Here is a 57671-nt window from a genome sequence, read left to right as displayed (position 1 = left end):
AGATCAAACTCGACGGACTGGTTTGTTCCAATACCACTATCAACCGTGCCGGTCTGAAGACCTCACCCGAAAAACTGGAAAGTATCGGAGCGGGTGGCCTGAGCGGAAAACCCGTTCAGCAACGCTCAACCGATGTTGTAGCCTATATCTCAAAAAGATCCGGCGGCCAGATCCCGATCATTGCTTCCGGCGGCATATTCACCGGTGCAGATGCTAAGGAAAAACTAAATGCCGGCGCCTCACTGGTACAGGTGTGGACGGGATTTATTTATGAAGGCCCGTCGATTGTAAAAAAGATCTGCAGGGAATTGTAGAGAACTGCATCGGTCAACGGACAACAAGCAAATAAGGAAAAAATCAACTAAAGAAATACGGCAGGCCCTTTGCTTGCTTTAACCACACAGCACACTACCAACCAACATGGAACATTTATTCACGAGTGAAAGTATTATCAGTTTTGTAATTCTTGTCGTACTCGAAGTTGTACTGGGTATCGATAACGTCATCTTTGTTAGTATCATCCTGAACCGTCTCCCTAAAAAAGAGCAGAACAGTGCACGCCGGCTGTGGATGATCACGGGTATTATCTCCAGGAGCTTATTGCTACTGGCGCTGGGATGGTTGTTGAGTCAGAAGGGAAAATCACTCTTCACTTTATTTGATAAAGGCTTTGACCTTGCAAGTCTTGTCATGCTTGTGGGAGGTCTGTTCCTGATCTATAAGTCGGTACGCGAAATACATCATAAGCTGGAAGGCGAAGATCCGAATGAATCTGCGGTAAAGAAGAAGCCGCTTAGCTTCGGAAAGGCAATTGTGCAGATCATGGTGATCGATGCAGTGTTCTCATTTGACAGCATCATTACGGCGGGTGGTACTGCAAAACATGTAGAGATCATGATCGCAGCAGTAGTGATCGCCATGATCGTAATGTTCCTGTTCAGCCCCGCGATTGCAGGCTTTATTCATAAACATCCTACGCTGAAAATGCTTGCACTTTCATTCCTCGTAATGATCGGACTGAGCCTCGTGATAGAAGGATGGGATGCCGAGCAGGCACATATGCTTCACCTGAAAAACTATATTTATTTCGGTATGGCATTCTCCTTCATCGTGGAAATGCTGAATATGGTCATGATGAAGAAGGCGGCAAAGAAAGTGGTGAAGCTGAATGAACCACGTCTTGAAGATAATACACCAAACGAATCAGACCAGGCACATTAAACTGGCAGCAACCACGCCAGCGGTTTCTGCACGAAGACGTGTATCTCCCAGCATTACTGGTTTGAATTGGTTTGACAAAGCCAGTGCAATTTCATCTGGCGTGAAATCTCCCTCGGGCCCGATCAATATTATGCGGCTGCCGGAAGCGGCCGCTAATTCGTTCACAAGGGGCGTCTTGTATTGTTCATCACAATGCGCAATGAATTTATGTGGGATATTGTTTACATCTCCGAGGGTGAATAACGAATCATATCCGACAGGCTCATGCAATACCGGAAGCCAGCTTTGCTGGGATTGAAGCATCGCACTTACAAGGATCTGTTGCAAACGATCATGACGGAATTTTTCCTTTTCCGTTCTGGTTCCGATAACAGGAACAATCTCGCTTACACCCAGTTCGGTCGCTTTCTCTAAAAACCATTCGAAGCGGTTGGTGTTCTTGAGCAGGGAAATTGCTATCACCGTTTTTCTTTCAATAGCAGGGGTCTGTTGCACAGTGTTCACTTCAACCGTGCAATGTTTCTTATGATTGTCGGAAATGGTTGTTGTGATCAGATGACCTTTCCCATCGGTAAGATTCAGTTTCTCGCCATTCTGCATCCGCAGCACCTGTACTACATGCCTCGAGGTGTCTTCATCGAGAACAATGGTTTTCTGACTGGAAGAGTATGTCGAAAGATAAAAGTAAGGCAGAGCCATAGATGCTGTTTAAGTATCGCAAAGGACGCAAAGAAACCGCAAAGAGCGCAAAGAATAATCTCTGCGCTCTTTGCGGTTTCTTTGCATCCTTTGCGATTTATTACTCCGGATAATTATTTAAAAAGGTGCATCATCATCATCCTGCAGGTTATTCATCTTACTGCCGGTCTGGATATACAATTTCTCCCCGCCGCCGGCACCGCTATCTCCTCCTACCGGCGTCCAGCTGCCGGATGGCAGGCCAACACCGCCATAAGGATCTTCTTCCCATCCGATGAATTTCTGTATATGAAGTAATGCTTTCAGTTTAACTGTTTCGAGAGAACCATTACGGTGTTTAGCGATCTTTACCTCGGTCAGCCCTTTAATGTTCTCTCCTTCCGCGCTCTGGCTGATATCATAGTATTCAGGACGATAAAGGAACATTACCATGTCCGCATCCTGTTCGATCGCACCGGACTCACGAAGGTCACTCAACTGTGGAACACGGCTTCCTTCTTTTGATCCACGCTGCTCCACCGCACGGCTTAACTGGGAGAGGGCAATGATGGGAACCTGTAGTTCTTTCGCAAGGCCTTTCAGGTTACGTGAGATGGTGCTGATCTCCTGCTCACGGTTCGTTCCTTTTCCTTCGCCGGACCCACTCATCAGCTGCAGGTAGTCGATGATGATCATCCCGATATTGTGCTTGTTCTTCAAACGGCGGCATTTTGCCCGAAGCTCGAAAATGTTCAGTGCAGCCGAGTCATCAATGAATAAAGGCGCTTGTGCCAGGCGCTGGATACCGCGGGCATAGAGCTGTTTCATCTCATGCTCTTCCATCTTACCCCGCGCGATCTTTTCCAGCCAGATCTCACTTTCCGCAGAAAGGATCCTCTGTACTAGCTGGGCGGCACTCATCTCAAGCGAGAACACTGCCACACCGGTTGGTTTTGTCGGGTGCATCGCCGCATTTCGCGCGAGGTTAAGCGCGAATGCTGTCTTACCTACCGCGGGACGTGCAGCAAGGATGATCAGATCCGTATTCTGCCAGCCATAGGTCACTTTATCCAGTTCACTAAAGCCTGACGGAACACCGGTAATATCTTCATTCCGCTGACGAAGGTCTTCGATACGCTTGATCGTGTTTACGAGTACGCTATCGATCGTATTGTAATCTTTCCGAAGGTGATTGTTCGTGATCTCGAACAGCTTGCTCTCCGCATCATCCAGCAGATCGAATACGTCTGTGGAATCTTCATACGCATCACCAATGATCTCACCACTGATGCGGATCAGCTCCCGCTGAATGAATTTCTGAAGAATGATCCTTGAGTGCGCTTCAATGTGCGCAGCAGATACAACCGCATTTGTCAGTTTGGTAACATAATACGCACCGCCCACCTGCTCCAGTTCACCACGGCTGCGAAGTTCTTCCGCTACGGTAAGGATATCGATCGGCTGGCTTTTATTGGCCAGACCCTGGATCGCATTGAAGATCCGCTGATGCGCTTCCACATAAAAACACTCTGATTTCAGGATCTCGATCACCACGTCAAAAGCATTTTTCTCCAGCATCATAGCTCCAAGCACAGCTTCCTCCAGGTCTTTTGCCTGCGGGGGAACTTTGCCGTAAACCATTGTGCCGAGGTCAAATGAAGGCTTTTTCTTCTGCTTCCGGTCCTTATTCAGGTTAGTCAGTTCCATCGTTCGATTATAGCGATAAAGGGTTAAACCATTAGTTTTTACACCAATGACGTTGGGTATGTATTCCAGCCTTGCTTTAAGAAAATATTATCTCTGTGTTATCGGAATGTTCCCGTAGTCAGACAGCGAAAATAGACCTGAAAAATGACAAGCCGGGGCTTTCCATATTATTTTTCTTTTCGCACCAAGTTTGCACTGGGATGGGGAGGTTATCCACACCGGGGTTCGTTAACCGTTGTCGGTTGACCGTTGACCGGCTCAAATACGACAGAATTTGAACCATCAATATGATAATCTATTTATATCTCAGAGGCTCGATCAGGTTTGTTCGCGGTCAACGGTCAACCGACAACGATCAACGATGCATCCCGGCACAATAAATGCCCGCAAAAATCAGTTCTAATCCCAGATCTTCCCAAACCGACCAAGCTGCCCTGAAGGTGTTTTATTATTTAACTAATTAAAAAACAATGGCTATGGATACATTTAACCCAGGCAGCCCCGCAAGGCCTGTACTCACACAGGCCGAAAACAACACTACTTTATGGATCGGACACCTGCAGACGGACCCGACGGATCATTTCGGAGGACAAACATTTACCTGTCCCGATCAGGGTCAACTGGATAATATCCAGCTATTCGCCTCAGCCGTTCAATACCCGGGAAACATCCAACTCAGCCTGCACGAGTTTGATCCGGTGAACAAAACCTGGGGACCGGCACTCGGCCAGTGCACCATGGCCATTCAGAAAGAAGACACGCATAAATGGATCCGGTTCGCACTGCCTACGCTCAACCTGAAAAAGATGAGCACCTATGCGTTTCGTGTCACAGCCACCGATGCTCTTGTTGGCTTTGGCGAAGCAGCCTGCGATAACAAACATCCCTTTACTTTCGGACATGAATGGAACGCAGACTCAACAAACCAGAAAGGGCATTTTTACTCTTATTTCAGCCTGGCTTTCAAAGTCGAAATGCGCGCATAGCAAGCATCGCATAGAACGGATAGAAACCGGGCACGAACAGCCTGGCGTCCTGCACGGTTTCTTCCGCCTGTCCAATAATTCCATGCAAAACATTTAACGGCGATTTCCAAAGCCTTTAAGGAAGTTCAACGCTGCGATCACGTTCCCCCGTGTGACCATCCCGCTGAAATGCCTCCCAAACGCAAAAGTCAACCGTTGATTGTTACCCAGATCGTATTCAGCATTCACCACCAGCCTCCACGAAGGGTCGACGATATCATTGTTCAATACACTTCTGTAGATCCCTTCCCCGCTCAAAGCAAATTTGCTTTTCGGATGATTGTATATAATTCTCGCTCCAGCATCAAATGTCGACACATCTCCTGTCTTTAACAATCCTGCATTATCCGCAAACGCTTTTTTAGGATTGAACAGGTATCTCGTGATCCCGAGCAGGGTCCATCCGGATTCATAGTTCGCCCCGAAGGTCAACCACGCACCAGCGTTATGAACATTCGACTGGCTGAAGATCTTATCAACATATTCCAGTGTTGCACCTCCTGCAAGATCAATAAAGAAACCAAACCGTTCAATTCTGAATGCCTCCGCTTTTGTTTTCAGCAATGCAAGCCGGCTATGGATCAACTCTTTTTGAGCAACGATCCCATTGCGAAGTTCTTCCTGCAGTGCTGCCATCTTTTTGTTGATCGCCAGCACTTGCGGATCATTCATATTACCTCCGTTCTCCCTGATCCTGTTTCTTCTTTCCTCCGCGAGCAACTGATACGCGGCATTGCTGTCAAGCGTCGACTTAAGTGTTGCATTCACATCAGCCGCAACCTGGCTTGCAAGCAGGTTGATCGTATCAAGTGTTTCGGTAGTTTGACGGGAGAATGCCCCGCGCTTTATAGAGAATTTTATTCCAAAAGAGTTGTAAAAATTAGCAGGGTTATACTCTTTCGACGTTGAATCAGCTCCGCGGACGGCTGTGGAGAATACAAAGGTTTGCCGGAATACATCGGAGAACTTCTTCGAATCCATTTTATCTGTTGTTAACCCTTTTGCCCTGAACAACCAGAACGGAGCAAGATCAACAGCATAATTGGACGGAAGTATAGAGTTGTTTCCGGATGAACTTTGCAATGATGCCATGAATGCAGATATATCGGTTGGCTTTTCGATATCGCTGGTTGCAAATCCCAGCAGATTGGCGGCGGGAGACGCTGGTGCGCGCAACAGATCGAGTTTCACTTTCGCGGTATCATCCACCTGTGAGAAAGCGGTGTTGAGGAGGATGCAGCAGGTTAGTAAGGTGCAGAGGTTTTTCATGTTGCTTACAGTTTAAAGAATTCAATGACAGAAGTGAAGATGGCGTTATCCCCTTCATTTTTTACAACCTTGAATAACTCATATTCTATAAACTTGAACCCTCCACGCAACCGGATAATCGACTCCACATTATTGGTATCCCGCGACGTGTCGATCATCACGGTTGTAATGTGAAGTTTCTTTCCGTTAAGCGCCTTATTGATGTCCAGTGTAAACTCATTGACCGATCCTTTTTTACCGCGCAGGATAGGCTCATCACCAAGGATCATATCTGTAACGGCTGTCTGCCCCGGCGCTCCCACGATGATCTCCAGCGTTACCGGCCTGTTGCTCCCATCTACCAGGTAAGCAGTGTCAAGAGTGGTTTTTTCCTCAAATGCAGCATCAATGGTCTTAGCGATGCTTTTCGCTGATTTTGCCATAAGTAAGATTTAATAGTACAAATTACGAAGAAAGGTTGTCCGTTGTCCGTTGTCCGTTGTCCGTTGTCCGTTGTCCGTTGTCCGTTGTCCGTTGTCCGTTGTCCGTTGTCCGTTGTCCGTTGTCCGTTGTCCGTTGTCCGTTGTCCGTTGTCCGCACAAATTAAAAGAGAGGGGTTATCGTTTAAAAACGATAACCCCTCTCTTTTAATTTGTATACGAAGATCCAATTTATTCCACCTCCCTTGATTCCGGTCAACGGTCAACGGACAACGGACAACGATCACTGGACAACGATCACCGGACAACGTGCAACGACTTCTTTGCTTATCTTTGCCCGTAATCTAAAAGAACCTTCCGAAACATGACGATCTCTTATAAATGGCTGAGTGAATACCTGCCTGTAACTGTTGAGCCTGAAAGATTAAGCCGTATTCTGACTTCAATTGGACTGGAAGTGGAAAGCCTGCATAAATACGAAGAGGCGAAAGGCGGATTGAAGGGCCTCGTGATCGGAGAAGTGATCCACACGGAGAAGCATCCCAATGCCGATAAACTGACTTTGACCAAAGTGAATATCGGTGGTGCGGAACCGCTGAGCATTGTCTGCGGCGCCCCAAATGTTGCCACCGGCCAGAAAGTAGTGGTTGCCCCTGTTGGCACAACCATCTATCCAACTTCCGGAGAACCGTTGACGATGAAGCTGGCGAAGATCCGCGGTTCTGAAAGCATGGGAATGATCTGTGCCGAAGATGAGATCGGCCTCGGCGATTCACATGCGGGCATCCTTGTATTGCCTGCCGATCTGAAGCCCGGTACTCCGGCCGCTGATTATTTCAAGCCTTATGACGATTTCATTTATGAGATCGGCCTTACGCCCAACCGCATGGATGCAATGAGCCATTGGGGCGTTGCACGGGACGTTTGCGCTTATCTTTCTCATCATGATAAAAAAGACCTGAAACCAAAACTGCCGAACAGCAATGGTTTCAAAACTGATAATACTTCGCTGAAGATCCAGGTAAAAGTGGAGAATGAAAAAGCATGCCCCCGCTATTCCGGTGTAAGCATCGCTAATGTGAAGATCGGCGAATCTCCAAAGTGGTTACAACAACGTTTGAAATCGATCGGGCTCCGCCCCATCAACAATATCGTTGACATCACCAACTTCATCCAGCACGAAACCGGCCAGCCTTTACATGCATTCGATGCCGATAAGATCGGTGGGCAGACGGTGATCGTAAAAAATCTTCCCGAAGGCACTCCGTTCGTCACATTGGATGAAAAAGAAAGAAAGCTCAGCAGCGAAGACCTGATGATCTGCGATGATAAAGAAGGAATGTGTATTGCCGGCGTATTCGGAGGCTTACATAGCGGTGTAACAAGCGATACAAAAAATATCTTCCTCGAAAGTGCATGTTTCGATGGTATTACGATCCGCAAAACATCATTCCGTCATGGCCTGCGTACAGACGCAGCAACAAGGTTTGAAAAAGGAACGGATATATCTGCCACTGTGAATGTGCTTAAACGCGCGGCAAACCTGATCAAAGAGATCTGTGGTGGTGAGATCGCTTCTGAAGTGATCGACCTCTATGCGGATAAACTGGAAAAGGTACAGGTGGCGATCAAATATCATTACCTGAAAAAATTGAGTGGAAAGAACTATCACCCTGATACAGTGAAAGGCATCCTCGGAAGCCTCGGCTTTGAGATCGTTAAAGAAGGGATAGATGAATTAAGAGTTGCTGTTCCTTATCATAAGCCCGATATCAGTCTCCCGGCTGATCTGGTGGAAGAAGTTTTGCGGATCGATGGCCTGGATAATGTTGATATCCCCGACGCCATCACCATCACTCCGTCTACCGAGGATCATTACGCGGCAAGCGTTTACCGTGAGAAAGCCGCTAACTATCTCACCGGACTTGGCTTCTTCGAGATCATGACCAACTCTATCACCAATTCCGCTTACTTCAGTGATGCTGAACTTGAAGGCTCTGTAAAGATGCTGAACAACCTGAGTGCAGAGTTGAATATCCTGCGTCCTTTTATGCTGGAAACCGGCCTGGAAGCGATCTCACATAACCTGAACCGCCGAAATTATGATCTCCGTTTCTTTGAGTACGGCAAAACGTATCATACAACCGGCAGTGGAAAGTATACTGAGCCGGAACATCTTTGCCTGTATATCACAGGTAAGAACCAGGAAGACAGCTGGCGTGGCAAAGGCACCGCAGCTGACTTCTATGTGATCAAAGGCGCCGTTAATAACCTGCTTCACTTGCTCGGCATACAATCATTGGACTGGCAACTGCTGGATCATCCGAAATTTGAAGCGGGCCTGCAAGGAAGCCTGAACGGACAGGTGGTGGTACAGGCAGGTGCTGTACATAAACAATCACTGACACGTTTTGATATCAAACAACCGGTATTCTTTGCCGACCTGAACTGGGATATACTTTCCAGATCAGCCGCGGCATTCAAACCGGCTTTCAAAGCCATTCCGAAATTTCCCGCTGTACAGCGAGACCTGGCCATTGTTGTTGGACGTCAACTAACCTATGGTGAAGTAGAGAAAGCCGTAGAGAAGATCAAACTGAACAAATTGCAGGAGGTGAACCTGTTCGATATTTTCGAAAGCGACAAACTCGGCACCGACAAAAAATCAATGGCGATCAGCTTCACTTTCCTTGATGAAGAGAAAACGCTTACCGACAAGGAAATTGATGGCTGGATGAGTAAGATCATGACCACGCTGGAAAAAGAGTTGCAGGCGGAGATAAGAAAATAAGTAAATGGTAAAATTCAAAAGTGAAAAATAGCGGCCCGAACAGAATAGACTGACTAAGACGGGTATTTTTCACTTTTGAATTTTTACTTTTTAATTGGCAGCTTTTTTGAACCCTCAATCAGAAACGAAAATGTCTCTCGGAGAAGAACAAATAAAACGGATACACGAAAAATTGCAGCAATTGCTGAAGCAACATGCCGCTATCCAGAAGGAGAATCAGCAGTTAAAGGCGGATCTTGAGAACGCACAGAAACAGGTCAGCCAGTACCAGGGTACGGCGGAAAGTCTGAAACAACAGGTTTCCATCCTGCAACTTGGTAATGGCGAGATGAGCGAAAACGATAAGAAAGAATTTGAAAAGAAACTGAATACTTATATCAAGGAAATAGACCGGTGTATTGCGATGTTGAGTGAATAATTTTGAAAAGAACACACAGCTGCCGCTAACTTTCGCGATCAGCCTTCGCTAAAAACTTCGGCTCCGACTGACGGAGTTCCGAAACGCAGAAAGGCTGACGGCCCGGACAGCGGTGAACTGTCAACAAACTCTTACACTCTCTTCACCAAATTCATCTTCATCTCATCACCACCCTGAAAAAGTTCAAGCGTATAGCGGCCGTAAGGCAGATCATTCAATCCCTGCCATGTAAATATTTTTTCAGCGTCAATGTTTTTTTCCATCACGCTGCAGACACTACCACTATCATCTTTGAGAACACCTCTGAGGAGACATCCATTGAGGGCGATCAGTTCGAACTGAAGGGCATCGATAAAGAACGATGATTTAATTTTGGCAAACATGGTTCTGTAGTTTGGTTTTACATCACTAGGGACGAATAGGATTTGGAACAATTTCCTGTTAAAATTTAACAAGGATTGTAAAATAGATACTGTTTTTTAAAAATGCAATAGGTATGGATCATTTAATTGCCGCCTCCGTCGTGATAGGCGACCGAAACTACCGGATCAAGCTTGACCCCAAGGATGAGGAAGTGGTCCGCCGGACCGTTAAGATCATCAACGATAAGATCGTCGAGTTCAAAACCCATTTTGCGGGTAAGGATATGCAGGACTATATCGCTATGGTTCTCATCTGGCTGGCTACCGAACAGAGTCACACTGCCAATAACGATATCCAGAAAGAAGCGCTGGCCGATAAGCTGAATGCCCTGGAAAGCCTGCTGGACGCGGGTGGACAGGAATGAGCGGACAGGTATATAAGCGCGGATAAATGACTGGTGGGTTTACGCAGAGAGACCGTATTTATAGTAGCATCCGGATCGTTTCAAACAGCCCGGTCCTTGCCCGTTTAAGCCCCCGGCCTTTCCATTGCTTATCCACGGCCTCGCTCCGACCGCTTTATCTCTTCGTTGTTTCTGCGAAACCTTTTCTATGCCTCCCCGGTTTCCGGGGACAAATACAGGAGGTTTCGGGGAAGCAAAGAGGAGGCAAAGAGGAGGCAAAGAGGAGGATCCGGGGAGGAATTACCGAACACCAGGCGTTTTCGCGCTTGCCGCACCGTGTTTTAAGCCCTTCACCCCAATTTTTTGAGAGTTTTTGTGTTCGCGCAGCACCCCGGTAGGGGAATATCGCCGGTTTCGACGCTGCCACCAGGTTCTATCCCCGCTGATCAACGCTGCCGCTTACTAAACCGACCACTGTCCGACGCCAGACCGGGCGGAACACCCTGATCTTATTGATCATTTTAGCACTCCTTGTTTATAGGATCATTTCTCCTGGCTGGCCTTAAATCCAATGACGTTGACCGTTGACCGATGGCCGATGACCGATGGCCGATGGCCGATAGCCGGGTGCCGATGACCGATGGCCGATGACCGCATTTGAATGGAAGCTCTCGCTGCTAATTTGTATAGGGTATTGACACTATTAGGTATATGTATTTTCGGCCATCGGTCATCGGTCATCGGCCATCGGTCTTCGGTCATCGACCATCCCCCAACCAAAGCAGGGACTCAATTAATAGCCTGAAACCACATAAATCCCCCAATATTCGCCGCGATTCGCGTTTATTCTCGCCCATTCGCGAAGATTTACGTTAATTTGTATATTCGCCGGTTACCTGGCATAACCGGGTGGCTGCTAGCTTTATGTATCGCAGCTTTAACTATATCAAACTGGACTATTTTAAATTAGAAATTCATGGACTCTATCATACCCGTTCTCATCGGTGCAGTTGCCCTGGTCGTGGGCATTGTAGCGGGGAAATTCATCTTCGCGAAAGACACGTCAAAAAAGATTCAGGAAGCTGAGCTTCAATCTCAAGCCCTATTGAAAGAAGCAGAATTAAGGGCTGAAACACTGAAGAAAGAAAAAGAACTCGAAGCAAAAGAAAAACTGGTTCAACTGAAGGCGGCTCATGACAGGGAAGTAAATGACCGGAACCGTAAGATCAATGACACTGAAAACAGGATCCGTCAGAAAGAGCAGAGTGTCAACCAGAAAGAAACTAATATCGATAAGCAGACCAAGGAGAATGAAGCGATCAAGGAGAACCTTAATCGTCAGATCGACCTGGTGAACATCAAACGCACTGAGCTGGAAAAGCATCAGGAAGAGCATATCCGCCGGCTGGAGAAAATAGCAGGCCTTTCTGCCGATGAAGCAAAGAGCCAGCTCGTGGAAAGCCTGAAGAATGAAGCCCACACGCAGGCGCTCGCGTTGCAACAGGAGATCATCGATGATGCCAAGCAAAAAGCAAACAAAGAAGCCCGTAAGATCATCATCCAGACGATCCAGCGGACTGCTGCTGAGCAGGCCATCGAAAACTCGATCACCGTTTTCAACCTCGAAAGTGATGAGATAAAAGGTCAGATCATTGGTCGAGAAGGCCGTAATATCCGCGCGATCGAAGCAGCAACAGGTGTTGACCTGATCGTGGATGATACCCCGGAAGCAATCCTTCTGTCCAGCTTTGACCCACTTCGCCGAGAGATTGCCCGTCTGAGCCTTCAGCGTCTTGTAACGGATGGCCGGATCCACCCCGCCCGTATCGAGGAAGTGGTGGAAAAAACCCGCAAACAGATCGAAGACCAGGTAATGGAGATCGGTGAAAGAACCGTGATCGAACTGGGCATCCATGGCCTGCATAAAGAACTGGTAAGAATGGTAGGCCGTATGCGCTTCCGTTCTTCTTACGGACAGAACCTGCTGATGCACAGCCGCGAAACAGCGAATCTTTGCGCTACGATGGCTGCAGAACTGGGCCTGAACCCTAAACTGGCAAAACGTGCTGGTCTTCTGCATGATATCGGTAAAGTACCTGATGAAGAAAGTGAACTGAGCCATGCACTCCTCGGAGCAAAGCTGGCGGAGAAATATGGTGAGAACCCGGCGGTGGTAAATGCCATTGCTGCTCACCACGATGAAGCTGAAATGCAATACGTGATCTCCCCGATCATCCAGGCTTGTGACGCCATCAGCGGCGCAAGACCCGGGGCCCGCCGCGAGATCATGCAACAATACCTCCAGCGTATCAAAGACCTGGAAAACCTTGCCATGACCTATAATGGTGTGGAAAAAGCCTACGCGATCCAGGCTGGCCGTGAATTGCGTGTAATTGTTGAAGCTGATAAAGTTACGGATGGTGATTCTGAGAAACTCTCCTTTGAGATCGCCCAGAAGATCCAGACGGAAATGACATTCCCGGGCCAGATCAAGGTTACGGTGATCCGTGAAAAACGGACCGTGAACGTCGCGAGATAATTTTAAAAATTAAAAAATGTCCGTTTCGATCAGAGCATTCTGTTTGAAACGGACATTTTTTAATTTTTACTTTTGACTTTTTAATTATTTCCCCTACCTTTGCAATCCCTAAAAATGAGAGTCATGAACGCTATTGCATTTGTACATGAGCAGCTGAGCACTAAGAAAGAATTCCCCGCTTTTAAGGCAGGTGATAATATCACCGTGAATTATAAGATCATCGAGGGTAATAAAGAAAGGATCCAGTCTTTCAAAGGCGACGTGATCAAAAAGCAAGGCTCTGGCTTTACTGCTAGCTTTACCGTTCGTAAGATCTCTGACGGTGTTGGTGTTGAGCGTGTGTTCCCATTCGCTTCTCCAAACATTGATTCTGTTGTTCTGAACAAAACAGGTGCTGTACGCCGTGCTAAACTGTTCTACCAGCGTAGCCGTAGCGGTAAAAGCGCACGTATCCGTGAGAAACGCATGGCTGTTTCTTCTGAAAAAGCGAAATAAGATATTTCAATCATATTTCCCGGACCATGTCTGGGAGTATACCCCGGAATCCAATCCGGGGTTTTTATTTTTGCCCCTGCAATCTGGTTGTTCTCCGGTTAACGTATCTAATATACCCTAAGTAATCACTATCTTTGACCTCTAACTTCAAATGACTATGATACAAGCTAATTTATTAGGTGTGCTCGGAACAAACGAGATCATCATCATCCTGATCATCGTGCTGCTGCTTTTCGGTGGCCGTAAAATTCCTGAGCTGATGCGTGGACTGGGTAAAGGTGTACGTGAGTTCAATGACGCAAAAACCAATGTAAAAAGAGAAATAGAAGATCACACTAACGATATTAAGAATCCCTAGTTCAGACGCTTCTCTGAATTAAAAATTAAAAAGTAAAGATTAAAAAAGCTCCTGCCCAGGCAGGCTCTTTTGATTTTTACTTTTTAATTTTTACTTTTTAATTTGAAAACCATCTCGCTTTGTTTGTTTTTTCATCTATCGGGCAGTATCATGAAGCGCTTCGTGAGGGAACGGTAAACTGTGTTCAGGCCGTCGAACACTACCTGCAGCGCATCGAAGCCACCCGCCACCTGAATGCCTTTATTGACGTATACGCAGAAGAGGCTCTTCAAAAGGCCAAAGACCTGGATGCAAAAAGAAGCAATGGCGCAACGATGGGCCGGCTCCACGGAGTCGTGATCGGGCTGAAAGACGTGATCTGCTATGAAGGGCATAAAGTATCGGCCGCATCAAAGATCCTTCGCGACTTCACTTCCATTTATTCCGCAACAGCTGTCATTCGTTTACTCGAAGAGGGAGCCATCATTATCGGCAACCTGAATTGTGATGAGTTTGCTATGGGCTCTACCAATGAGAATTCATCCTATGGGAAAGTGCTGAACGCAAGAGATGAATCGAGGATCCCTGGTGGTTCGTCGGGCGGCTCTGCGGTTGCAGTGCAGGCCGGGCTTTGCATGGTGTCTCTTGGAAGTGATACGGGCGGATCTGTCAGGCAACCCGCCGACCTATGTGGGATTGTTGGAATGAAACCAAGCTACGGCCGCATTTCCCGCTATGGCCTGATCGCCTACGCTTCTTCATTTGATCAGATCGGTGTATTCGGAACAAATATTCCCGATGTCGCCATCCTGTTTGAAGTCATGGCCGGTGCTGATGAGTATGACAGCACCGTGTCCCATCAGCCAGTTGAAGCCTACGCAAGCCTTCTTCAGACCGATAAAAAATACAGGATCGCCTATCTTGCCGAAGCGCTGGACCATCCAAGCCTTGACCCGGAGATCGCCTCTGCCATAAAAAATCTGGCCGAAAAGCTGAAGGAACAGGGACATGAAGTGGAACCTGTTGCATTTAAGCTGATCGATCATATCGTCCCGGCCTATTATGTGCTGACGACAGCAGAAGCCTCCTCCAACCTCTCGCGGTTTGATGGTATTAAATACGGCTACCGGAGCAAAGCAGAAGGGCTTGACCTTAACGAACTTTACAAAGAAAGCCGTTCGGCCGGATTCGGCAGAGAGGTCAAACGCAGGATCATGCTCGGTACTTTTGTATTGAGTGCCGGTTATTATGATGCTTACTTCACACAGGCTCAGAAAGTCCGCAAACTGCTGGTGGACCAAACCCAGCAGATCTTCAACAATTTTGATGTGATCCTTCTCCCTACTACCCCCTCCACCGCATTCCGAATCGGGGAAAAGATGGAAGATCCGATAGCCATGTACCTCGCTGATATCTATACGGTAATGGCTAACCTGGCAGGCATTCCGGCAATCTCCCTGCCTCTTTTCACTCATAGTAACGGCATGCCCTTCGGGCTGCAGGTAATGACGAAACGATTCGATGAACTGTCTTTGCTTCGTTTCTCCGAGCAGGTTATGACTCAATAGGTTCTTATTCGCTATTCCTGCGCGGACAACTGCTGTCAGAAGGCTTCTATCGCCAGATATGCCATAAGACAGCCCTCTGGCAGGTGATAACCATAAGCCCAACCCGGTCTATCTGCCTGAAAACCTTAAGAAAATATTACGATATAGTATTGAACTGATTATCATACACTTAGAATAGTCTGTTCTGAATCTATGTTTTTCTTAGAAAAAAGCAGGTATCCTCCCATTTTACAACCTATTAATAGTAAGGGCATTAGGGAAAACCGGGGCAGACCCAAGCTAACCATGTCTCCTTTCATGGCATCCTTTTCGCTTAGAGGCGATGACGAACCGCCTTCAAGAGTTATCTTTGCTGAGCTTTTCAGAGTAAGTGACAGAGCGATATTCGAGCAACCAGATATGTCTGCGGAATTTATTAATTAACCAACCTCCTTTAATTAAAAAGTAAGAACTAACAGGTAAGAAAAAGTGCCGATAGCGGGATGCTTTTTTACTTTTTACTTTGAATTTTTAATTAGCGGATGTTAAAAACTGGCAATTCTCATTCAGTTGTCAGGGCATTAAAACAAATTCGCTGTGATGTTAAAACAAATCGGGATCTCCTGCCTGCTTTCCCTGGCCTCCATGAGCTTTGTTTATGCGGGTACAGACAAGGGCTTACCAATCCAGGTAAAGCCTTCTTCCAATGACACGACTGATATCACTAAAAAAGATACGTTAGCTACACCAGTAGCTTTGCACGCACCTGCCGATCCGAAAGACGGGTTTCGTGATCTTTTTGAGTCTGCCACGCTGGTCAATGGTATCAATGCAGAGCAGCTTAATCCACAAGCTATTTCTTTTGTTGAGGACTATATTGACCGTTACGGAAAAAGCATGGAAGCTTTACGGACTTCGGGCAAGCCATACTTCGACATGATGGACGAGATCCTTGAATCTCACGGATTGCCAAAAGAACTGAAATATCTCGCCGTGATCGAATCAAATCTCAAGAGCAACGCACGCTCCTGGGCCGGAGCAGTTGGTCCATGGCAGTTCATGCCCGCAACAGGCCGCAACATGGGATTGCGTATCACAAAAAAAGTAGATGAGCGCCGCAACTTCGTTAAAAGCACGCACGCCGCTTCAAAATACCTGAATGGTTTATTTGAGCTGTATGGTGACTGGCTGCTGGTGATTGCTGCTTATAATGGCGGACCAGGGAAAGTAAATGCGGCTATCAAGAAAAGCGGCAGTCAGGACTTCTGGGAGCTGCAGGAATACCTGCCGGCAGAATCCCGTAATCATGTAAAGAAATTTATCGCTACGCATTATATCATGGAAGGTGAAGGCGGCATAACTACTTTGACAAAAGAAGAGGCCAGCCAGGTCAATTTCAACACGCCTGTCAACGCCGCACTTTTCGCAGATGCAAAAGCGCAAATGATCACAGGCCGGTACAACTCGGCAGTGATCGCAAAGCATGTTGCCATGGACGCGCAGGCCTTCAATAAGATCAACCCGAATTTTGACAAACTCATTGCTACCAATGGACGTTATGAGTTACGCCTCCCCAATGAAAAGATGGAGATCTTTCTTTCCAAGAAATTCACCATCCTGAGTGAATGCATGGAACTCCTGCTTAACCCTGATGCGGGTTCGCAAGCATCCATGCTTCCCCGTAACACGAATTAAATAACCCGGATCACGTGAAATAAATAGCCGGATTGCGCGGATCGGTTCTTTACCAGGAACCAATTCGCGCAATTCGCGTTTATCAATGCGCGTAATGGCATAATATTTTCCAGATATCTATATTGAGTAACAAATCTCAAAACCCTGATTTTATGGCACAAACTACTTTAAGAAAAATCGCTCCGTTCCTTGCAGGTGCATTATTGGCAGTATCCTGCTCATCTTCAAAAAAAGTCAGTTCACCGGTGGCACAACGGGAAGATGTAAAAGGGAACTGGGTATTAAATACAATTACGTATGATGGTGTTCCCTCCGGGCAGAAAGTAAAGATCACTTTACTGGATGAAGGAAGTGAAGCATGTCTGACAGGAAGTACCTGGTCGCTTCCCAACAACGGCAATGGCTCTTATACGATCAATGCATCAGCAGCAGGTTGCACACCCGGTCAGCGGAATATCGTTTGGTCTTATCAGAAAAGTGGAGACCAGGTGATCTTTCAGTACAAGATCCTGCCGGGAGGTGTTAAGCCAAAAAATGTAACCGATGGGTATCGTTTTAAACTGGTATCAGCCAGTGAAACATCCATGCAATTGCAATCTGAAGTAAGTTTTGAAGGGAAACCACTTTATATCAATTACAGCTTCAGCAAACAGTAATTCGACGAAGAAACTAAAAAGGCCCCGGCAGTTCCATCTGCCGGGGCCTTTTTAGTTTAAAAATTAATTCTGAAGCTCCCCCTTTGATGGTTACTGCCTCAACTGCTAAAACTCTTTCCCTGTAATTAACACGTACGATTGCAATGACTTTATATTTGATGTTAGTCGTTTAACTCAGCTCGGTACTACAAACCAAATGCAGAAAAACATTTACCGCCTTACCGGCTCGCCGGTAACCGGTAAGCCCGTAAGGCGGTAAGAATCTTATTTAGTTAAATCACTTGGCTGATCAGAAGCGGTATCCAAGAGAAACGCCAAAGCCAGTATTCTTCCAAGAGCTTTGATCGTTAGAAATACCTTCAACTTTAGGGTTGATCTTCACCATACCCAACTGAGCATTCAATTGTATGGAAAGATGGTTTGCCATTTCATAACCGAACAGCAGGTTACCACCGGCATCAATGCGCTTCAGATAAGGATCCGCAGCAGCTTCAGCCACAGTTACCGTATTCTTGAACTTAATATCTTCTTCGCTACCGCCTGATTTGATCTTACCATTCACACCGAATGCGATGTAGGGACCAACACCGAGCAAAAGATGTCCTGTACCAAGCTCTGGTTTATACAGGAAGTTAACGGGCACTTCAACATAACCAAGATTAACTTTTGTATCGCCAATATCATTCTTTGCTCCTTTCACTGCATACAGTACACCTGGTTGTACATAAAAGTCAATGCCAACAGGGATCTCGGCATTTACACCAGCGAGGAATCCTACTTTCAGTTTATTGTCAAGGCTTCCACCGGAAGCATCATCGCCATTGATATTCTGGAAATTTACTCCCCCACGAATACCGAAAGAAGTTTTTTGCTGGGCGGATACGGCAAAGCCGGAAAGAGTTAAAGCGGCTATTGCAAGAATTTTAGCTGTTTTCATACACACGAATTTAAGTACATGGATGGCCGCGATCAGTATGAATCCTCACTATTGATCGCAACGGCCATACATAATTGATTTGTTTAGTAAAATAAAATTTATATAAGATCGAAAGCCATTGCGTTAGTTCGCGTTAGCTTCTTTTTTAGCGTCCGCTTTCATTTTTTCATTTGCCGTGATCAGGAAGTCTACACGACGGTTATTAGAACGGCCATCTTCAGTAGAGTTATCATACTTTGGAGCTGTTAAGCCAAAGCCTTTTGTGATGATACGGGAAGAACTTACGCCACGTGAGCGGAGATAGGTTGCTACTGAACCTGCACGGCGTTCGGATAAGCCCTGGTTATAGGTTTCTGTTCCTGTATTGTCTGTATGCCCCTGTACTTCGATATTGGTATCGGGATATTTATTAAGAACATTTACCAGTTCGTTCAAATTGCTTTTTGCGCTTTCGCCGAGATCTGATTTATCAAAGCCGAAGAGGATCTTGTTATTGAACTCAACAACGATACCTTCTTCTACTCTTTCTACTTTTGCGCCAGGCACTTCATTTTTGATCTCTTCTGCCTGCTTGTCCATTTTTCTTCCGATCACTGCTCCGGTCACACCACCAACGGTTGCTCCGATAATCGCTCCGAGGGCCGTGTTACCAGATGCTTTACCGATTACTGCGCCTACTGCGGCTCCGCCGCCCGCACCGATTGCTGCACCTTTTTGTGTCTTATTCCAACTCTTACAACTGCTCATCATTACTGCGAGGGCAAAAACGCCTGCAATAAGTTTTCTTCTTTGTACCATACTTAACGTTTTAGTTTACGCAAGCTCAATTCCAAACTTCATACCACAAGATTTTTTTGGCGCTTAAACGCTTAAAAACTAGTATAATACAGGCAAATTGTCAGGGAGGACCCACAAGGGTTGCTTCGAAGGGAAGTGAGGAAAGTATTACCATGTGGACTTTAGGAACGCCACGCGGGATTGCGGGTTTGCAAAGGGCGATTAACTTATTCGGCTATTCCACGTCCAGTACCTGCTTGATCGCGGATGCTTTCAGCATACACTCCTCCCACTCGTCTTCTGCATCAGCATAAAATGTAATGGCAGAACCTGCCAGAAAGGAGACATATCGTGAAGAACTGTTATAAAGGATACTTCGTATCACAACATTAAAATCAAAATCACCATCAGGTGAAATATAGCCGATAGCGCCAGAGAAGATTCCGCGTTTTGTTTTTTCGTATTGTTCGATCAACTGCATCACGCGTTTTTTCGGTGCGCCGGTCATGGAGCCCATGGGGAATGTGGCGGCGATGATATCAGCAAAGGAGGTATCCTGTTTCAGAACACCACTGATCGTAGAGATCATCTGGTGTACCTGGGGGAATGAATAGATGCCATATAGTTCATCTACTTTAACGCTACCCTCTTCGCACACTTTTGCAAGATCATTTCTTACAAGATCAACCACCATCACATTTTCTGAGCGGTCTTTGGGGTTCAGATAAAGATCATTTTTCAACTGGTCATCGGTTGCCTGGTCAGACAGTGCCCGCTTTGCTGTGCCTTTGATCGGTTGCGACAAGATCTTTTGCCCTTCCTTTTTGATAAATCTTTCGGGGCTTGCGCAAAGAAGCCATTTGTCTTTTTGCCGGTATATACCGGAGAATGGGTTAGGAGAAATGCTGCTGAGTTTCTGATAGATCCGGAAAGGATCGATCTGTGCATTCTCCGCAAAGAATTCCTGGCAGAAATTTATTTCATAGCAATCGCCACGAAGGATATGCTGCTGCAGTTTCCTGATCACCGAAAGGTATTCATCACGACTGAACTTTTGCTGCACAGTTAGTGATGAATTGATATCTGCAGATGAAAAAATATCAGCTGTGTTTTGAATATCGAGATAAATACCCGCCGGATCTTCTGCTTCTATTGTGAGAGTGGTTTCGTTTAACCGAAGGACGATCTGCGGTTCAAAGAAAGACAGGTCGGCAAAGCCGATATGATCCGGATGTGAGGAAGAAAGATGTTCGAGATCATTTTTCAGATCGTAGCCAAGGTGTCCGAACAACCAGCGTTTTGATTGGGAGGTAAACTCATGCAGTGTATGAAGAAATCCTTTCCCGGAATGGTCAAAACGCTCCTTGACACCAGCAGCAATGAGGCACTCCTGTGTATGAGGTTCGATCTGGTATTGATGATTATCCAGAAAAGAAAAAGTGTCGAACTGTTGTAACCAGTTCAACACTTTTTCTTTTATCTGCCGGAAATCATTTACCGGAAATATTAAAGTATTCAGAGTAATTAGCTTGGTAAAAGGAGAGATTAATAATCGTCTTCTTCGTCGCCGAAGTCGTCACTATCATTGAACATATCTTTGAACTCATCGTCGACTTTGAAATCGTCATCATCATCAGCAGCTTTTTTTCCGCCTGCTGCGCTTCCGCCAGCACCGGCTGCACCAGTCTTTTTACCTTTTGATTTAGGCACGTCGAATTCATCGAAGTCGGGATCCCAGTTGTCCTCTTCTTCAACTTTATCCCAATCATCAACTTCATCTTCGTCACTGCCTGCATCGTCATCGTCGTCATCATCATCGTCTTCCTCTTTTTTCTTTTTAGATGATGCAGCAGGTTTTGCTCCTTTTTTCTTTGGAGTCTCGTCTTCAAAGTCTTCGTCCAAATCATCGTCATCATCATCATCCTCTTCCTTCTTTTTAGGTCTTGGAGATGCTTTCTTAGCTGATTCTTTTTCAGACTCGCTCTTTGCAGTGTTTCCCGGAACTTTCTTTTCCTTGTCGGATTTTGATGCCATATCTAACTAGGGTTATGGGTGTAAAATTTCAGCGAAGTTTTTAATTCGCCAAATTTTTAAATACTTTTTTCGTGCTTTTTTTAATCTACGAGAATGATCTGGTCCCGACCAGGGCCATTTGAGATATACTTCACTTCAACTCCCAGATATTCATTAATAAACGAAACATAAGTTTTCATGGTTTCAGGTAATTCCGCAGCAGATTTGGCCTCGCTGCTTGGGGAATTCCAGCCCGGAAAGCTTTTGTATACTGGATTCACCGGCAATCTGTCTAACCGGAAAGGAATTTCCTGGCTTTCCTTACCGTTAATGCTATAGCTGGTACATACCTGTAATTCCTTGAATGCGTCCAGTACGTCAGCTTTGGTCATTACGATCTTTGTGACACCGTTCACCATGCAGGCGAAGCGGAGCGCAACTAGATCGATCCAGCCACAGCGGCGGGGACGGCCGGTTGTTGCACCAAATTCATTACCGATCTTTCTCAGCTCTTCTCCGGTTTCATTTTCCAGTTCAGTAGGGAAAGGTCCGCTACCAACCCGTGTGCAGTATGCTTTTGTAACGCCGTACACTTCGCGGATCAGTTGCGGTGCAACGCCGAGGCCATTACAAACGCCCGCAGAGATCGTATTGGAAGAGGTAACGAACGGGAATGTTCCAAAATCGATATCGAGCATGCTACCCTGTGCGCCTTCCGCAAGAACTTTTTTACCGGCTTTGATCTGGTCGTTGATGAAGTATTCACCATTCACGATGTTCAACTGCTTCAGGAACTCAACTGCTTCAAAAAATTCTTCCTCCCAAACGGAAATATCTTCTGCGAAATTGTAGTTGTCCAGCAACTTCTGATGTTTCAGGCGCAGTTTGATATAAGCGGTAGTAAAATTCTTATCCAGCAGATCGCCAACCCGAAGTCCGTTCCGACCGGTTTTATCCATATAAGCCGGGCTGATCCCTTTCAGTGTTGACCCGATCTTTTGCGTACCTTTTGACAGTTCCGCCGCTTTATCCAATGCACGGTGCGTTGGCAGGATCAGGTGAGTACGTTCAGAAATAAAAAGATTTTTACGCAGATCCACTCCGAAAGAAGCAACAGTGTCGCACTCTTTTTTCAGTGTAACCGGATCAAGCACCACACCGTTTCCGATAAGATTAAGTTTGTTTGCATGAAAGACACCTGATGGGATCTGGTGGAGTACCACTTTTTTGTCGCCAACATAGAGTGTGTGGCCCGCGTTCGGACCTCCCTGAAACCTGGCCACTACATCGTAGTCCTTTGCAAAGTAATCTACGATCTTTCCTTTTCCTTCATCGCCCCATTGGAGGCCAAGTAAAACGTCTACCATAAAATTGGAGGGTTGTATTTAAGTCGCTTTTAGAAGTCGCAAAAATAAGCTCTCTGTAAAAAGCCACCGAATAAATCCCGAGGGTAATTATTTTTTTTATTCCCAAATGCTCCGGATTTATCAACGGATAAGGGTGACTGTGCCTTTTTTGGCGATTTTCCGCCCATCCTGGGTGGTTGCTTCGATCATCCAGGTATAAACACCTGTCGGCTGTTCGAGGCCGGCAAAGCGGCCATCCCAGCCCTCACGAAGCGTTTTGCTGTAAAACATCAGCTGCCCCCAGCGATTGAATACCCGGAAATACCCTAATTCTTTGATCCCGACAGGGATCGGCAGAAAAACATCGTTTTTGCCGTCATTATTCGGCGAAAATGCATTGGCTACATAAATGTCCGGCCCTTTATAAACCCTCACGGTGGCCGTTCCCAGGCCCTTGCAGCCGGCATCGGTTGATGCTTCAACCCTGAACTGGACCGTTGCGCCGTCATTAGCCGGTGCTGTCATCACCGGGTTGGCGATATTGGGATTGCTGAGGCCGGTAGCCGGGGTCCAGGAATAACTGGTCGCGATCGAACTGATCCGGTACTGAAATTGAGCCCCGGCATACACAACTGTATCCGCGGGAAAAATATCCACTTCGATCGGTGGAATCACCTTAACAGTAACCTGATCCGGATCCAGTGACCGGCATTGGTTCGCATCGGTGACCATTAAAGCATAAGTCATGGTCCTGTCCGGCTGGATCACTTGCGGACTGGCCACAGTCGGATCAGATAAAAAACGTGGCGGGCTCCATTCATAACTGATACCACCGCTGGCCTGCAAGCGGGAGTCCTGGCCAAAGCAGATCTCTATGTCATCACCAGCATTCGCAACCGGTGCAGGAAGCACCTGTACAGCTACATCATCCTGCGCGGTACAAACGCCCAATTGAAGGTTTACGGTAAACAGGGTGTTTACCCGTGGTTGTACTGAAGTGGCAGATGCCGACGGACTGCCAATGACCGACGATTGGTTCGAAGACCATGTATAGGATGTTGCATTCGAAACGACCTGCAATGTAACGCCCGTTCCTTCACAGATCGGAGCAGGATCCGTTTGAGGGGTGTAAGTGAGTGTATTCGTCAGACCAACCACAACATTGGTAATGGAGATACTGCACCCATTCATATCCTTTACGAAAACCGTATATGTGCCCTGCTTTACGCGCAGAATACTGGATGTCTGAAAATTCATTCCGTCAGAACTATACTGGTAGCCTGCCGAGCCGCCTGATGCAGTGATCTCAATCGCGCCATCCGCGCCACCTTCGCAGGTCGCATTTGAGACAGTTGCAATTGCCGCACTGACCGGGGGAGGATCGCTAACCATAATATTGTTCAATGTTGCAGTGCAGTTCTTTGCATCCGATACGGTGACCGTATAGTTGCCAGCTGCTACTTTAAACGTGTTGGCTGCCTGGAATGCACCTCCGTTCAAACTATAAGTAAAAGGGGCGGTTCCGCCAGTGGGGCTTATTACCACCTCTCCATCATTTGCGCCGGAGCAAAGTGGAGCCTTAACTACAGGAGCAGGAATGGCCAGCACCGCAGGTTGGGTCAATTGAAGGCCATTCAGATCAAAGGTGCAACCAACAGCATCTCTTATGAACACCGAATAGGTATTTGCTGCAAGATCATTATATATATAGGCATTGGCACCGGTTTGCGGCACACCCGCATTCAACGTAAACGAATAAGGACTGCTCCCTCCTGCCGGTGTGATAACGATGCTTCCATCTGCACCATTGAAACAGGAAACGTTTGTGATCAACGAAGAAGCAGTAAAGCCGCCACCCACACCAACGTTCACCGTGAAGCCTGGGGCATTCGTTGAACATCCATTGGCATCTGTAACCATTACATTATATGAGCCTGCAGCCACGTTGTTGAATACGACGGATGACCCCGTTGCAGTAAGTACCGTGGAAGGGTTCAGATACACCGTAAATGGTGCGGTCCCATTCAACAATTGAATAGTAACCGTTCCATTGTTCACGCCCTGGCAGGATGCCGGTGTTGCCGTTCCCGTAATATTTAATCCACTACCTGTATTTACTGTAACAGGAATTGCGGCGGAAGTACAAGGGCCTTCCTTTATCAAAACGGAATAGTTGCCCGGCGCCAGGTTGGTGAATACATTTGAAGGTTGCCAGTTCGTATTGTCAATAGAATACTGATAAGGGCCACTGCCACTGGTTGCCGTAACTGCAATGCTGCCATTGCTAAGACCGGCACAGGTTGTACTGGTTCCTGTGGCGGTTCCGGTTAGTGCGCCGCTACCCTGAGGGATCATGGGAACGATCACGCTTGCTGAACAACCGGCTCCTGCAGTGATATTGATCTGGTAAGGTCCGCTGGCAGGCAGACCGGTGATCACGTTTGTTGGCCGTGGACTTCCATTGATCGTATATGTATAAGGACCTCCGCCGGCGGGTGGCGTCAATGTAATGCTGGCGTTCTGCGCACCGAGGCAACTTGGTGGATTGACCGAATGCGTTACATCAAATGTATTGGTTGTCAGAATTTCTATATCCGGAACATTGTTGGAACAACCATTGGCGCTCGTTACCGTCAGGCTGTAATGTCCCGGCTCCAGATTGGAAAATGTTTCCTCCGTGTTATTACTGCTGATGGAGATTGCACCGGGATTGATCGTATAGATATAAGGCCCGGTCACTCCGCTAATTGGCGTAATGGTGGCTTTGATCGACCCTGAGCCCACAGCGCAACCGCTGTTCGTAGCAGTAAATGCCAATGGTATGGTACCTGTATTTACGGTGATCGTATCCATTACTACAATCGGAGTCGGACTGCCGCATTCTCCGCTGTAAGTAGTGCGGACGATAAATTTCTCTGAAGGGTTATTGAAACATTTGTTTGGGAACTGGATATCCATGAGGCCTGGCGTGACTTCACTTGCAGTAGCCGTTTCCAGAAGATTTCCACTATAATCCAGCAGTTCCGATCTGACGAATCTTGAAGTAACACCTGAAGGGATAAAACGATATGCTTCCTTTTCAGCAGTCCACTCGGTGGCGTTGCGCCCGGGAACAGTCACCGCTTTATCACGGTCCCAGTTCTGAATGCCAATTATCGCATTTCGTGTACTTCCGGCCCCGGGAGCACAGGTACGCCTGGCGATAAATACTTCAATCACGGAAGTCCCTTCATTGACCACGATCTGGAACGTTGTTGGGTTAGTCTGGCTGCAGTTGGCATTGCCATAAACGGCCATGTTATTATAGCTGGCCACAAAGCGCCTGAACGGAGCAGTACCTTCTAATCGCCATTCAATCCGCTGACCACTGATCTTCTGTGCGGGATCAAGATCAACATATGCCCCCATGATAGATGCCCGTGGATAATAGGAAAGCTGCTCAGGTACAGTTCCTTCGGCGCATTGGTCTCCGGTACCGGCGGAAGGAATGGGAAGGTCGATCTTATACGCATTGAAACAAGTTGCATTGGAGATATCAAACGTCAAAATCCCGTTTGATCCAACGAGGATCTTGTCGTATGACGCAGCACCATAAAAACAGATGGGAAAGGGAAGGTTTATAACATCTGTGAACCTGTCATCTTTGTCGAGGTTTAATGCATTGCCTGTTGGCGTGGTAAATGCATAAGGTCTGAACGGAATACTCGTCAAGGTGTATTCATCACTGCTTTTCAGGTGCGGTACCTGGAATTTCAGGGAAGCGCAGCTTTGACTGCATCCGAGGTTGATGACGGAATCATTGATACCCGTAAAGTTCTCCTGGGCATACAGAGACACGCAACAGCAAAAAGAAAAGCTCCATATAAACAAGAGCCTGCTGAAAATGTGTCTCATAGTCGTGCGCAGTTTGGTGTAGGGTAAACAAGTAACAAGATAGCTGAAATTATCTGACCTGCAATTACCGCCGGAAGCAGCCTTTTTTGCCTGATTGTTTCGCTTAAACCAACCTGTACGGTATCACAGGGCACATTTGTTTACAATCCTTTCCCCCACTCGAAAAATACCGGTAAAGTGAAAAGGCGGCAAGGCAATATTTAATCCGTAATGTTTTACTATCCTTTACTGGTGTTAAATTGAAGCGTCTTCCGTATCATATCGTTCAACAGATTCGATGCCGGGAAGCGACTTCAGGCGTTGAACCAATTCATCCAGTTCTTCCTTGTCATGCACGAAGACTTTGATGTTTCCCTCGAACAGCCCTTCTCTCGCATCCACACTAAGCGCGCTGATATTGATCTTCATTTCTCCCGAGATCAGGCTGGTGATCTTATGTATCACACCTACGTCATCCATACCCACGATCTTAAGACCAGTAAGGAAGGAGATCTCTTTGTTCTTCGCCCATTTGGTTTTTACGACCCGGTGTCCATAGTTTGCCAGAAGCTTTGCCGCATTCGGGCAATTCGTCCGGTGAATGGTCAATCCTTTGCCGGTTGTTACAAATCCGAATACATCATCTCCCGGAATGGGTTTGCAGCAATTCGCCAGGTTATACACGATACGGTCACTGCTTTCACCAAAAATGATCAATTCCGCATCTTTCTTATTGGAATGATGATTAGGAGAGAATTCCTGCTTGAATTCCTGTACTGTTTTTACCGGACGTGGGGGCTCCAGTTTGTCCCCGATGACCGTAAACTCCTTCAGATCTTTCAGATCGATATTCTTTACGGCTACCTGGTAAAAAAGATCGAGCTGGGAAGGGAGTTTGTAAAAATGAACAACCTCTTCTATATTCTCTTTGCTGAAGGCAGCGCCAAGGCCTTCAATCTTTCTTTGTACAGCATACTTTCCTTCATCAGCAATGGCGCGCTTCTCTTCTTTCAGCGCATCCTTGATCCTGCCGCGTGCCTTTGCCGTTACAACAAAGCCCAGCCAGTCTTCAGAAGGCTTTTGCTTATTGCTGGTAATGATCTCAACCTGATCTCCACTGCGCAACTTATGACTGATCGGAACCAGCTTATGATTCACTTTAGCCCCGATGGTTTTTGAACCGATGGCACTATGGATAGAAAATGCAAAGTCCAGCGCCGTTGATTCAACCGGCAGCATCTTTACATCGCCTTTAGGCGTATATACATAGATCTCTTCCGCGAGGAAGCTTGTTTTGAATTCCTGGAGAAAATCGATACTGTCTGCTTCCTGGTTGCTGATCACTTCGCGGATCTGCTGGAACCATTTATCAAAGCGGCTTTCATCGGCTGTTCCCTCTTTGTACTTCCAGTGCGCTGCAAGACCTTTTTCAGCGATCTCATTCATTCGTTTTGTACGGATCTGCACCTCCACCCATTTACCCTGAGGGCCCATCACGGTGGTATGAAGTGCTTCATAACCGTTCGACTTGGGATTGCTCAGCCAGTCGCGCAGACGCTCCGGCGACGGCGTGTATTCATCCGTGATCATGGAATATACTTTCCAGCAATCCTCTTTTTCTCTTTCTGTGGGAGAGTCGAGGATAACACGGATAGCGAAGAGATCATATACTTCTTCAAAGTCCACTCCTTTCTTCTTCATTTTATTGGAAATGGAATGGATGCTTTTGGGTCTGCCGTATAGTTCGAACTTAAAATTGGCCCGTTCAAGCTTTTCCTTGATAGGCCGGATAAATTCGTTGATGTATTTGGACCGTTCCCGTTTTGTTTCCGCGAGTTTCTGTGCAATGTCTTTATATGCTTCCGGCTCCATGTATTTCATGGCCAGGTCTTCCATTTCGGTCTTTATATTATAAAGACCCATCCGGTGAGCGAGTGGAGCGTAGACATATACTGTTTCGGAAGCGATCTTCAGCTGTTTTTCGCGTTTCATGCTTTCGAGCGTACGCATATTATGCAGGCGATCGGCCAGCTTGATCAGGATCACTCGGGGATCATCGGTGAGCGTCAGCAGGATCTTTTTAAAGTTCTCTGCCTGTGCTGAAGCATTTACGTCGATCACATTAGAGATCTTGGTCAGCCCGTCTACGATCCTTGCGATCTCCGCCCCGAATTCGCGTTCGACATCTTCCAGGGAAATATCCGTGTCCTCCACCGTATCATGAAGCAGGGCACAAATAGTTGAGCGGACGCCAAGACCGATCTCCTCCACACAGATCTTGGCCACGGCCAGCGGATGAAGGATGTAAGGTTCACCGCTTTTCCGCCGCATGGTCTTGTGAGCGTCCGCCGCCATTTCAAAAGCATTTCGGAGCAGATCCTTGTCTCCCGGCTTGATCTTAGCTTTCAGGGACCGCAAAAGTGAACGATACTCCCTGAGAATCAATTTCCTCTCCTGCTCTTCATTCAAATTATATGTGGGCGTTTTCGCGATTGTTTCCATCCGTAGAGTTGTACATACGAATTTACGAAAAAACTGGGCGTTTTCTTTCATTGAAAAGACCTACATTTGCACCCCGGATTAAATCCGGGGTGACATCGCCCATATTGAGTGATGGCTCCTTACCTGAACCGGATGTGGTGAAATTGGTAGACACGCCAGACTTAGGATCTGGTGCCGCGAGGCTTGGGGGTTCGAGTCCCTCCATCCGGACAAACAAAGTTCAAAGGTTTAAAAGTTTAAGGGTTTATTGTAAACTTCTAAACTATTAAGCTTTTGAACTTTTAAACTTTTAAATAAGCGTCATGGCTACAGTTACTAAAGAAAACATCGGCTTGCTCCATGAGAAGCTGACGGTGAAGCTGGAAAAGCAGGATTACCTGCCATCTTTCGAAAAAGCACTCAAAGATTATAGCAAGAAGGCAAATATGCCTGGTTTCCGTAAGGGCATGGTTCCTGCGGGACTGATCAAAAAAATGTATGGTCCTTCTCTGTTCACAGACGAAGTATTGCGTTCTGTTGACCGTGAACTGATCGGTTATCTGCAGAATGACAAGGTGGAGATCTTCGCACAGCCCCTTCCGCTGGATACAGATATTCGCCAGCTGGACGTACAGAACCCCGCAGATTACAGTTTCCATTTCGAGATCGGTTTGAAACCTGAGTTCCAGCTGATGGACCTCGGCTCTGCAAAAATCGACCGTTTTGTGGTTGATGTTACGGATGAAATGGTGAACAACGAGCTGGAGCGTCTGCAAACGCGTTATGGCAATACGCAGGATCAGGGCTCTGTTACCAATGAAGAAAACATCCTGAACGTAACCTTCTCCGAAGTTGACGAAAACGCCAACGAGATCGAGGGCGGGATCAGAAAAGAGAATTCTCTCCTCGTAAAATATTTCAAACAGGACTTCCGCGCAGGTCTGATCGGTAAGACTGTTAATGATTATGTGGTTGTTGAATTGAACAAGGCATTTGAAGAGAAAGAACTGGAGTTCATCCTGAGCGATCTCGGTCTTGATAAAAATGATCCTGCTGCCGCACAAAAGCACTTCAAGATCCAGATCACCAAGATCGGTCTGCTGGAGAAAAAAGAACTGAATGAAGAATTCTTCCTTCAATTGTATCCCGGCGGCGAAGTGAAAACTGAAGCCGACTTCCGCAACAAGATCAAAGAAGAGATCCAGGCTTACTGGAACTCACAGGCAAGAAATCAGATCCACGATCAGCTGTTTCATCAGCTGACTGACCATACTTCTATCAGTTTCCCTGAAGCTTTCCTGAAAAAATGGATCAAGACGCAGGGTACGGAAGGACAACAGGAAGAGAAAAGTGACGAGCAGGTTGAAAATGAATTCCCAACTTTCCTGAATCAACTGAAATGGACCCTGATCACTGATAAGATCGTTCAGGAAAATAATATCCAGGCTACACCGGAAGAGGTTCGTGAGTTTGCAAAACAGCAACTGATGGGCTATATGGGCGGTATGGGTGCCGGTGTTGGCGATCAACCATGGGTAGCGGATTACATCGAGAAAATGATGAAAGACCGTAAATACGTGGAGGATGCTTACAACCGTATTCAAACACAGAAAGTGTTTGAATGGACAGAAACAAAGATCAATCCTACGGATAGAGCAATCAGCTCAGAAGAGTTTACGAAAATGGTGGAAGCGCATCAGCATCACCACCATTGATAGGTTGGAGCTTCCAGCTTGGTCCAAAAGTTCAAAAGTTTAAAGGTTTAATAGTTTAAAAGTTACCAGCGTAACATTAAACTATTAAACCTTTAAACTTTTAAACTATACCTAAGATCAGTTTCCTGATTGCTTCTTACGTTTTTTGGAGTACAGCACTTTTGCCTGTTGCACTAACGATACGAATTCCCGCTGGTTGATATCATTTAGATTGGCGGTAGCATTGGCCAGCAAAACAAGATCATTCCAGTTGAGGGCTTTTGATACTGCTGATGCGCGCAGCATCGAACCAAACATAGCCACCGCTGAAGAGAAGCGATAACATTGATCTACTTTATCGAAAGGTTCGAAGTTGTAGTAGCTATTGTATAAAAACTCTTTCTCCACAGAATCCCTTGGCAGGTTATAACGCAGCTTGAGTTGTGCCATCCGTTCGATCATAACCGTATCTGTTCTCAGGGTAGGTTCTATCTCGAAAACACCCATCATGGAATAACCGGAACCGATCTCTCCACCTTCGATCACTGCCAAAGTATCGCTGAGAGCTCCGGCCTTATTATCAAAGCCGATCAGCTTATATTGCCTGACATAATTGGGATTGAATTCAATGTTCAGGTAAGCATCATCCGCGACCGAATACAGTGTTTGTGTAAACTCTTTCAGCAATACTTTTTCTGCTTCGGCGAAATTGTCCAGATAGGCAAAATTTCCATTACCCTTTCTTGCCAGCGTCTGGATCTTGGAGTCTTTATAGTTCCCCATTCCCACACCAAGGCAGGTCAGATAGATGCCTGACTGACGATGCGTGGAGATCAATGTATCAAGATCCGCTTCGGAGCGTAACCCAACATTAAAATCACCATCAGTAGCCAGCACGACGCGATTATTTCCACCCGCCATATAATGTTTTTTGGCTACGCTGTACGCCAGCTTAATGCCCGACTCGCCCGGAGTGGTTCCTCCCGGCTCCAGCTCATCAATGGCTTTGATGATCTTTTCCTTATCCGCGCCGCTGGTTGCATCAAGCATAATTCCTGTAACGCCGCCATACACGACGATCGAAACAGAATCTTTTGCACGAAGGTTATTGACCAGCATCCGGAAGGCAGACTTGAGAAGCGGTAACCGGTTGGTCATATCCATCGATCCGGATACATCGATCAGGAAAACAAGATTGCTAGGTGGCAGGGTATCAAGGTTCAATTTACGGGCAGACAGGTTAACGAAATAGAGTTGGTTGGCCGGATTCCAGGGACAGTTGGTCACTTTTGTCTGTATTGAAAACAGATCTTTCGGTTTTGGCTCTGTATAATTGAGGTTAAAGTAGTTCAGCATCTCCTCCACCCTCACTGCGTCCGGAGGTACGATCGAATTAAGCGTGATGAACCGGCGGATATTACTGTAGGAAGCCCGATCAACATTCAGCGATACGCCTGTGGACGGATAACCTTTCGCATTTACGAACTGGTTCTCGACGATGCTTACATAGGTCTCATCACCGGCAAACCATCTCCGGTGATCTTCCTTCAACATACCTTTTGTCAGTGAAAGCAGCTTATAGGGCCTTGCAGAGTTCGCTGAAGCGGGTGCTGTTTTCAATTTCACCGACAGGAATGCCTCTGCATTCGCCGCCACTTTCTCCGTTCGATAGCCGGGATGAGCAAACTGAAAACTATCCAGCAAAAAGTTAGTAGTAATGCCAAAAGTGCCGGAAGATCCACTTCGGAAAAGATAGCCTGTGCGCAGTTGGGTAATGACCACGTTCTGCAAAACGTTGCCCGCCTCGTCTTTCACCTCTCCACGCAAATAGTATTGCTGTGCAGATAATGACGAGCCCAAACAAAGCAGATAGATAAATATGGAAGCGGCGGCCTTCAAAACATATCGGAATAAGAGCAAACAGGAATGCTCGCGAACTAACGCGAACCTTTGCGAATAACCCAAATCACGGCTAATTAACGCAATTAGTAGGAAAAAAATTGTAAGTCATACATTTTTATGGAATTACCCCTGAAATCAGCCCGCAGTCGCACTTTTCGCGGCCACTAGCGTTCATTCGCTTACCTGGTAGATCTCCTTAAGATTCCGTCCCAGCCCGTCATAATCAAGCCCGTATCCCACTACAAATTTGTTAGGGATCTCAAAGCCCACGTAGGCGAGGGAAAGCGGGAACTCGGTTGCTTCAGGTTTGTGGAGCAGAGTCGCGATGCGCAGCGATTGAGGTTGCTGGTGTTCCAGCCTCGGCAGGAAGTGATGCAGGGTTTTGCCAGTGTCCACGATATCTTCAACGATGATCACATCTTTACCAAACAGGTCTTCGTCCAGGCCGATGGAAGTAAGCACTTTCCCCGAAGACTGCATTCCTTTGTAAGAGGCAAGTTTAATGAAACAGATATCCGCATCCACTGTCAGGTGCTTGAACAGATCTGAGGCGAACATGAAGGAGCCATTCAGGATCGCTACAAAGTAGGGGCGCTTGCCGGCATAGTCTTCGTTGATCTGTGCCGCGAGTGCTTTCACCCGTTGCTGTATCATTTCTTCCGTGAGATAAGGTTCGAAAGACTTATCAAGTACTTTGATCAAGGCCATGGCTGAACAGTTTCGTTTTAGTTAGATTCCCTTTTTGCAAGTTTAGGTACAGATGGGGCCGGACCGCGGAGATACAACTTTTCTCCTGCTGCTGGTCGCATATGTTCCTTCAGTTGGTTGTATTCCAGCAGAAATTCGAGTCGTATTGCTTCGGTCTGAGAAATATCGCGAAGCGTTTCGCCAGCCCTGACAATATGGAACTCGTTGTGCCCTTTAGAACGTTTTCGTTGGATGTATACCAACTGATCAGAAGGTAATGTTTCTACCTGTGCCATTTCATTGAATTCAAACAGGCGTCCAAGTGGAACGTTGTATTGCTGGGCGATGACAAGCATTGGCGTTCCTTTCGCCCCATAGATCACGCGGGTATCGTTGATCCGGAATTCGCCGGCGGGATAACTCACCGGCGCAAGTTCCATTTGCCCGGGATCATCATCACCCGCTGGTGTAGTCTGAGAAGCGTTTTCTCCGGCTGTGGTTGAGCTATCTGTTGGTGTGTTGCCACCGGCAGCAATGTCAGACCGCTCCATTTTCCCCAGGGCGATCAGGCTGTAATCCTGCAATTTGTAGGTTTCTATTAGGCGGATAATGATCACGGGGTATTTAGGATTGGTGGCATATCCCGCTTTTTTCAGGCCATTGGCCCAACCTTCATAATCGAGTGGATCAAGTTTGAAAAGACCTGCATATCGCTGGTTATTCTTCAGAAAATTGGAATGATCCTTATAAGAGTCTTCGGCAGCAGGATATTTTCGGAAGCACTCGCCCCTCGCATCATCGTCATGCGACACAGATTCACCGGCCCAGTTGGACTTACACTTGATCCCGAAATGGTTGTTTGACTTCTGGACCAGAACGCTGGTGCCGGCCATCGTTTCGTGAATTCCCTGGGCGAGTTTTATCGAAGCAGGAACGCCTGTGCGTTGCATTTCTGCGATCGCCAGTTCTTTATACTTTTCAATATACTCCTCGATGATTCCCGCCTCCTGCGCATGTAAAACTACACTCGCCGTCAGCATTGCAATAACCCAAAAAGCTCTGATCTTTTTCATGAATATTCTTTTATCACAGTTTGCGTAGCAGGTAAAGCCCGTCACGCAGGGTAATGATCATTTTATCAATATCGTCTCTTTTCATCACCGCTTCGTTAAAAGCCTGGATAGCTTTGGCGCTTTTGCCTTTCACGGGTTCGGTAAGTACTTCTCCATGAAAGAAAATATTATCGGCTAATATAAAACCGTTTTGCCTTAAATCAGGCAAAACCAATTCCAAATATTCGGTATACGAGACTTTATCGGCATCGATGAATACCAGATCCCATGTCTCCGTCAATGTGGGAATGATATCTTTTGCTGTGCCATTGTGCAGGATGATCTGATCCTGGTAAACAGAACGGTCAAAATAAGCTCGAGCTATGGCTGCATCTTTCTCCCGCAGTTCGATCGTGTGGAGTACTCCATCCTGCTGTAGTCCTTTTGCAAGACACAATGCGCTGTACCCTGTGAAGGTGCCTATCTCGAGGATCCTTCTGGGTTTGATCATATGGCTCACCATCTCCAGCAATTTACCCTGCAGATGGCCGCTGAGCATATGCGGCTCGGAATGTTGGTGTGTGGTATATTCTGCTATCTCTTGCAGCAGTGCATCTTCCGGGGAAGAATACTTTTCAGCATAAGATTGAACAAGAGGGTTGATGAGATCCACGGGATTAACTTTTCACAAAGTTAACGCCATTCGCCCGCTATTGAGCCACGGGTTGCTGTTTTTTGGAGATCATCCACAGGCCTATAAATGTCAGCAAGCCATTGATAATGATCAGCTCCAGCCCAATCTCAAAGCCCCCAAACAGGCTTTTCTGGTTGTAATCGATCACAAGGCATAATAACGGAGCTGCTATTGCTATCGCCGGAACAAGTTTATCGTTCACACTGCGCTTAGTGATAATCCCAAAAATAAACAGACCCAGCAACGGACCATAGGTATAACCCGCCACTTTTAATATCACCGTGATCATACTGGGGCTGTCAACTGCCTTAAAGATCATAACGAATAGAAGGAAGACTGCCGCGAAGATCAGGTGAACGGATTTACGTGTTTTACTTTGTTTCTTTTCATCCCAGTCCGCTCTTCTTTTCATTCCAAGAATATCAATACAAAAGGATGAAGTAAGTGCGGTAATTGCTCCATCAGCACTCGGGAATAAGGCTGAGATGAGGGCAATGATAAAAATGACGGAGATCACAGGAGGCATTCCGGAGCCAAGTGCGATCGTTGGGAAAAGTTTGTCCGGCGGAACGTTCACTCCATTTGTTCCCGCATAGAGGTATAGCAATCCGCCAAGAAACAGGAACAGGAGTACCACACCGCCCTGTATGAAAGAGAAAGTCAGCATGTTCTTTCTTGAATCTGACAAATTCTTTACACTGATATTTTTTTGCATCATCTCCTGATCCATGCCTGTCATCGTAATAGTAATGAATGCCCCCGCCAGTATTTGCTTTACAAAGAATAGCCTGCTGGAGGGATCCCAAACAAATATGTCGGTGAGTTTGCTTTCCTTCATTGCTGCGAGGCCTTCTCCGAAACTAAGGTTCATTGCCTGGAGAATATAGATCACACAGATGATAAGACCTGCAAGCATACAGGTTGTCTGGAGTGTATCCGTCCACACGATCGTTTTAACACCCCCTTCAAACGTATACAATAAGATCATCAGCAGGATGATGAGTGTGGTAAGCCAGAACGGCATTCCAAAGCTGGAGAGGATAGAATCCTGCAGAATTTTTACCACGAGGTAAAGCCTGGCGGTTGCGCCAAGTGTTCTCGAAAGAATAAAAAAACTGGAGCCGGTTTTATAAGACACAAACCCAAGCCTCGTATTCAGATAACTATAAATGGAAGTCAGATTCAGCCGGTAGTAAAGCGGCAATAATACATAGGCGATGATAAAATAGCCAATGATATATCCGATCACTATCTGGAAATAGGTGAAGCCCTCATATCCCGCACCGAAAGGTTTGCCGACTGCCCCGGGTACACTCACGAAAGTTACACCGGAAAGCGACGTTCCGATCATACCGAAGGCTACAAGGATCCAGTTACTGTTACGGTTACCGATAAAGAAAGAGTCATTATTGGAATTGCGTGATGTATACCAGGCAACGATCAATAACAAAACGAAGTAACCTATAACGAAAGAGAATAACAGACCTGCGGACATAAGACAGTTTTTAGCAACCCGGTGAGGGTTAAAATTTTCTGAAGGTAAACAAAAATGTAATCAGTCAATTTTTGACTGACCCGCATAAACACGCAATGGTTACCTGTAGCGATTCTGGAAAAGGCCGACATTCACTCCGGCCCGGATGATCGGCACCATATCCACCACGTATGAAGAAGGGTTTGCGGGATCATACACAACATTCACATAAGGTGAGTTCACATCTTTGATCACGTCGAATAATACCGCGATATAAAAAAAGGTATTCGATCCCGGTTGCCTTCCCGACGCAAAACCGCCGCCCAGCAGGAATGAAGGTGCGTTGCCCGTTTCCTTGAACGTTGCCGAGCCTGCACCAGAGGGAATATATTTAACATTGAAAAAGTTCTTTTCATATTGTGCCTGGGCAAACAGGAAGTTCACGGGGTACAGGCGGGTGAATACGCCGGGACCGAAAGTGGTTTGCCTGAGTTTATCACCCGGCACTCCACGATAATTGCGGATGCTGCTATAAACATAATTGACCACAACGCCCGCATCTACCCAATCTGCAAGTTTATAACCAAAGATCGGATTTGTGCCAAGCACTGTCTGGCTGTTAAAAAACGAAACAGTGAGGCTACCCCCGGTAAACAGGTTTTCTTTCTTAAACCCCTTTTTCTCTGCATCCTCATCCTGTGCCTTCACAGACAAGACGAATAAAGAAGCTGTTAAAAGCAGAATAACGGTCTTTTTCATCTAAGTTGTTTTTTGTTTATCAAATCTATACTTCGCTATGTCAACTGACCTAATACCCTTTCTTCACGTGGATATTTTACCAGAAAGGACCCCAGCAATGCTGCGCCGAAGATCTGGTAGAATGAGTCGCTGGTGAGCAGCAGCAATACAATGCAAAAGAGTACCGGCGCTTCTATCAATGCCAGATAAACGATCAATGACGATTGATATTTCGTAAGCTTCGCAGATAATGGTTCCGATGAATTCTTCGCCATCTGCGTGGTTTTCAGGAAATGCCTTCTGCCAATCCATCCGCAGATAAAAGTTAACGAAACGGACGCCACCAGCAACCAGGTGCGGTGTACATTTATGTCAGGTTGCAGAGGCCCTTCAGCCGTTACAAAAACGATCGCTCCCAGCAACATAAAACATAAAAATGCAGCCATTGCGATAAAGATCAGCCGGATGGTCTTAAGCTGGCGCTTCTCCTGTGGTGTTAGTGTTTCATTCATATTCAGGCATCGAAGATTTTTCCTGCATTCAGGATATTATTGGGGTCAAATGTTTTTTTGATCCCTTTCATCAGCGCAAGTTGAACCGGGTCAAATACGATATCGACATAAGGCTTTTGGATGAGGCCTACACCGTGTTCACCGCTGATCGTTCCTCCCAGACTACGGGTAAGTTCGAACAGATCACGCAGGCTTTTTGTCATTGCCTCGTCTCCGTAACTGTCTGGTGTACCCTCTTTTTTGATGCGGATATGGAGGTTGCCGTCACCGGCATGACCATAGCAAACCGCATGAAAACCCTGTTGTTTCCCCAGCTCTTTTACGCCTTTCACCAATGCAGGCAATTCCGCCCGGGGAACGACGGTGTCTTCTTCGATGGTATAACCGGCGATCTTTACTGCTTCCGCGGTACGTCTGCGCAGCTTCCAGAGCTCCGCTTTTTGCTGCGCGTCGTCTGCAAAGAAAACTTCGCCGCCTTCATATTGCATCATCAGCTCTGCGATCTGTTCCATCTCGCTCATGAGGATATCCATATTATTGCCGTCCACTTCAATGATCAGGTGAGCAGCAATATCATCGCTTACGGGTACTGCGTAGCTATCCACCATACGGCTGACGATCTGCAGGGCGTCTATCTCCACCAATTCGAGTGCGCTGGGCGTAAAGCCGGCCCGGAAGATGGCGCTCACCGCTTCGCTGGCTTTTTCGAGAGACGCAAAAGGCACCAGCATCAGCAGATCATATTTTGGAAGCGGGATCAGCTTCAGCACTATTTTGGTAACAATCCCAAGTGTGCCTTCACTTCCGACGATCAGCTGTGTAAGATTATAACCAGTGGAATTTTTCAATACATTGGCACCTGTCCAGATAATATCGCCGGAAGGCAGTACTATTTCCAGGTTCAGCACATAGTCCCGCACCACACCATATTTCACCGCTTTGGGGCCACCACTGTTCTCAGCGATATTGCCTCCGATAAAGCAGGAGCCACGGCTGCTCGGATCCGGGGGATAGAACAATCCCCTGGCTTTTACTGCATCCTGCAGCACTTCAGTTATCACGCCCGGTTCGGTAGTCACCTGTAGATTTCTTTCGTCAATCTCAATGATGGTGTTCATCCTTTCAGTCGACAGCAATACTCCTCCCAGATGCGGCAATGCACCACCGCTCAGGCCTGTACCGGCACCTCTCGGTGTAACAGGGATGCGGTGTTCATTACAGATCTTCATGATCGCACTGATCTCCTGCGCGGTTCTGGGTTTAACGACCACGTCGGGAAGAAAGCTCAACGTTTCTGTTTCATCATGGGAATAGTGCTGCAGCGATTCTTCGTCAACAAATATGTAGTTGTCGCCACAGATCTCTTTGAAAGCCTGGATATGCTCTCTCTTCAGGTTGTTCATGGTGTAAAAATCGGGAAAATGTGCGATGGTTGGCCTGCCGGCCGACACATTTAGGAAATATTGAAGAGGCCGCAAAAAAGGATCAGGTGCAAAAGTTGATGCAATGAGTTCTTCAGCCTATGTTACCTGTCGTTTATTCACCGCCATACTCCCGTTATTTTCCCGGAAGATCCTGTGTTTTTCCCATGGATTCGCTTTAGCCTAAAGCGATCTTTACAACAGAGAAATTTCTTAGTCACCGTCATTTTCAGGACTGGTGGAGGAGGGCAGTCCTGAAAAGGGCGGTGCGTTTTTTTATTGCATCTATGATCAAAACAAAGAAGAATGAGATAGGAATTGTGGAATGATACAATTGAAAAGTGGGCGACGACAGTCAAACGCAGCAATGCGGTTGCTGTCGTATGCCCATTTCTGGCCTGCGCGCGCGGCTATGAATGAATTAGCGTGCGCGACGGGTATATGGATCGTAGCGCGCGGCGGTGAATGGATCGCAGTGCGCGATGTGCATATTACCCCGCCCGGGAAGGTATAGAGCCCCGGGACTTATTAAACCTTCTGTGATATACTAATCTTTAAACTTTTAAACTTACCAAACCCACCAAACCTTCCATCCCCAACTTTTGTTCCTGATCCTGCTAAGTCCGACGGGTTTCCCTCCTACTTTCCCATAGCCGCCCGCTTACAGACAGGGCGCCGCAGGAACAATGTCAGGAGCTGCAAAGAGCGCAACGAATCCCTCTTTAACAGGTGATTCCGTTGCGCTCTTTCCGTTCATCTCGTGATGCTTGCTTATGCCAGTTGATTATCAAGATTAATCGAAGCTGTTCAATAGGTTTTGAAAGACGGGCACATGGCTTCTCTCCTGTTGCCTTTATACTGATCAAACAAACCTTCTTTCACCAGTGAAAGCTCAAATGCCCCCCTGCTGTTGTTATAGTTCTTCAGTGTTGAGATCGTGGCGTCATAGGTGAACGTGAACACAAAATCCTTGTAGCCCAGCCCAACCATGGGAATGATAGCATCACTGTTCCGGTAATACAATCCTCCGATCAGGATATTTTCACCATCACCGGAAAGATTATACCGTGCATTGGCGCCGAGCAGCCATTCATAGGATTTCGCCTGCAGAGAGAAATAGCTGTTAGGATTAATGATCCACTGGTCGTTCAGTTTGAAACTTCCGTTTATAAATGCCGTATGACGAACAGGGATCCTGTTGCTGATCCCGGGCTGTTCAGCAAAGAAAGATTCACGTGGCCGGTTGATATGCATCGTAGAAAAGCCCACATTGAAATAGGTTCTTTCATCAGGGAAAAACGCATAGTTCAAGCCAGCCTGTATGTCAAGATAGCTGATATTATTGGCGGCAAGGGCAACGCTGGTTGGTAAATGACTATCGAAGAAATGGCCGTCGAACTGATCTGGAAATTTCAGGTTGGTGACATTGATCTGTTTGTTAGACCAGCCAACATTGAAACCCATACTCAGCAGGCTTCCCAGATTCAGCATCTGGTGATAAGCCACAGAGCCATACACTTTGGTTGACGTAAGATTGCCACTGCCCGCAACATCCCGCATGATCACACCACCAACGCCAACCCAGCTATTATCCCGTTCTGCAATCTGAACATCGCCGAAGGCGCTCATGGTCTTATAGGGGATCGCCATCACGGAAGACCACTGATTCCGGAAGTTTGCACCGAGTCGATAGTCTCCCTCTGGTATAAACCCTGTGTTGGCCGGATTAGTTACCAGTGGGGAATTCATAAACTGTGAGAAATGCAGATCCTGTGCGTGTATTGACGGCACCGCGGCACAGCCAATACATATCATGAATGCGAGTCTTTTTAGTTCCTTCATATCTCTGATCCTCCTTTTCCCGGTTTGCTACTACAGGCCGGATGGTTTATCGGTAAACAGGCTAAAGCCCAATTCTTTCAATATATCTATCTGATCAATGTTATATCACCTTTTCGACTGGCTTTCGTTCCATCGAAGAATTCAACTTCGAGCGTATAAGCATATACATCCATTGGCTGAACAACGCCTTTCACACGGCCGTCCCATCCCTGCGAACGGTTCTCTGTCTGAAATACTTTTTGTCCCCAGCGGTTGTAAATGATAAACCTCATTTTAGAGATACCAAATCCTTTTGGCATGACCACGCTGTTAATATCGCCGCTGTTTGGTGTGAACGCGTTTGGAACATCGAGCGCAGGAACAATGATCGTGCTCACCTGCATACACAATGTATCAGTACAATCCAGGGCATTGAATGCTATAAGACAGGCATTGAACGTACCGGTTGCATTGTACTGGTGTGTTACCGGTGATCTTGACGTGGTCAACAATGAATCGCCGTCTCCAAAAAGCCATTTGAATCGTACAGCATTTGCTGAAGATGTATTATTGAAAACGTTTGGCGTATTCACCACCGGAGCTATCGGTGTGTATGTGAAGTTAGCTGCCGGCTTATCATATACGATGATTGTGTACCTTACGGTATCAGTTCTGTTACACGTATTCGGGTCATTGGCTACCATGGTGATGGTGTAAGTTCCGGGAACTGCGAAATCGTGTGTCGGGTTGACCAGTGTGGATGTGTTATTGGCTCCCGAAGCAGGATCCCCAAAATTCCATTCGAACGTTACTCCTCCAACTGAAGTATTGGTAAAAATTGCGGTATATGGTGCGCATCCTGTCGGAGGCGTGTCAAATAATGCATCTACGTTCGCAGCAACACGGATCACCGTGTCCAGGATCTCCGGGTTATTGCAATAGGTAGTGTCATTCAATATCAATTGAATGGTGTACGAGCCGGGAGCCGGGAATGTGTGCGGAACAGGAGTAAGACCAGCTCTTATACGCGGGCTTCCGTCGCCGAAATCCCAGATAAATGATGTATCTGTAAATGGTCTGATGGGATTTGTGGTGGACAGGTTATTGAACTGGTAATCCAGCGCCGTACAGGCTCCAACCTTATCGAAGCTTAGCGCCATATTAGCTTTAAGATCTCCGACCCGAATGTTGATATAAGCGGTATCTCTTTCATTACAACTGTTAGGGTCGATCGCGATCAGCATCACGCGATAGTTGCCGACATTCATAAATGTATGGCTTTGCGTGTAGCCGGTAGCAGCAGGAAGCGGGCCGACATCCGCTGTTCCGTCACCAAAGTTCCAGATGTATTCTGTCGCATTTCTCACCTGGTCTGTAAAATCCACCGTTAACGGCACACATCCAGCGGTATCATTAGGCACACCTCCGATAGCTGCGCCAACGGAAGCGCCGACGCCGGCAAGGTTGAACGCCATTTTGATCATGCCGAGATTACATCCCCGTGGCAGCGCTCCATTGACCTGGCCCCAGGCACCCGGAGTTACGGGGAATGCGGCCCCTCCCTCACAATTCGCACAAACCCCCTGGTAGATCACTCCGTTTGGATCAAAGCGGCTGGTACCACCATCTACGTGATCACCATACGCGCCATTTACCTGACCAAAGAACGAAGCATACAGTCTCGCCGAAGCATTCCGTTGCAGTACAAAGAAATAAAAGTCACTTCCATCGGTAGTGGCACGGTAGGCATCGGGTGTAACACCCAGCCGCGTCGTACCGGCACTCTGGTAAGGATCACCACTGGCACTTGATCCCCAGCCGGACACATAAACGTTTTCGCAACGATCAACAAGAAAAGCAGTGATCGAAATATCAGGGCGGGCATCTCCCTTGCCGAATACGGTGCTATAGACATATCCGGAAAGATCCGGCTCCAGTTTAGCAATAAACTGTTTGCCGTTGGTTTCTGAATAAGGAGCATTCTGCACCGGCCACGCACCTTCCGTCTGCCCGGTCACATAGGGAAATCCATTTTTGTCAAACTGGATACCATATACCTGGTCGGCAGCATTTGTTCCAAGATAAGTTGATCGTATAATGGCAGATCCGTTGTTGGTGATCTGTGCTATAAAGCCATCAATACTTGCATCTGTTGTACTGCCCGGATTAAAATTAGGTCCGACAGTTCCGGTCCTGTTCCCGGGGAAATCAGCACTGGCTGTACCACCCGCGACAAATATGTCACCTGAAGGCGCAAGCTTGAGCACATAAGCCGCATCATTCCCGGAGCCTCCCAGGTAACTGGAAAAGGTCATTACGCCAACATCCGGTGTAAATTTCATTATGACACCGTCCTGACCGCCACCTCCGAAATTCCGCTGAAAAGCTCCAGCAGTTGTAGGAAATGCAGCGCCAGGGTTCGCGCTGGTAGATTGTGTACATCCGGCTACATAGATATTGCCAGCGGCATCCAGGATCACCTCGCCCCGGCCATCATCTCCATAATTGCGCTGAAGAGAAGTCCGCGAGCCCCTTCCCGCTGATATATTTACACCGTCATTTTGCTCGCCACCGATCCTCTTTGAGCCGATCAGACCGGAACCGGTCGCATTAAGTTTTGTAACAATGATATCAAATCCACCGCCGCTACCGATCAGTTGCCCCGGGTAGTTTGAAGAACTGGTTCGTCCGGTAACTACCAGATTGCCCTGAGCATCAGAAAAAAGACTGTGAGGTTGTTCATTTCCATTGCCTCCCAGGTAAGTAGCGTAGAGACGCTGGCTTCCATCTGCGGATAATTTGATGATACCTATATCAATGGGCGGTCCACCAGCCGCATCACCATTCTGAAATGATGTTTGAAATGCTCCGGGCGAAACAGGGAAAGATCCGCCGTCAAAAACGATCCCACCTCCAAAGAAACTTCCGTCAGGACCATACGTGGCTGTAAAGCCCCAGTTATTCGCCGTACTTCCAGAAAGAGAGCAGAATACCAGTGACGGATCAATGATCAGCGTGGAAGAACGATCATAATCTTTCACGTCAAATTTCACGATGTTATCCTTCACAATATATTTGGCTGATACCTCCGTTCTGCCTTTTGCAGTTCCCTGATAAGTATAAGGATATGATTCTATCTTTTCGCCAAGCGATGTAGAAAGCACCAACTGCTTGCTCTTTACCTGTATTTTGTCAACACCATCATACTTGAGAGCAATACGGCTGATGTCTGCACCGGGCTTCGCGATAATGTCATATTTGAGTGTTCCGTTGTAGGTATAATACCTGACATCGACATTCGGGTACACTTCTTCCAGTGTGATCGCCTGGAAGATCTGGCAACCTTCTCCCCATTTCGACGGGTCATTCCCAATAAAATAGTTGTTGATCGTGGTGATCGCTTTATCCGGACGGACCCGCATACTGGGAGACGCATTCACAAAGTCGACATTCCATGCATGCGACCTTAGCGTCATTTTATCCGGAACAGGCATTCTTTTGGTCGACTCAGGTGATTGTCCGCCATGCCGGGCGACCTCGATCTGTGCAAGATCCTGTGGGTTATGCTGCAATATGGTAAAGCCGGAGGAACGGACGAATACGGCACCATTACTTACCTCGCCTCTGAATTTCACTCGGCTATCCCACTGTCCTTTGTTCTCAACGAATTCTATGTTGTCATAGTTTTGCGCAGCAATGTCAAAACTAATGGCAAGCAGGAGTACGAAGACTGTAAAATGTTTCTTCATCAACATTGTTCTATTAAAGTACACAATAAAAACGGTAAATCTCAGAGAGGACCTGGTTCAAGGTTTAAAAGTTTGATGGTTTAAACGTTGTTCAAAGCGGGGAAATTTCTGAACATTTAAACTGTTAAACTTTTGAACCATCAACGTCTGGGCCTGTATGTTCCTGAATCAGGAGATCTTGCTCCAGGCCATCTTGCCTTTTTGCTGCTGCAGGAAACTTTTAAGCCGCAAATTTTCGGCCGAAACAAGATCCGGGTCATTTTCGAGTAATTCTGCTACCGCAGCTTTCGCTTCTTCGATCAATGGCCGGTCTTCTACGATATTCGCCAGCTTGAAACTGAGCATTCCGCTTTGTCGGGTACCCTCAATATCACCTGGTCCGCGTAATTCGAGATCTTTTTCCGCGATCTCGAATCCGTTACTCGTAGAGGTCATGATCTTGATGCGTTCGCGGGCGTCATTACCTAATTTGGAACCGGTTAAAAGCACACAATAGCTTTTTTCCGCTCCCCGGCCAACGCGTCCCCGCAGCTGATGCAGCTGGGAAAGCCCGAATTTCTCACTGCTCTCTATCACCATTACACTCGCATTCGGGACATTCACGCCTACTTCGATTACCGTAGTTGAGACCATGATCTGTGTATCACCCGTAACAAACCTTTGCATATTTTGTTCTTTCTGGTCTGCCGGTTGCCGCCCATGTACCATACTGATCCAGTATTTAGGCTCGGGGAAATACGTTTTTACTGTCTCATATCCACGGTAAAGGTTTTCATAGTCGAGTTTGTCACTTTCTTCGATCAGCGGAAAAATGATATATGCCTGTCTTCCTTTATCAATCTCGGCCTGCAGGAAGTTCATTACAAAGCTCCGCTGTGTTTCAAAGCGGTGAACTGTTGTAATAGGTTGCCTGCCGGGTGGCAATTCATCAATTACGCTGTAGTCAAGGTCTCCATAAGCAGTCATCGCCAGTGTCCTGGGGATCGGGGTAGCTGTCATGACGAGTATGTGCGGTGGTATTTCAGCTTTTTCCCAAAGTCTTGCGCGTTGGGCGACGCCGAACCGGTGTTGCTCGTCAATGATCACCATGCCGAGGCGCTGGAATTGTACCGCTTCTTCAATTACGGCATGCGTGCCGATTAAGATTTCCAGATTGCCTTCAGCCAGGCTTTTTGCCAGCTTTTTTCTCGCAGATGTTTTGGTAGAGCCGGTCAGCAGTTCTACATTAACCGGCATTTCTTTAAGCAGGGAACTGATCGTGGCAAAATGTTGTTTTGCCAGTATTTCAGTTGGTGCCATCAGGCAGGCCTGGTAGCCATTGTCTACCGCCAGCAGCATGGTCAGAAGTGCTACAATGGTTTTCCCACTGCCCACATCCCCCTGCAAGAGGCGGTTCATTTGTTTACCGCTGCCCGAATCGTTCCTTATTTCCCGCAGTACGCGTTTTTGTGCCCCTGTGAGATCAAAAGGAAGGTATTTCTTATAAAAGGTATTGAATTGTTCGCCGACTTTATCAAACACAACTCCTTTGGAGAACCGGTGGCGCTTTGAACGCAGTAAATTCATCCGGAGTTGGGCCAGGAAAAGTTCCTCAAGCTTTAAACGTCTGACCGCCGCAGAATATTGAACGTTGCTTGAAGGAAAATGAATTTGCCGGAAAGCCTGGTACCGGCTCATCAGTTGCAATTTACTGAGAATACTGTCCGGAAGATTTTCCTGCACATCTTTTTCATGGATCTGCGCAAGAAGTGCGTGGGTCAGTTTTGCAAGCTGGCGTCCGCCGAGGTTCCTGGTTTTTAGCTTTTCCGTAGCCGGATAGACAGGTTCCAGGAATTCCCGGCCTTCTTTTTTCTCTGGCGTCCAGGGCTCTGTCTCAGGATGCACGATCTGCGGCATCTGGTTAAAAAAACCAAGCCGGCCATAAACCAGGTATGATTGTCCTTCGACCAGGTTTTTCTGGATCCAGCTGATCCCCTGGAACCAGGCCAGCTCCATGGTACCGGTGGAGTCTGCAACCTGCGCCACCAGCCTCTTAGCGCGGCCTTCACCCAGCAGGCTAAAGCGCAGGATCTTAACGGCCACCTGCACATAGTCCATCCCGGGCATCAAATCCCTGATCAGATTGACCCGTGTTTTATCGACATGCCGGTAAGGAAAAAGCTCCAGCAGATCACGGAAAGTGAAGATATTGAGCTCCTTTTTCAGCAGATCCGCCCGTTGCGGTCCCACTCCCTTCAAATATTCGATTGGGCTGTCTAATATGGCTTGTGAAGAAGATATAGCAAATTAATTTGCGCAAAAATAACGCAATCAGCGTATGACTACCCGCCTGTGCTCACAACAAAACACTAAAACAAACCGTTCTTTTTCTGGTCATTCTCCGTGAAAAAACACCGGGTTTACACAATAAAAATCCTATTGGACGGTAGTCCGATTAAAACTATTTTGCATATCCAATATCTTAATCTGTCTGAAACCGATCCGGCATGAACAACCAATTCTACCTGCTGCAGGTGCATTCTTTTCTTGGAGACTATCAATCTCCCTTGTTGAGCTTCGTCACCGCCTTTATCGTCACATTGCTGACTATTCCTCCATTGATCCAGCTGATCAGGCGTTACAAGCTCTACGACATACCGGATGAACGCAAAAAACACAAGATCCCGGTACCAACGATGGGGGGGATCGCGATCATGGCCGGCCTTCTTGCTTCTTCCCTGATCTGGTTGCCGCTGACAGCTGAGTTCGGTCAGCTTGCATTTTTCTTTTCCCTGCTGGCGCTTATGTTCACCGGCATCATGGACGACCTTAAAGATCTTTCTGCTAAATACAAATTTGCGATACAGATCGCTATTGCGTTGCTGATCGCAGTCTCGGGTATCAGGATCACCTCATTCAATGGGTTATTTGGAATAGACACTTTGCCATTGTACAGCCAGTTCTTCTTCACCGTCCTTGCTATCGTCGGCATTACAAATGCATTCAATCTTGTTGATGGTATTGATGGTCTGGCCGGCGGCCTGGCATTCATGAGCCTGATCACACTCGGGATCTTTCTTACATTAAGCGGAGATACAAATACTGCCCTGATCGCGTTTGCCGCTGCCGGCGGTGTCCTTGCTTTTCTTTATTTCAATTTCAACCCTGCAAGAATTTTTATGGGAGACACGGGTTCCCTGGTGCTTGGCTTCACCATATCGGTACTGTGTGTCCGGCTGCTGCAGGTAAATACATTTTCAACATTCCCTGTGTTACCCAATGCCCCGGTTTTTGTCCTCGGGATTACACTCGTGCCGGTCTTTGATACACTGCGTGTGTTCTTCACTCGCACATGGAAGGGAGGCTCGCCATTTCAGGCAGACAGAACTCATATCCATCACCTGCTGACGAACAATGGCTTCGGTCATGTCTTTGCCGTACGCGTGATCTGCTTTGTACATGCCCTGGTACTGATCGAGGTATATCTTCTGCGTAACGTGACCCAGGAAATAACACTAGCTATACTCATCGCAGGTATGGTGTTGGTAGCGATAGTACTGAAAAAGAGTAACACCTTCTTTCGGTTCTATACAAAAAAGGAAAAGTTGTTTCCCGATGAACAGCGTTCAATTGAATGATGTTTTCATAAAAGAGAAGCGATGAATACTGTTCATCGCTTCTCTTTTTATTGTCAACCGGGATCATATTAAGTATATCCCCGGTATCTTTTCCTTCCATATCACGTCCTGCCGGATCTGCCACCTTACCATTGAATAGCGTAAGTATTCCCGTTTCCCAAAGTAAGCAACCCTTTTCTGTCTCCCAGGAAGGTAAGGGTTGCACTGTAGTCAACAGATCTGCCCCCTGTGATGGTCCCTGAAAATTGAACACTTGCGGTACCTGAAATTATTTTCATCGTGGTCTTATCAACTTTTACATCGGTGGATCTGATCACAAGTTTACTACTGAAAGATCGGTGTTGCCTTACTTTTGATTGCTGAATGCCGTTGCGTTCATATTCCTGGACGAATGTATATACCGATGAGCCCGGCTGAAATCCTCCTATGGCAAAGCTGGCTATTGTTTGATCATCTGAAGACATTCGCGGTGTAGCGTAGATCATTCTTCCATCCAAAGCAAAATTGAATGTCTGCGGAATTCCTGCGTTACATAGCAGCGATCGATTGATGTGTACGTTGTAATTGTAAGTGACAGTTGCCCCGGGAATATTCTGGCCACTGTAGGTTGTGTCAATCGTCTGGCCACACAAGATCCGTGCGGATACGCCCGCAACGCGTGCCGCACTGGTCGTCTGTTCAGCCAAACCTCCTGTCTCCGCAGAGATGCCCGCTGTTATAACTTCTACAGCTTCTTCTTCTGAAACGATGGTTGTATCGGGTGGATCGCTATCCTTTTTGCAGGATGTGATCATCAAAAGCGTTGCCGCGAGATAAAGACCTGCCTGTTTTACAGACATTACGAGCGCTGATTTCATAGTAAATGATTTACGTTTTGTGTTGTTGTTAAAGTGAAGGCCGGCCCGGGTTAATAGAGCTGAAAATGAAAGGAAAGTTTAACGATCCAGTATATTTTTTTAACGGAAAGTGGCTGGACACAGGAAGACTGGTCACAACACATTGACAGCCATTAAACCTCCGGGATATTTTGCAGCGTTCATATTGTTTCGTTCAACGATCAACAAATTGTCCCGGCCGGGCAGCCTGATGCAGATTCAGCACCTCCAGAGCCCGGACCTCTCATAATTGCAAAGGCCCGATCCTTATTTGCATTAAATTCCATAGTGAATGAAATTTTCCCGGACGGAATAACGGGCTGTTGATACCTTACCAAACGACACTGTATAAAAATCCAATGTTGTTCAGTTAAGGATTTTCCCGAAAGTTCATTCGACGACCTATGGCCGTTGGCCGAAAATACACATACCTGCCAGTGTCAATACCCTATACCAATTAGCAGCAATCGCTTCCATTCAAATGCGCCCATCGGCCATCATTCATCGGCTATCGAGCTAGTGTAGGACGATCTGTTAACTAAACGACAGCGCGTAAAAATCACTGAAAAACAGGAGTACATGGTTCGCCCTGTTACGTTTATTTGCAAATTGAGAAAAAGAGGTATTTTAACAGGATCAACGAGCAAACCTACCAAAACTACATGTCAGTTAAAGTATTCATAACCGATGACCATTACATGGTAATTGAAGGGATCCGTTCTCTTTTACAGCACGAAAAAGGCATCGAATGGATGGGGCATGCTACAAGCGCTTCATCCTGCCTGGCCTTCCTCAGTCAGGAACAGCCAGATGTCATTCTGATGGATATTAATCTCCCGGATCAAAGCGGCATTGACCTTTGTAAAGAAGTTAAACAACGTTACCCTTCCATATTCATACTTGGACTGAGCACGTTCAACCAACAGAGCTTTATTGAAAAGATGTTGTCCAATGGAGCATCTGGTTATGTGTTGAAAAATGCAACTCAACAGGAGATCCTGGATGCCATCAATACCGTGATTAAAGGCAAACAATATCTCAGCTTTGACGCCGCACTTACCTTCAGAAAATCCGACGAAACATCTGACAACCCTATTCTTACAAGACGTGAAAAGGAAGTGCTTTCTCTTATTGCGGAAGGATTGACGAATAATGAGATCGCCGCGCAATTGTTTATCAGTCCCGCTACGGTAGACACCCACCGTAAGAACCTGCTTGCAAAATTTGCAACAAAGAATACGGCCTCTCTGATCAGGAAGGCCGCTCAGATGCAGATAATATAACACGAGTTGCGTAAACCGGGTTTCCAAAATCGGCCCATGTCCTCCGTTTCTTCAAACGTTGGCCCGCCCGGGTAAAGCAATAAGCGAAATAAATGTCCAACCATCCATGTTTAAAAAATCACCTGAAAGGAGGATTTTCCTGCAGGCAATTTTAACCGTAATTGTATACCGGCTTGATTATATGCAAAAACTAACCAACACTATATTCCTGCTGTTCTTCGTGGCGATAGGCCAGGGGCAGGCTTTGCCTAACCTGGACAGCCTGCTGAAACTGGTTCCGGCGGCAAAGGAAGATTCCGGTAAAGTATTATTGTATATAAACATCGGTCAGCAATATGAATCCAATCATCCTGAAATCGCGAAACAATATTATCGCGAGGCGGGAGCATTGAGCAGGAAGATAAATTATCCCGCAGGGATCATCAAGTACATCAATAACTATACGTTTGTACTGAATATGCAGGGACAATTCGACTCGTCATTGCTTCTGAACAAGCAAGCGGTTGAAATTGCAAGAGAGACAAAAGATTCCATCAATCTTGGGAAAGCCTTATTCAATACAGGTACTTCTTACCGGGTCAGGAGCGACTTTGAATCTGCTATACGTTACTACGAAGAAGGCAAGAAAGTATTTGAACGGCATGGCAGCGAAGAGACGCAGGCTATCGCGAATGACATTCTGCAACTGCTCTATTATAGTCTTGAGCAATTTGACAAAGCTATAGAATATGGAACCGCCGCTGTAACCTATCTCCGTAAAGTACAGAATCTACCATTCCTCGCAACAGCTGCAAGTAATCTTGGCATCAGCTATGCAAGAAAACATGAGTATGAAAAAGCCAAAGCATTATTCAATGAGACGTATAACATCGGTCTTAAAATACACGATCTGAATGCGCAGGGAAGTTCAATGCTCAATCTTGGAGATATTGCATTACAACAAAGCCGTTATAGTGAATTGGAGAAGTACTTCTCCAAGGCAGAAAAGATATTCCTGGAACTTGATGCCAAAGAAAGCCTGGTGATCTCTTACAGGGGACTTGCAATCTATTATCTGTTTCAACGGAACTATCCCGTTGCGGCAAAATACGGAGAACAGGGCTTGGCAATTACCAACGAGCTCAATCTCGCCTTCGAGAAGAGAAAAACACTCGAAACTTTATCAAGTATTTATATTGCCATGCAGGATATTGAAAAAGGAGAAGAATATCTGCGTATGTCGACGCGTGTCGGGGATAGTCTGTTAAGCGAAACCATTCAGAAAAATACAATAGAGATAGAAAAGAAATTCGAAGCAGAGAAAAAAGAGACGCAGATAAAAGCTTTGACCGCAAACCAGAAAGTACAGCAACTTTCAATCGAGCGTAAGAATTTTCTTAATAAGATATTGCTCGCCGCTGGTGCTGCAGTCGTGATCATCTCTTTGCTGGCCTACCGTAACTATAAGCAGAAACAGAAAATACAGGAGCAAAGAATTGCAGAACTGGAAACAGAAAAGAAACTTGCGGCGACCGAAGCCGTATTGAAAGGTGAAGAACAGGAAAGAACCCGTCTGGCAAAAGACCTTCATGACGGACTTGGAGGCATGCTGTCAGGCATTAAATACTCTTTTTCAACTATGAAAGGAAATCTGATCATGACGCCCGAAAATGCCCGGGCGTTTGAACGCAGCATGGACATGCTGGACAGTTCCATCGCAGAAATGCGTCGCGTAGCACACAACATGATGCCGGAAGCTCTGGTAAAGTTCGGACTCGATACCGCACTGAAAGATTTTTGTAATGACATAAATCAATCGGGCGCACTAAAAGTAACTTATCAATCGATCGGCCTGGAAAATTTATCAATTGATCAAACAACAGCCATCACTATTTACCGCATCTCACAGGAGTTACTTAACAACATCATGAAGCATGCAGCCGCAAAAACGGCGATAGTACAGTTGAGCCATTCGGAAGATACCATCAGCCTGACCGTCGAAGATGACGGGAAAGGTTTTGATATTTCCATACTCAACGGAGCACGGGGCATTGGCTGGACAAATATTCAAACTCGTGTCGAGTACCTGAAAGGGAAAACCGATATACAGTCTGCGCCTCAAAAAGGAACATCAATACATATTGAACTAAAAACGAGTTGACCTGGAGACATTCTTTCTGCCTTACCGGCAAAACAACCGGCAAGGCAGGAAGAAACAGAAGAAAGTCTTTACAATGCTGATTGCAAAAAAAGGATTCTTTTACTATTCCAAATCACTTACTGTACCCTCCCAGCCTCTTCCTCATCGGTCCCTCTCCTTGTCTTTGATGCCTTTTTACCAAACCGGTAATTGAACGAAATGCCGAAACGCTGCGTATCTGATGTACTCACCTGCGTATAGTCCGCCTGCGTTAACCCAACAGATCGGTTATGATATTTCCATGAATAAAAGATATCATCAAGATTCAGTCTTATGCTTCCTTTCTCACTCAGTTTATATTGAAACCCGGTGTTGACCCTGTACATTCCACTGGTTTTGTTTTGTCCATTCAGGTCTGCACTGGCGTAATAGCTGTTCAGCTCAGCCGAGAACTTATCGTTGATGGGGAAATAGCTATTGAATTCCCAGCGCAGGATATTTGTATTCGGACGCAGTTTTGTGTTATCAAAGTTGCCGCGAAGCCCAATTCTTGACAAACGGATCGTAGAGTTGATCGTCCACCATTTTGCAGGAGATATGCTTACACCAACATTCAGCAGTACCATATAACCCCGTGCATAGTTGTCCGGCCTTGTGATATAAAGACTGTCCTGCACGGTGGTGATCGGCAGGATCACGCTGGTGAAATTGTTGTAGCTTAATCCGGTCCACCACCGCTGCCCGTGCTGATACTTTAATTCGTACCGGGTTTGGATCTGGGGGTTCAACATCGGATTACCTCCGCTATAGGAAAAATTGTCCCTGTAAAAAACAAAAGGATTCAGTGACTGATAGCTTGGTCTGTTGATCCGGCGGCTGTACAGAAAAATCAATTGCCTTGTACCGCTACTGTCCAATTTGTATCCGATCGCAGCAGAAGGAAAGAATTTCCAGTAATCGCGCCTGAAGCTACTATCCTTCACTACTGAATTGCCTACCTGATGACCATTGATAATGGTTTGTTCTGCCCGGAATCCAGCCTGCAGCGAGAACCTTTTGAAACGCTGATTAAAGTTGAAATAGCCCGCATTGATATTCTCTTTATAAATAAAATGGTTGGACATTGCTTCAATCCATTCGGGTGTGCCCGGCTTCTTATCATAGAAATCGGAAACGTTGTCATTTGTAACAAAGCTTGTTTTTATGCCCGCCTCAAATGTTCCTTTCAGGAAAGGCTGCACGTAGTCTGATTTTGCCGTGTAGATCGAAATATCAGCGGGAACGATATAGGCAAACTTCGAAACCGCAACATTGCCGCCAAACTCAGGCCCCTGAAAATTCAGCAGATCCTGATCCATCCGTATGCGATAACGCATATGATTTGCTTCCACACTGATCTCCTGCCCTTTTTGCTTCAGTTTATGCAGCATATTCATATTAACAGTTAAATTGTTTCGCTTATCTGTTGAATAAGTACTCCCGTATCCTTCTGCTGTTATCATATGCATGGGAGACCGCGTTGTACTATTGTAGTCAAAATCCCCTACACGTTTTCCTCCATTCAGATTTACCATTACGCCGATGTTCGTTTTAGTACTTAGCTGATAATCGATACCTGAAACCAGGTTGACCAATCTTCCGCGAAATCGCTGTGCATTATTGAGCAATACCAACGACGCCAGTTGCCCCTGCTGATCAAAATACCTTCGGTTAAAAACATCATCGGAAAAGATCCTGTCCCTGTTATGGCCGATGTTTGTATACCAGGTGACTTTTTTATAGTTGAAATTGAGGTTGCCTGCATAATTCTGCCGTCCATATCGTCCCTGGGAATATCCTGTGGAAACACTACCTGTCCAACCGGCTACACGTTTCTTTTTTAACTGGAGATTGATGATCGAGTTTCCAGCGGCATCATATCTCGCCGGGGGATTATCAATAAGCTCGATCTTCTCCAAAGTAGCTCCGGGTATTGATTTAAGATAATTGGACAGGTCCTGTGAAGACATATATGTTTGTCTTCCGTCTATCAGCACCATTACACCGGATTTCCCGTTCATACTGATATTCCCGTTATTATCCACGTTTACACCAGGTGTGCGGGCAAGTACTTCAAGTGCATTGCTGGAAGAGCTGCTGATCATAGCGTCCACATTTACGGTGGTCCGGTCAATGGAATGCTCCAGCAATGTTTTTTTTGCTTTCGTGATCACCTCTTCCAATTCCTTAACTTCCGCGGGCTGTACGATAATTTGTGGCAGCTGCAGATTGCTTCCCGTTTCGACACCTACGTCTGCTTTGTAGAGACGAAATCCCATAGCATCAACAGTGATCTTCCAGGAACCCGCCCGGAGATTTATGCTAAAGCGGCCATCAACCTGCGTGGTTGTGGTTCCCGTTATAGTTGAATCGACCTGGCTGATAAACTTTATCGTGGCACCCGCCACAGGCTGTTGATTGCCCGTAACAACAATACCGGAAACATTTTGAGAGAAAATGCTGTTCGAAATCAACAGAACGGCAAGAAATAAGGTCAGTTTTTTCATGATCATCATTTGATAGGCAAATATTGATCAGCGTGGAAGGGTTCGGAAATAATAGTGTTGTAACTTGGTATTCAACTGACGGAATGCTTCCACGCATGGACAAACCATCTGGTCCTGCATTACGGGCATTACGACAGGGAAGGACTCGTTTCCGTCACTAAAACTTACCTGGTATAGCCGAACAGCTGAAATTTACGCGGTGAGTAAAAAAAGACTATGAGCACAATTCGTTTTAAAGATTTTTTTGGGAGCCGGAATTATTTCTTTTTTGCGGGGCTGCTGGCAATACCGGTGTGGATCGCAGTAAATGCGTACGTTGAAACCCTGAACGTACCGGATTCGGAAGCTGTTGCCGGTAGTATGACGGCCGGTTTCTTTTTATCTGTATTCTCGGGCCGTTTTATTATCGGATCCTGGACTGATCGTACCGGAAGATTTTCCAATAATTTCATTGGGACCATTGCAGTGATCACGGTCCTCCTTGTTTCATGGCTTTGCTTCCATGCAGCCTTCCCTTTTGGCCGCAGAACAGGATTAAACCTTGCCACTTTCCTGCTTCCGCTGCTGATGTCCGGGTTCGGCATAGGTGCTGTTGCTAAAATGATCCGCGCCAATACGCAGCGGCAGCTCAGCGAAGCACGAAATGCCGCTGCTCAAAGTAAGGGAGAACTGCAATTACTTCAATCGCAGCTCAGTCCGCATTTTCTTTTTAATACACTGAATAATCTTTACGGTCTATCCATCACTCAGCATGAAAAGATCCCGCCTTTACTGCTGCGTCTGTCGGATCTTCTGCGTTATTCTGTTTATGAGGCAGGAGAAACGTATGTGCCGTTGAAGATGGAAATGGAATATATCAGTAACTACATCGAATTTGAAAAGATCAGAATGGGGCAACGCTTGGTGCTGGAAACTGATCTGGCAACCAGCATCAGTGCTGATATAAAAATTGCTCCGATGCTGTTGATCGTATTTGTAGAGAATGCGTTTAAGTTTGCGGGAAATACATCAGCCCGTCAATGTTTCATTGATATAAAAATGGCTATTGAGAATGACGTGATCATTTTTAAAGCCAGCAACTCGTACAGCAGCGAGCAAGATCAACGTAAACTTCCCGGGAAAAACAGCGGGATGGGATTAACGAATGTATATAAAAGACTGGAATTGCTTTATCCGTTCGAGCATATTCTGAATATCAACCAGGAGCCGGAACAATATACGATCATGCTCCAACTAAAAGCAAGACGATGAAATATAACTGTGTAATAGCAGAAGATGAGCCGATTGCCAGAGACATCATCCAGGCTTACTGCAATCAACTGCCCTATCTGGAAGTCGTTGCAACCTGCGCGAATGCCCTGGAAGCAAAAATGGTTCTGCAAAATCAAAAAGTGGATATCCTGTTTCTTGACATCAACATGCCCGTGATGGATGGAATTACTTTCCTGAAAACCCTGAAAACCCAGCCACAGGTTATTTTAACCACTGCCTATAAGGAATACGCGATCGATGCTTTCGATCTTTCGGTCATTGACTATCTTCTCAAACCTTTTTCTCTCGACCGGTTCATGATCGCGGTAGATAAAGCAGTAGAACGCCTGCAATCTTCCGCACAGCAAATAAGTACCAGCACGATGATCCCGGACGAGAAAACAACCGAAGATTTCTTCTTTGTAAAAACAGACCGGAAGATATTCAAGATCCGCTTTGATGAACTTCTATATGCGGAGGCGGCTGGCAACTTTACCAAATTCGTTATGCAGTCGCAGGTACTGTCCCCCTCAATGACGTTCTCCAATGCTGAAGAACATCTTCCGGGCCATATATTCCTGCGGGTGCATCGTTCTTTTATCATCAATAAGACCAGGATCAGTCATATTGAAGGAAACAGGGTATTTATTGCCGATAAGGAAATTCCCATTGGCAGTAATTACAAGGAAGCCTTCCTGAGGGAGATCGGCCTTGATCTTTAGATGTGCCAGTTTTATGGTCCGGTGTTTGTTTTTTTATTCTAAACAACCATTTATGGCAAACGATAAGGATAAAAAGAAAAAAGAAGATAACCCCGTTACCAAACCGGATCCGGAAACACTGCACAAAACTGATCCGCAGGAAAATATGGAAGGCCCTGTTTCTTCCATCATGCAAAACATCAAAGAAGAGGCGGAGGAAAACGACGACAAAGATCAAAAAGATAAAAAGGATAAAAAATGACGATGAGGCTGTTCTATTGAGCAGCCTTTTTGCTGCCCCTATAAGTCCTCACCAGATTGTTCGCGGAACACCTTGAACGGGCACATCTTTCCTCACACTTGCCCGGACGGGATGATCATGTCTGCTCATAACCGGTCAGCATGAAAATTGCAGCTGGATATTTGGCTTATCGCGGCCCGGATGAATCGTAGCCGAAGAATACAGCCACCTCAGCAATATGGATATGAATATCAACGAGCTGACCACCGAAAAGCTCTCTACCGACGATTATCAGCAACTATTG

General features: G+C 46.5%; 45 protein-coding genes and 1 tRNA gene (2 of these 46 cut by a window edge). 21 read left to right on the top strand and 25 right to left on the bottom strand.

From position 1 onward, the window contains the following. Both LZZ85_RS19195 and LZZ85_RS19190 read left to right on the top strand, forming a co-directional pair. Nucleotides 1–314 carry the final stretch of a quinone-dependent dihydroorotate dehydrogenase gene (locus LZZ85_RS19195; RefSeq protein ID WP_237874970.1) on the top strand. 739 nt of this gene lie to the left of the window's left edge, so the window shows 314 of its 1053 coding nt (coding positions 740–1053); its start codon lies beyond the left edge, outside the window; the stop codon is at nucleotides 312–314. A 106-nt stretch (nucleotides 315–420) separates the two neighbouring features. Then, on the top strand, nucleotides 421–1221 hold the full coding sequence (locus LZZ85_RS19190) for a TerC family protein (RefSeq protein WP_237874969.1): 801 nt from the start codon (nucleotides 421–423) through the stop codon (nucleotides 1219–1221). Here LZZ85_RS19190 and LZZ85_RS19185 read toward each other — a convergent pair. After that, nucleotides 1204–1920 carry an RsmE family RNA methyltransferase gene (locus tag LZZ85_RS19185; protein WP_237874968.1) on the bottom strand — a complete coding sequence of 239 codons (717 nt, stop codon included), beginning with the start codon at nucleotides 1918–1920 and terminating at the stop codon, nucleotides 1204–1206. The genes LZZ85_RS19190 and LZZ85_RS19185 overlap by 18 nt on opposite strands. A 117-nt stretch (nucleotides 1921–2037) precedes the next feature. Continuing rightward, nucleotides 2038–3606 carry a replicative DNA helicase gene (dnaB, locus tag LZZ85_RS19180; protein ID WP_237874967.1) on the bottom strand — a complete coding sequence of 523 codons (1569 nt, stop codon included), beginning with the start codon at nucleotides 3604–3606 and terminating at the stop codon, nucleotides 2038–2040. Nucleotides 3607–4082: 476 nt separating this feature from the next. On the opposite strand from dnaB, the gene LZZ85_RS19175 reads away from it, so the two are divergent. Beyond that, nucleotides 4083–4592 (top strand): hypothetical protein, encoded by a 510-nt coding sequence (locus LZZ85_RS19175; protein WP_237874966.1) that lies wholly within the window; start codon nucleotides 4083–4085, stop codon nucleotides 4590–4592. 93 nt (nucleotides 4593–4685) lie between these two features. On the opposite strand, the gene LZZ85_RS19170 is transcribed toward LZZ85_RS19175, so the two are convergent. After that, on the bottom strand, nucleotides 4686–5900 hold the full coding sequence (locus LZZ85_RS19170; protein ID WP_237874965.1) for a hypothetical protein: 1215 nt from the start codon (nucleotides 5898–5900) through the stop codon (nucleotides 4686–4688). A gap of 5 nt (nucleotides 5901–5905) precedes the next feature. Beyond that, entirely contained in the window at nucleotides 5906–6322 is a 417-nt protein-coding gene (locus tag LZZ85_RS19165; protein WP_237874964.1) for a hypothetical protein, read from the bottom strand. Nucleotides 6323–6683: 361 nt separating this feature from the next. Between LZZ85_RS19165 and pheT the strand changes: the two genes are divergently transcribed. Continuing rightward, the gene (pheT, locus tag LZZ85_RS19160; RefSeq protein ID WP_237874963.1) at nucleotides 6684–9110 is read left to right on the top strand and encodes a phenylalanine--tRNA ligase subunit beta; all 2427 of its coding nucleotides are present in this window, start codon (nucleotides 6684–6686) and stop codon (nucleotides 9108–9110) included. Nucleotides 9111–9240: 130 nt separating this feature from the next. Beyond that, a complete protein-coding gene (locus LZZ85_RS19155) occupies nucleotides 9241–9528 on the top strand; it encodes a hypothetical protein (RefSeq protein WP_237874962.1) in 288 nt (95 codons plus the stop codon). A gap of 131 nt (nucleotides 9529–9659) precedes the next feature. Here LZZ85_RS19155 and LZZ85_RS19150 read toward each other — a convergent pair whose 3' ends face one another. Next, the gene (locus tag LZZ85_RS19150) at nucleotides 9660–9911 is read right to left on the bottom strand and encodes a hypothetical protein (RefSeq protein ID WP_237874961.1); all 252 of its coding nucleotides are present in this window, start codon (nucleotides 9909–9911) and stop codon (nucleotides 9660–9662) included. A gap of 113 nt (nucleotides 9912–10024) precedes the next feature. On the opposite strand from LZZ85_RS19150, the gene LZZ85_RS19145 reads away from it, so the two are divergent. The 7 genes from LZZ85_RS19145 (at nucleotide 10025) to LZZ85_RS19115 (ending at nucleotide 17563) form a co-directional block, all read left to right on the top strand. After that, nucleotides 10025–10315, top strand: coding sequence for a cell division protein ZapA (locus tag LZZ85_RS19145; protein ID WP_237874960.1), 291 nt, complete (start codon nucleotides 10025–10027; stop codon nucleotides 10313–10315). Between the two features lie 955 nt (nucleotides 10316–11270). Next, nucleotides 11271–12833, top strand: a complete 1563-nt coding sequence (rny, locus tag LZZ85_RS19140) for a ribonuclease Y (RefSeq protein WP_237874959.1) — start codon at nucleotides 11271–11273, stop codon at nucleotides 12831–12833. A 123-nt stretch (nucleotides 12834–12956) separates the two neighbouring features. Further along, complete coding sequence (gene rplS / locus LZZ85_RS19135; protein ID WP_237874958.1) at nucleotides 12957–13328, top strand: 50S ribosomal protein L19; 372 nt, start codon at nucleotides 12957–12959, stop codon at nucleotides 13326–13328. Between the two features lie 157 nt (nucleotides 13329–13485). After that, nucleotides 13486–13686: a Sec-independent protein translocase subunit TatA/TatB gene (locus tag LZZ85_RS19130; protein ID WP_237874957.1), complete on the top strand. Its 201-nt coding sequence runs from the start codon at nucleotides 13486–13488 to the stop codon at nucleotides 13684–13686. Between the two features lie 119 nt (nucleotides 13687–13805). Beyond that, entirely contained in the window at nucleotides 13806–15233 is a 1428-nt protein-coding gene (gene gatA / locus LZZ85_RS19125) for an Asp-tRNA(Asn)/Glu-tRNA(Gln) amidotransferase subunit GatA (protein ID WP_237874956.1), read from the top strand. 579 nt (nucleotides 15234–15812) lie between these two features. Beyond that, entirely contained in the window at nucleotides 15813–16907 is a 1095-nt protein-coding gene (locus LZZ85_RS19120) for a lytic transglycosylase domain-containing protein (RefSeq protein WP_237874955.1), read from the top strand. Nucleotides 16908–17059: 152 nt separating this feature from the next. Continuing rightward, nucleotides 17060–17563 (top strand): lipocalin family protein, encoded by a 504-nt coding sequence (locus tag LZZ85_RS19115; RefSeq protein ID WP_237874954.1) that lies wholly within the window; start codon nucleotides 17060–17062, stop codon nucleotides 17561–17563. A 289-nt stretch (nucleotides 17564–17852) separates the two neighbouring features. On the opposite strand, the gene LZZ85_RS19110 is transcribed toward LZZ85_RS19115, so the two are convergent. The 7 genes from LZZ85_RS19110 to LZZ85_RS19080 all read right to left on the bottom strand — a co-directional run bounded on the left by LZZ85_RS19110 (nucleotide 17853) and on the right by LZZ85_RS19080 (nucleotide 29011). Continuing rightward, complete coding sequence (locus tag LZZ85_RS19110; RefSeq protein WP_237874953.1) at nucleotides 17853–18500, bottom strand: porin family protein; 648 nt, start codon at nucleotides 18498–18500, stop codon at nucleotides 17853–17855. 123 nt (nucleotides 18501–18623) lie between these two features. Then, the gene (locus LZZ85_RS19105; RefSeq protein ID WP_237874952.1) at nucleotides 18624–19298 is read right to left on the bottom strand and encodes a YiaD family glycine zipper/OmpA-like lipoprotein; all 675 of its coding nucleotides are present in this window, start codon (nucleotides 19296–19298) and stop codon (nucleotides 18624–18626) included. Nucleotides 19299–19512: 214 nt separating this feature from the next. Then, nucleotides 19513–20745, bottom strand: a complete 1233-nt coding sequence (locus LZZ85_RS19100; RefSeq protein WP_237874951.1) for an anthranilate synthase component I family protein — start codon at nucleotides 20743–20745, stop codon at nucleotides 19513–19515. A gap of 77 nt (nucleotides 20746–20822) precedes the next feature. Continuing rightward, on the bottom strand, nucleotides 20823–21311 hold the full coding sequence (locus LZZ85_RS19095; protein WP_237874950.1) for a hypothetical protein: 489 nt from the start codon (nucleotides 21309–21311) through the stop codon (nucleotides 20823–20825). A gap of 80 nt (nucleotides 21312–21391) precedes the next feature. After that, nucleotides 21392–22657, bottom strand: coding sequence for an adenylosuccinate synthase (locus LZZ85_RS19090; RefSeq protein ID WP_237874949.1), 1266 nt, complete (start codon nucleotides 22655–22657; stop codon nucleotides 21392–21394). A gap of 120 nt (nucleotides 22658–22777) precedes the next feature. After that, nucleotides 22778–26530: a T9SS type B sorting domain-containing protein gene (locus LZZ85_RS19085; RefSeq protein ID WP_237874948.1), complete on the bottom strand. Its 3753-nt coding sequence runs from the start codon at nucleotides 26528–26530 to the stop codon at nucleotides 22778–22780. Nucleotides 26531–26764: 234 nt separating this feature from the next. Next, a complete protein-coding gene (locus LZZ85_RS19080; RefSeq protein WP_237874947.1) occupies nucleotides 26765–29011 on the bottom strand; it encodes a RelA/SpoT family protein in 2247 nt (748 codons plus the stop codon). A gap of 128 nt (nucleotides 29012–29139) precedes the next feature. Here LZZ85_RS19080 and LZZ85_RS19075 point away from each other — a divergent pair. Together LZZ85_RS19075 and tig are read left to right on the top strand one after the other, a co-directional pair. Continuing rightward, nucleotides 29140–29221: transfer RNA gene (locus LZZ85_RS19075), tRNA-Leu, on the top strand. Between the two features lie 92 nt (nucleotides 29222–29313). Continuing rightward, nucleotides 29314–30705 (top strand): trigger factor, encoded by a 1392-nt coding sequence (tig, locus tag LZZ85_RS19070; protein ID WP_237874946.1) that lies wholly within the window; start codon nucleotides 29314–29316, stop codon nucleotides 30703–30705. Between the two features lie 117 nt (nucleotides 30706–30822). Here tig and LZZ85_RS19065 read toward each other — a convergent pair whose 3' ends face one another. The 11 genes from LZZ85_RS19065 to recG form a co-directional block, all read right to left on the bottom strand. Then, entirely contained in the window at nucleotides 30823–32544 is a 1722-nt protein-coding gene (locus tag LZZ85_RS19065) for a vWA domain-containing protein (protein WP_237874945.1), read from the bottom strand. A 213-nt stretch (nucleotides 32545–32757) separates the two neighbouring features. Further along, on the bottom strand, nucleotides 32758–33294 hold the full coding sequence (hpt, locus tag LZZ85_RS19060; RefSeq protein WP_237874944.1) for a hypoxanthine phosphoribosyltransferase: 537 nt from the start codon (nucleotides 33292–33294) through the stop codon (nucleotides 32758–32760). A 17-nt stretch (nucleotides 33295–33311) separates the two neighbouring features. Next, a complete protein-coding gene (locus LZZ85_RS19055) occupies nucleotides 33312–34346 on the bottom strand; it encodes a glucosaminidase domain-containing protein (protein ID WP_237874943.1) in 1035 nt (344 codons plus the stop codon). 13 nt (nucleotides 34347–34359) lie between these two features. Continuing rightward, complete coding sequence (locus LZZ85_RS19050; RefSeq protein WP_237874942.1) at nucleotides 34360–34998, bottom strand: O-methyltransferase; 639 nt, start codon at nucleotides 34996–34998, stop codon at nucleotides 34360–34362. A 37-nt stretch (nucleotides 34999–35035) separates the two neighbouring features. Next, nucleotides 35036–36514: a sodium:solute symporter gene (locus tag LZZ85_RS19045; protein WP_237874941.1), complete on the bottom strand. Its 1479-nt coding sequence runs from the start codon at nucleotides 36512–36514 to the stop codon at nucleotides 35036–35038. A gap of 99 nt (nucleotides 36515–36613) precedes the next feature. Then, nucleotides 36614–37252: a hypothetical protein gene (locus LZZ85_RS19040; protein WP_237874940.1), complete on the bottom strand. Its 639-nt coding sequence runs from the start codon at nucleotides 37250–37252 to the stop codon at nucleotides 36614–36616. A 35-nt stretch (nucleotides 37253–37287) separates the two neighbouring features. Further along, nucleotides 37288–37743, bottom strand: coding sequence for a hypothetical protein (locus LZZ85_RS19035; RefSeq protein WP_237874939.1), 456 nt, complete (start codon nucleotides 37741–37743; stop codon nucleotides 37288–37290). A 2-nt stretch (nucleotides 37744–37745) separates the two neighbouring features. Next, complete coding sequence (locus LZZ85_RS19030) at nucleotides 37746–39146, bottom strand: FAD-binding oxidoreductase (RefSeq protein ID WP_237874938.1); 1401 nt, start codon at nucleotides 39144–39146, stop codon at nucleotides 37746–37748. A gap of 825 nt (nucleotides 39147–39971) precedes the next feature. Next, a complete protein-coding gene (locus LZZ85_RS19025) occupies nucleotides 39972–41006 on the bottom strand; it encodes a PorP/SprF family type IX secretion system membrane protein (RefSeq protein ID WP_237874937.1) in 1035 nt (344 codons plus the stop codon). Nucleotides 41007–41092: 86 nt separating this feature from the next. Then, nucleotides 41093–44734, bottom strand: coding sequence for a DUF7948 domain-containing protein (locus LZZ85_RS19020; RefSeq protein WP_237874936.1), 3642 nt, complete (start codon nucleotides 44732–44734; stop codon nucleotides 41093–41095). 168 nt (nucleotides 44735–44902) lie between these two features. Continuing rightward, the gene (gene recG / locus LZZ85_RS19015) at nucleotides 44903–46996 is read right to left on the bottom strand and encodes an ATP-dependent DNA helicase RecG (RefSeq protein WP_349291751.1); all 2094 of its coding nucleotides are present in this window, start codon (nucleotides 46994–46996) and stop codon (nucleotides 44903–44905) included. Nucleotides 46997–47220: 224 nt separating this feature from the next. On the opposite strand from recG, the gene LZZ85_RS19010 reads away from it, so the two are divergent. Then, nucleotides 47221–48351: a glycosyltransferase family 4 protein gene (locus tag LZZ85_RS19010; RefSeq protein ID WP_237874935.1), complete on the top strand. Its 1131-nt coding sequence runs from the start codon at nucleotides 47221–47223 to the stop codon at nucleotides 48349–48351. A gap of 125 nt (nucleotides 48352–48476) precedes the next feature. Here the strand turns inward: LZZ85_RS19010 and LZZ85_RS19005 are convergent, their stop codons facing one another. Next, nucleotides 48477–49208 carry a hypothetical protein gene (locus tag LZZ85_RS19005; protein WP_237874934.1) on the bottom strand — a complete coding sequence of 244 codons (732 nt, stop codon included), beginning with the start codon at nucleotides 49206–49208 and terminating at the stop codon, nucleotides 48477–48479. A 680-nt stretch (nucleotides 49209–49888) separates the two neighbouring features. Here LZZ85_RS19005 and LZZ85_RS19000 point away from each other — a divergent pair. Both LZZ85_RS19000 and LZZ85_RS18995 read left to right on the top strand, forming a co-directional pair. Then, nucleotides 49889–50509: a response regulator gene (locus tag LZZ85_RS19000; protein WP_237874933.1), complete on the top strand. Its 621-nt coding sequence runs from the start codon at nucleotides 49889–49891 to the stop codon at nucleotides 50507–50509. 181 nt (nucleotides 50510–50690) lie between these two features. Next, complete coding sequence (locus tag LZZ85_RS18995; protein ID WP_237874932.1) at nucleotides 50691–52649, top strand: tetratricopeptide repeat-containing sensor histidine kinase; 1959 nt, start codon at nucleotides 50691–50693, stop codon at nucleotides 52647–52649. A 116-nt stretch (nucleotides 52650–52765) separates the two neighbouring features. On the opposite strand, the gene LZZ85_RS18990 is transcribed toward LZZ85_RS18995, so the two are convergent. Further along, complete coding sequence (locus tag LZZ85_RS18990) at nucleotides 52766–55174, bottom strand: outer membrane beta-barrel protein (RefSeq protein ID WP_237874931.1); 2409 nt, start codon at nucleotides 55172–55174, stop codon at nucleotides 52766–52768. A 216-nt stretch (nucleotides 55175–55390) separates the two neighbouring features. On the opposite strand from LZZ85_RS18990, the gene LZZ85_RS18985 reads away from it, so the two are divergent. The 4 genes from LZZ85_RS18985 to LZZ85_RS18970 form a co-directional block, all read left to right on the top strand. Further along, the gene (locus LZZ85_RS18985; protein ID WP_237874930.1) at nucleotides 55391–56425 is read left to right on the top strand and encodes a sensor histidine kinase; all 1035 of its coding nucleotides are present in this window, start codon (nucleotides 55391–55393) and stop codon (nucleotides 56423–56425) included. Beyond that, the gene (locus LZZ85_RS18980; protein ID WP_237874929.1) at nucleotides 56422–57147 is read left to right on the top strand and encodes a LytR/AlgR family response regulator transcription factor; all 726 of its coding nucleotides are present in this window, start codon (nucleotides 56422–56424) and stop codon (nucleotides 57145–57147) included. The genes LZZ85_RS18985 and LZZ85_RS18980 overlap by 4 nt, the downstream gene beginning before the upstream one ends. 52 nt (nucleotides 57148–57199) lie before the next feature. Then, complete coding sequence (locus LZZ85_RS18975) at nucleotides 57200–57388, top strand: hypothetical protein (protein WP_237874928.1); 189 nt, start codon at nucleotides 57200–57202, stop codon at nucleotides 57386–57388. 217 nt (nucleotides 57389–57605) lie between these two features. Beyond that, nucleotides 57606–57671, top strand: partial view of a carbon-nitrogen hydrolase family protein gene (locus tag LZZ85_RS18970; RefSeq protein ID WP_237874927.1) — the beginning only. 1482 nt of this gene lie beyond the right edge of the window; the window shows 66 of its 1548 coding nt (coding positions 1–66); the start codon lies at nucleotides 57606–57608; its stop codon lies beyond the right edge, outside the window.

The sequence above is a fragment of the Terrimonas ginsenosidimutans genome (assembly GCF_022012415.1).
GTDB lineage: Bacteria > Bacteroidota > Bacteroidia > Chitinophagales > Chitinophagaceae > Terrimonas_A > Terrimonas_A ginsenosidimutans.
This window is presented reverse-complemented; position numbering and strand designations above follow the sequence as displayed.

What these genes read in the sequence shown, in the direction of transcription:
- LZZ85_RS19095 (WP_237874950.1), bottom strand. Translation starts at nt 21,311, where the DNA reads ATGGCATCAAAATCCGACAAGGAAAAGAAAGTTCCGGGAAACACTGCA.
- pheT (WP_237874963.1), top strand. Translation starts at nt 6,684, where the DNA reads ATGACGATCTCTTATAAATGGCTGAGTGAATACCTGCCTGTAACTGTT.
- LZZ85_RS19120 (WP_237874955.1), top strand. Translation starts at nt 15,813, where the DNA reads ATGTTAAAACAAATCGGGATCTCCTGCCTGCTTTCCCTGGCCTCCATG.
- LZZ85_RS19025 (WP_237874937.1), bottom strand. Translation starts at nt 41,006, where the DNA reads ATGAAGGAACTAAAAAGACTCGCATTCATGATATGTATTGGCTGTGCC.
- LZZ85_RS19145 (WP_237874960.1), top strand. Translation starts at nt 10,025, where the DNA reads ATGGATCATTTAATTGCCGCCTCCGTCGTGATAGGCGACCGAAACTAC.
- LZZ85_RS19005 (WP_237874934.1), bottom strand. Translation starts at nt 49,208, where the DNA reads ATGAAATCAGCGCTCGTAATGTCTGTAAAACAGGCAGGTCTTTATCTC.
- LZZ85_RS19035 (WP_237874939.1), bottom strand. Translation starts at nt 37,743, where the DNA reads ATGAATGAAACACTAACACCACAGGAGAAGCGCCAGCTTAAGACCATC.
- LZZ85_RS19190 (WP_237874969.1), top strand. Translation starts at nt 421, where the DNA reads ATGGAACATTTATTCACGAGTGAAAGTATTATCAGTTTTGTAATTCTT.
- LZZ85_RS19105 (WP_237874952.1), bottom strand. Translation starts at nt 19,298, where the DNA reads ATGGTACAAAGAAGAAAACTTATTGCAGGCGTTTTTGCCCTCGCAGTA.
- LZZ85_RS19090 (WP_237874949.1), bottom strand. Translation starts at nt 22,657, where the DNA reads ATGGTAGACGTTTTACTTGGCCTCCAATGGGGCGATGAAGGAAAAGGA.
- rny (WP_237874959.1), top strand. Translation starts at nt 11,271, where the DNA reads ATGGACTCTATCATACCCGTTCTCATCGGTGCAGTTGCCCTGGTCGTG.
- LZZ85_RS19185 (WP_237874968.1), bottom strand. Translation starts at nt 1,920, where the DNA reads ATGGCTCTGCCTTACTTTTATCTTTCGACATACTCTTCCAGTCAGAAA.
- LZZ85_RS18975 (WP_237874928.1), top strand. Translation starts at nt 57,200, where the DNA reads ATGGCAAACGATAAGGATAAAAAGAAAAAAGAAGATAACCCCGTTACC.
- rplS (WP_237874958.1), top strand. Translation starts at nt 12,957, where the DNA reads ATGAACGCTATTGCATTTGTACATGAGCAGCTGAGCACTAAGAAAGAA.
- LZZ85_RS19115 (WP_237874954.1), top strand. Translation starts at nt 17,060, where the DNA reads ATGGCACAAACTACTTTAAGAAAAATCGCTCCGTTCCTTGCAGGTGCA.
- hpt (WP_237874944.1), bottom strand. Translation starts at nt 33,294, where the DNA reads ATGGCCTTGATCAAAGTACTTGATAAGTCTTTCGAACCTTATCTCACG.
- LZZ85_RS19150 (WP_237874961.1), bottom strand. Translation starts at nt 9,911, where the DNA reads ATGTTTGCCAAAATTAAATCATCGTTCTTTATCGATGCCCTTCAGTTC.
- LZZ85_RS19130 (WP_237874957.1), top strand. Translation starts at nt 13,486, where the DNA reads ATGATACAAGCTAATTTATTAGGTGTGCTCGGAACAAACGAGATCATC.
- LZZ85_RS19010 (WP_237874935.1), top strand. Translation starts at nt 47,221, where the DNA reads ATGAACAACCAATTCTACCTGCTGCAGGTGCATTCTTTTCTTGGAGAC.
- LZZ85_RS19080 (WP_237874947.1), bottom strand. Translation starts at nt 29,011, where the DNA reads ATGGAAACAATCGCGAAAACGCCCACATATAATTTGAATGAAGAGCAG.
- LZZ85_RS19170 (WP_237874965.1), bottom strand. Translation starts at nt 5,900, where the DNA reads ATGAAAAACCTCTGCACCTTACTAACCTGCTGCATCCTCCTCAACACC.
- LZZ85_RS19175 (WP_237874966.1), top strand. Translation starts at nt 4,083, where the DNA reads ATGGATACATTTAACCCAGGCAGCCCCGCAAGGCCTGTACTCACACAG.
- LZZ85_RS18995 (WP_237874932.1), top strand. Translation starts at nt 50,691, where the DNA reads ATGCAAAAACTAACCAACACTATATTCCTGCTGTTCTTCGTGGCGATA.
- LZZ85_RS19055 (WP_237874943.1), bottom strand. Translation starts at nt 34,346, where the DNA reads ATGAAAAAGATCAGAGCTTTTTGGGTTATTGCAATGCTGACGGCGAGT.
- LZZ85_RS19165 (WP_237874964.1), bottom strand. Translation starts at nt 6,322, where the DNA reads ATGGCAAAATCAGCGAAAAGCATCGCTAAGACCATTGATGCTGCATTT.
- LZZ85_RS19155 (WP_237874962.1), top strand. Translation starts at nt 9,241, where the DNA reads ATGTCTCTCGGAGAAGAACAAATAAAACGGATACACGAAAAATTGCAG.
- LZZ85_RS19045 (WP_237874941.1), bottom strand. Translation starts at nt 36,514, where the DNA reads ATGTCCGCAGGTCTGTTATTCTCTTTCGTTATAGGTTACTTCGTTTTG.
- LZZ85_RS18980 (WP_237874929.1), top strand. Translation starts at nt 56,422, where the DNA reads ATGAAATATAACTGTGTAATAGCAGAAGATGAGCCGATTGCCAGAGAC.
- LZZ85_RS19110 (WP_237874953.1), bottom strand. Translation starts at nt 18,500, where the DNA reads ATGAAAACAGCTAAAATTCTTGCAATAGCCGCTTTAACTCTTTCCGGC.
- LZZ85_RS19040 (WP_237874940.1), bottom strand. Translation starts at nt 37,252, where the DNA reads ATGAAAAAGACCGTTATTCTGCTTTTAACAGCTTCTTTATTCGTCTTG.
- LZZ85_RS18985 (WP_237874930.1), top strand. Translation starts at nt 55,391, where the DNA reads ATGAGCACAATTCGTTTTAAAGATTTTTTTGGGAGCCGGAATTATTTC.
- LZZ85_RS19085 (WP_237874948.1), bottom strand. Translation starts at nt 26,530, where the DNA reads ATGAGACACATTTTCAGCAGGCTCTTGTTTATATGGAGCTTTTCTTTT.
- LZZ85_RS19000 (WP_237874933.1), top strand. Translation starts at nt 49,889, where the DNA reads ATGTCAGTTAAAGTATTCATAACCGATGACCATTACATGGTAATTGAA.
- LZZ85_RS19030 (WP_237874938.1), bottom strand. Translation starts at nt 39,146, where the DNA reads ATGAACAACCTGAAGAGAGAGCATATCCAGGCTTTCAAAGAGATCTGT.
- tig (WP_237874946.1), top strand. Translation starts at nt 29,314, where the DNA reads ATGGCTACAGTTACTAAAGAAAACATCGGCTTGCTCCATGAGAAGCTG.
- dnaB (WP_237874967.1), bottom strand. Translation starts at nt 3,606, where the DNA reads ATGGAACTGACTAACCTGAATAAGGACCGGAAGCAGAAGAAAAAGCCT.
- LZZ85_RS18990 (WP_237874931.1), bottom strand. Translation starts at nt 55,174, where the DNA reads ATGAAAAAACTGACCTTATTTCTTGCCGTTCTGTTGATTTCGAACAGC.
- LZZ85_RS19020 (WP_237874936.1), bottom strand. Translation starts at nt 44,734, where the DNA reads ATGAAGAAACATTTTACAGTCTTCGTACTCCTGCTTGCCATTAGTTTT.